This window comes from Synechococcus sp. H70.2 (genome assembly GCF_047462275.1).
Classification (GTDB): Bacteria; Cyanobacteriota; Cyanobacteriia; order Thermostichales; family Thermostichaceae; genus Thermostichus.
Genome location: NZ_JANSIU010000004.1, coordinates 93060 through 149586, shown reverse-complemented (window position 1 = coordinate 149586; position 56527 = coordinate 93060). Strand labels below are relative to the sequence as shown.

General features: G+C 57.9%; 52 protein-coding genes, 1 tRNA gene and 1 other RNA gene (1 of these 54 running past the window's edge). 29 read left to right on the top strand and 25 right to left on the bottom strand.

All coding sequences use genetic code 11. The features are described from left to right. Positions 1-108 carry the 5' portion of a DUF4912 domain-containing protein gene (locus tag NW822_RS05715; protein WP_414362463.1) on the bottom strand. It extends 1164 nt beyond the left edge of the window, so the window shows 108 of its 1272 coding nt (coding positions 1-108); it begins with the start codon at positions 106-108; its stop codon lies beyond the left edge, outside the window. Positions 109-368: 260 nt separating this feature from the next. Then, on the bottom strand, positions 369-587 hold the full coding sequence (locus NW822_RS05710) for a hypothetical protein (RefSeq protein WP_414403805.1): 219 nt from the start codon (positions 585-587) through the stop codon (positions 369-371). Positions 588-617: 30 nt separating this feature from the next. On the opposite strand from NW822_RS05710, the gene NW822_RS05705 reads away from it, so the two are divergent. From NW822_RS05705 to NW822_RS05695, 3 genes are all read left to right on the top strand, one after another. Further along, entirely contained in the window at positions 618-1319 is a 702-nt protein-coding gene (locus NW822_RS05705; RefSeq protein WP_414403804.1) for a hypothetical protein, read from the top strand. An 84-nt stretch (positions 1320-1403) separates the two neighbouring features. Beyond that, complete coding sequence (locus tag NW822_RS05700; RefSeq protein ID WP_414362466.1) at positions 1404-2522, top strand: glycosyltransferase family 9 protein; 1119 nt, start codon at positions 1404-1406, stop codon at positions 2520-2522. A gap of 198 nt (positions 2523-2720) precedes the next feature. After that, entirely contained in the window at positions 2721-3620 is a 900-nt protein-coding gene (locus tag NW822_RS05695) for a DMT family transporter (RefSeq protein WP_414362467.1), read from the top strand. 6 nt (positions 3621-3626) lie between these two features. Here NW822_RS05695 and NW822_RS05690 read toward each other — a convergent pair whose 3' ends face one another. After that, on the bottom strand, positions 3627-4748 hold the full coding sequence (locus NW822_RS05690; protein WP_414403803.1) for an iron-containing alcohol dehydrogenase family protein: 1122 nt from the start codon (positions 4746-4748) through the stop codon (positions 3627-3629). Between the two features lie 197 nt (positions 4749-4945). Between NW822_RS05690 and pilM the strand changes: the two genes are divergently transcribed. From pilM to NW822_RS05670, 4 genes are all read left to right on the top strand, one after another. Further along, positions 4946-6103 (top strand): type IV pilus biogenesis protein PilM, encoded by a 1158-nt coding sequence (gene pilM / locus NW822_RS05685; RefSeq protein ID WP_414403802.1) that lies wholly within the window; start codon positions 4946-4948, stop codon positions 6101-6103. A gap of 48 nt (positions 6104-6151) precedes the next feature. Beyond that, entirely contained in the window at positions 6152-6853 is a 702-nt protein-coding gene (locus NW822_RS05680; protein WP_414362469.1) for a PilN domain-containing protein, read from the top strand. Further along, on the top strand, positions 6853-7575 hold the full coding sequence (locus NW822_RS05675) for a hypothetical protein (RefSeq protein WP_414403801.1): 723 nt from the start codon (positions 6853-6855) through the stop codon (positions 7573-7575). The genes NW822_RS05680 and NW822_RS05675 overlap by 1 nt, the downstream gene beginning before the upstream one ends. A gap of 266 nt (positions 7576-7841) precedes the next feature. Continuing rightward, positions 7842-9935 carry an AMIN domain-containing protein gene (locus NW822_RS05670; protein WP_414403800.1) on the top strand — a complete coding sequence of 698 codons (2094 nt, stop codon included), beginning with the start codon at positions 7842-7844 and terminating at the stop codon, positions 9933-9935. Between the two features lie 110 nt (positions 9936-10045). On the opposite strand, the gene NW822_RS05665 is transcribed toward NW822_RS05670, so the two are convergent. Next, positions 10046-10621 carry a DUF2854 domain-containing protein gene (locus NW822_RS05665; RefSeq protein ID WP_414403799.1) on the bottom strand — a complete coding sequence of 192 codons (576 nt, stop codon included), beginning with the start codon at positions 10619-10621 and terminating at the stop codon, positions 10046-10048. A gap of 126 nt (positions 10622-10747) precedes the next feature. Between NW822_RS05665 and NW822_RS05660 the strand changes: the two genes are divergently transcribed. Next, on the top strand, positions 10748-12283 hold the full coding sequence (locus tag NW822_RS05660; protein ID WP_414403798.1) for an aminotransferase class I/II-fold pyridoxal phosphate-dependent enzyme: 1536 nt from the start codon (positions 10748-10750) through the stop codon (positions 12281-12283). Positions 12284-12287: 4 nt separating this feature from the next. Here the strand turns inward: NW822_RS05660 and NW822_RS05655 are convergent, their stop codons facing one another. Further along, on the bottom strand, positions 12288-13751 hold the full coding sequence (locus NW822_RS05655; RefSeq protein WP_414403797.1) for a hemolysin family protein: 1464 nt from the start codon (positions 13749-13751) through the stop codon (positions 12288-12290). A gap of 137 nt (positions 13752-13888) precedes the next feature. Between NW822_RS05655 and NW822_RS05650 the strand changes: the two genes are divergently transcribed. Both NW822_RS05650 and NW822_RS05645 read left to right on the top strand, forming a co-directional pair. Continuing rightward, complete coding sequence (locus NW822_RS05650; protein WP_414362475.1) at positions 13889-14809, top strand: branched-chain amino acid transaminase; 921 nt, start codon at positions 13889-13891, stop codon at positions 14807-14809. A gap of 77 nt (positions 14810-14886) precedes the next feature. Further along, positions 14887-15405 (top strand): phosphoribosyltransferase, encoded by a 519-nt coding sequence (locus NW822_RS05645; RefSeq protein WP_414362476.1) that lies wholly within the window; start codon positions 14887-14889, stop codon positions 15403-15405. A gap of 8 nt (positions 15406-15413) precedes the next feature. On the opposite strand, the gene NW822_RS05640 is transcribed toward NW822_RS05645, so the two are convergent. Next, positions 15414-16745: a hypothetical protein gene (locus tag NW822_RS05640; protein WP_414403796.1), complete on the bottom strand. Its 1332-nt coding sequence runs from the start codon at positions 16743-16745 to the stop codon at positions 15414-15416. 51 nt (positions 16746-16796) lie between these two features. After that, entirely contained in the window at positions 16797-19742 is a 2946-nt protein-coding gene (locus NW822_RS05635; RefSeq protein WP_414403795.1) for a methyltransferase domain-containing protein, read from the bottom strand. A gap of 678 nt (positions 19743-20420) precedes the next feature. Between NW822_RS05635 and NW822_RS05630 the strand changes: the two genes are divergently transcribed. From NW822_RS05630 to NW822_RS05620, 3 genes are all read left to right on the top strand, one after another. Continuing rightward, the gene (locus NW822_RS05630; RefSeq protein ID WP_414403794.1) at positions 20421-21080 is read left to right on the top strand and encodes a type IV pilin protein; all 660 of its coding nucleotides are present in this window, start codon (positions 20421-20423) and stop codon (positions 21078-21080) included. A gap of 705 nt (positions 21081-21785) precedes the next feature. Continuing rightward, positions 21786-21983 (top strand): hypothetical protein, encoded by a 198-nt coding sequence (locus NW822_RS05625; protein ID WP_414366398.1) that lies wholly within the window; start codon positions 21786-21788, stop codon positions 21981-21983. Positions 21984-21999: 16 nt separating this feature from the next. Continuing rightward, positions 22000-24123, top strand: coding sequence for an FkbM family methyltransferase (locus tag NW822_RS05620; protein ID WP_414403793.1), 2124 nt, complete (start codon positions 22000-22002; stop codon positions 24121-24123). An 84-nt stretch (positions 24124-24207) separates the two neighbouring features. Here NW822_RS05620 and NW822_RS05615 read toward each other — a convergent pair whose 3' ends face one another. The 6 genes from NW822_RS05615 to ssrA form a co-directional block, all read right to left on the bottom strand. After that, complete coding sequence (locus NW822_RS05615; protein ID WP_414403792.1) at positions 24208-24963, bottom strand: Uma2 family endonuclease; 756 nt, start codon at positions 24961-24963, stop codon at positions 24208-24210. Then, a complete protein-coding gene (locus NW822_RS05610) occupies positions 24960-25187 on the bottom strand; it encodes a hypothetical protein (RefSeq protein ID WP_414403791.1) in 228 nt (75 codons plus the stop codon). Before NW822_RS05610 ends, NW822_RS05615 begins: the two co-directional genes overlap by 4 nt. Before the next feature lie 148 nt (positions 25188-25335). Continuing rightward, positions 25336-25743 (bottom strand): hypothetical protein, encoded by a 408-nt coding sequence (locus NW822_RS05605; RefSeq protein WP_414403790.1) that lies wholly within the window; start codon positions 25741-25743, stop codon positions 25336-25338. Then, the gene (gene lpxD / locus NW822_RS05600; protein WP_414362487.1) at positions 25733-26764 is read right to left on the bottom strand and encodes a UDP-3-O-(3-hydroxymyristoyl)glucosamine N-acyltransferase; all 1032 of its coding nucleotides are present in this window, start codon (positions 26762-26764) and stop codon (positions 25733-25735) included. The genes NW822_RS05605 and lpxD overlap by 11 nt, the downstream gene beginning before the upstream one ends. Before the next feature lie 15 nt (positions 26765-26779). Continuing rightward, on the bottom strand, positions 26780-27298 hold the full coding sequence (locus NW822_RS05595; protein WP_414362488.1) for a DUF4330 domain-containing protein: 519 nt from the start codon (positions 27296-27298) through the stop codon (positions 26780-26782). 161 nt (positions 27299-27459) lie between these two features. Beyond that, positions 27460-27857: a transfer-messenger RNA gene (ssrA, locus tag NW822_RS05590) on the bottom strand. A 100-nt stretch (positions 27858-27957) separates the two neighbouring features. Here ssrA and NW822_RS05585 point away from each other — a divergent pair. The 8 genes from NW822_RS05585 to NW822_RS05550 all read left to right on the top strand — a co-directional run bounded on the left by NW822_RS05585 (position 27958) and on the right by NW822_RS05550 (position 35462). Continuing rightward, positions 27958-28029 (top strand) — tRNA-Lys (locus NW822_RS05585). Between the two features lie 79 nt (positions 28030-28108). Further along, positions 28109-29128, top strand: coding sequence for an endonuclease domain-containing protein (locus tag NW822_RS05580; protein ID WP_414403789.1), 1020 nt, complete (start codon positions 28109-28111; stop codon positions 29126-29128). Positions 29129-29149: 21 nt separating this feature from the next. Next, on the top strand, positions 29150-29797 hold the full coding sequence (locus NW822_RS05575) for a hypothetical protein (RefSeq protein WP_414403788.1): 648 nt from the start codon (positions 29150-29152) through the stop codon (positions 29795-29797). A gap of 2 nt (positions 29798-29799) precedes the next feature. Beyond that, on the top strand, positions 29800-32976 hold the full coding sequence (locus NW822_RS05570) for a helicase HerA domain-containing protein (RefSeq protein WP_414403787.1): 3177 nt from the start codon (positions 29800-29802) through the stop codon (positions 32974-32976). A gap of 110 nt (positions 32977-33086) precedes the next feature. Next, entirely contained in the window at positions 33087-33971 is an 885-nt protein-coding gene (locus NW822_RS05565) for a hypothetical protein (RefSeq protein WP_414403786.1), read from the top strand. 59 nt (positions 33972-34030) lie between these two features. Further along, positions 34031-34300, top strand: coding sequence for a hypothetical protein (locus NW822_RS05560; protein WP_414362493.1), 270 nt, complete (start codon positions 34031-34033; stop codon positions 34298-34300). Positions 34301-34325: 25 nt separating this feature from the next. Next, positions 34326-35036, top strand: coding sequence for an energy-coupling factor ABC transporter ATP-binding protein (locus NW822_RS05555; protein WP_414362494.1), 711 nt, complete (start codon positions 34326-34328; stop codon positions 35034-35036). A gap of 213 nt (positions 35037-35249) precedes the next feature. After that, the gene (locus tag NW822_RS05550; RefSeq protein ID WP_414362495.1) at positions 35250-35462 is read left to right on the top strand and encodes a CP12 domain-containing protein; all 213 of its coding nucleotides are present in this window, start codon (positions 35250-35252) and stop codon (positions 35460-35462) included. Positions 35463-35610: 148 nt separating this feature from the next. Here the strand turns inward: NW822_RS05550 and NW822_RS05545 are convergent, their stop codons facing one another. Further along, positions 35611-36414, bottom strand: coding sequence for an FTR1 family iron permease (locus NW822_RS05545; RefSeq protein WP_414403785.1), 804 nt, complete (start codon positions 36412-36414; stop codon positions 35611-35613). Positions 36415-36458: 44 nt separating this feature from the next. Next, complete coding sequence (msrB, locus tag NW822_RS05540; protein ID WP_414362497.1) at positions 36459-36869, bottom strand: peptide-methionine (R)-S-oxide reductase MsrB; 411 nt, start codon at positions 36867-36869, stop codon at positions 36459-36461. A 157-nt stretch (positions 36870-37026) separates the two neighbouring features. On the opposite strand from msrB, the gene ndhN reads away from it, so the two are divergent. The 3 genes from ndhN to NW822_RS05525 are packed head-to-tail and all read left to right on the top strand — an operon-like array spanning position 37027 to position 40437. After that, positions 37027-37482, top strand: a complete 456-nt coding sequence (ndhN, locus tag NW822_RS05535) for an NAD(P)H-quinone oxidoreductase subunit N (protein WP_414362498.1) — start codon at positions 37027-37029, stop codon at positions 37480-37482. A 59-nt stretch (positions 37483-37541) separates the two neighbouring features. After that, on the top strand, positions 37542-38570 hold the full coding sequence (locus tag NW822_RS05530; RefSeq protein ID WP_414403784.1) for an LdpA C-terminal domain-containing domain: 1029 nt from the start codon (positions 37542-37544) through the stop codon (positions 38568-38570). 19 nt (positions 38571-38589) lie between these two features. Continuing rightward, entirely contained in the window at positions 38590-40437 is a 1848-nt protein-coding gene (locus NW822_RS05525; RefSeq protein ID WP_414403783.1) for a R3H domain-containing nucleic acid-binding protein, read from the top strand. Here the strand turns inward: NW822_RS05525 and NW822_RS05520 are convergent. Then, complete coding sequence (locus tag NW822_RS05520; protein WP_414403782.1) at positions 40434-41351, bottom strand: 4-hydroxybenzoate solanesyltransferase; 918 nt, start codon at positions 41349-41351, stop codon at positions 40434-40436. The genes NW822_RS05525 and NW822_RS05520 overlap by 4 nt on opposite strands. Positions 41352-41562: 211 nt before the next feature. On the opposite strand from NW822_RS05520, the gene NW822_RS05515 reads away from it, so the two are divergent. Further along, positions 41563-42306, top strand: a complete 744-nt coding sequence (locus tag NW822_RS05515) for a response regulator (protein ID WP_414403781.1) — start codon at positions 41563-41565, stop codon at positions 42304-42306. Here the strand turns inward: NW822_RS05515 and NW822_RS05510 are convergent. The 3 genes from NW822_RS05510 to NW822_RS05500 form a co-directional block, all read right to left on the bottom strand. Further along, positions 42303-43640, bottom strand: a complete 1338-nt coding sequence (locus NW822_RS05510) for a CCA tRNA nucleotidyltransferase (RefSeq protein WP_414403780.1) — start codon at positions 43638-43640, stop codon at positions 42303-42305. The genes NW822_RS05515 and NW822_RS05510 overlap by 4 nt on opposite strands. Before the next feature lie 98 nt (positions 43641-43738). Then, positions 43739-44761: a ferrochelatase gene (gene hemH / locus NW822_RS05505; protein ID WP_414403779.1), complete on the bottom strand. Its 1023-nt coding sequence runs from the start codon at positions 44759-44761 to the stop codon at positions 43739-43741. A gap of 129 nt (positions 44762-44890) precedes the next feature. Further along, positions 44891-45355: a hypothetical protein gene (locus NW822_RS05500; protein WP_414403778.1), complete on the bottom strand. Its 465-nt coding sequence runs from the start codon at positions 45353-45355 to the stop codon at positions 44891-44893. A gap of 189 nt (positions 45356-45544) precedes the next feature. Here NW822_RS05500 and NW822_RS05495 point away from each other — a divergent pair, with 189 nt between their 5' ends. Both NW822_RS05495 and NW822_RS05490 read left to right on the top strand, forming a co-directional pair. Then, entirely contained in the window at positions 45545-46036 is a 492-nt protein-coding gene (locus tag NW822_RS05495) for a Tic20 family protein (RefSeq protein ID WP_414403777.1), read from the top strand. A 195-nt stretch (positions 46037-46231) separates the two neighbouring features. Continuing rightward, entirely contained in the window at positions 46232-48028 is a 1797-nt protein-coding gene (locus tag NW822_RS05490) for a hypothetical protein (RefSeq protein ID WP_414403776.1), read from the top strand. A 263-nt stretch (positions 48029-48291) separates the two neighbouring features. Here NW822_RS05490 and NW822_RS05485 read toward each other — a convergent pair whose 3' ends face one another. From NW822_RS05485 to NW822_RS05460, 6 genes are all read right to left on the bottom strand, one after another. Further along, entirely contained in the window at positions 48292-50127 is a 1836-nt protein-coding gene (locus NW822_RS05485; protein WP_414403775.1) for a glycosyltransferase family 39 protein, read from the bottom strand. A 65-nt stretch (positions 50128-50192) separates the two neighbouring features. Next, on the bottom strand, positions 50193-50450 hold the full coding sequence (locus NW822_RS05480; protein WP_414403774.1) for a DUF6761 family protein: 258 nt from the start codon (positions 50448-50450) through the stop codon (positions 50193-50195). Between the two features lie 74 nt (positions 50451-50524). Continuing rightward, complete coding sequence (locus NW822_RS05475) at positions 50525-52156, bottom strand: CocE/NonD family hydrolase (RefSeq protein ID WP_414403773.1); 1632 nt, start codon at positions 52154-52156, stop codon at positions 50525-50527. 8 nt (positions 52157-52164) lie between these two features. Then, complete coding sequence (gene fabZ / locus NW822_RS05470) at positions 52165-52665, bottom strand: 3-hydroxyacyl-ACP dehydratase FabZ (RefSeq protein ID WP_414362511.1); 501 nt, start codon at positions 52663-52665, stop codon at positions 52165-52167. A 127-nt stretch (positions 52666-52792) separates the two neighbouring features. Continuing rightward, a complete protein-coding gene (gene lpxC / locus NW822_RS05465; RefSeq protein WP_414403772.1) occupies positions 52793-53704 on the bottom strand; it encodes a UDP-3-O-acyl-N-acetylglucosamine deacetylase in 912 nt (303 codons plus the stop codon). A 14-nt stretch (positions 53705-53718) separates the two neighbouring features. Then, positions 53719-54252 (bottom strand): hypothetical protein, encoded by a 534-nt coding sequence (locus NW822_RS05460; RefSeq protein ID WP_414403771.1) that lies wholly within the window; start codon positions 54250-54252, stop codon positions 53719-53721. Positions 54253-54310: 58 nt separating this feature from the next. Here NW822_RS05460 and NW822_RS05455 point away from each other — a divergent pair, with 58 nt between their 5' ends. Together NW822_RS05455 and NW822_RS05450 are read left to right on the top strand one after the other, a co-directional pair. Next, the gene (locus tag NW822_RS05455) at positions 54311-55114 is read left to right on the top strand and encodes an RNA methyltransferase (protein ID WP_414403770.1); all 804 of its coding nucleotides are present in this window, start codon (positions 54311-54313) and stop codon (positions 55112-55114) included. Between the two features lie 542 nt (positions 55115-55656). Continuing rightward, entirely contained in the window at positions 55657-56406 is a 750-nt protein-coding gene (locus tag NW822_RS05450; RefSeq protein ID WP_414362515.1) for a HEAT repeat domain-containing protein, read from the top strand. The last annotated feature ends 121 nt before the right edge of the window (positions 56407-56527 follow it).

Genomic DNA, 56527 nt, shown 5'->3' with positions numbered 1-56527 from the left:
AAGCTGGTCTTTGGTCATGCGGCTGTACTTGGGGATCTGATAGCGGGCAGCTTCTTCTCGCAACTGCCGAATGGTCATTTCTTCCAACGGGATCCGCTCTGGTGGCATGGTCAGGGTCTCCTGTTCTCAACAGATTGGGCTTGTGCACACGCTCCACTAGCTAACCCAAAGGCCGATCCCCACTTGTGGCTAAGGGCAACCCCTGGCTCACGGGGGTAACAGCCTGCCTTGTGCTTTCCAACCGCTGATGACCCCAGCTTGGGATCAACGGGGATCAAGGGCATGATGAACCCATGTTCACGTATTTCTGCTTATTGGTCAAGAGCCTGGGGATCGCTGGGGATCAACACCTCGTTTTCCCAGCCCCCCTAAGCCAAGGATCCCGCCGCAGGGGAGAGAAAGCCAAAGGAAGGACTGCGCGGGATCCCCTGCCGAACCGGCAGGGTCTGGCTAGCATGGGGAGGGGTGAGGCGCAGGTCATCAGGCCACAAGGTGTAGGCATGAGGTGCTGGAAGGAGAGACCGCACAGGGCCGGGATCGGGGCAATCTTGGTGACGGTGGTGGCGGGAGGGATTCTTCCCCTCCATGGGACAAAAACAGCTTGGGCACAAACCCCCTTGTTCCCTCCCCTTTACCGCGCCCCTGCTTCAGTCGTCGAGGGACAACCGCTCCCAGCAGAAACGCCCTGGCGGCCAGTTACTCCTGACCAGTTGGAAGTAGAGTCGGTAGTTTCTAGCGAGGAGGCAAGGTCGGAAGGGCCAGTTTTCGATTTGGAGTTGCTGCGCCAGTTCGGCAGCGGGGGCGGTGGCTCGGGTTCTGGCCAGGGTGAAGGGAGCGGGCCCGGCAGCGGCCAGAGCGGGGGGCGCGGCTCCAGCCCTGGCTCGGGGGTGGGCACAGGCCAAGGGCCAGGGGGGGGAGCTGGCCTCGAGGCGGGATCCCGGCGGCAAACCCCGCAGATAACAGGGCTGCTCGTGGATGCCCGCGGCCTGGATTTTCTGCCCAGCCAATCGATGCGCCTTCTGGATCCCGACGGCAACCCAGTTTACCCGCCCGCCAATCTTGGCCAGGACCTCAATGTTGCCTTTGTGGGCAGCGAAGGCACCGCCGCCTACGCCACCTCGGAAGAGCAGGCCCGCTTGCTAGTCAACCGCATTGGGGAACGGCCCTACCGCATCCGCGCCATGCGCACGCTAGGCTACGACCTGGTGATCTCCGCCGAAGATGCCTTCAACCTGCGCCAGATGAACGCCGTCGATGGCTTTCTGGATCGCTTTGCTGTGGTAGTCATCTGGGATGGCAGCCAGGCCAGCCGGCCTTGAGTAGCCCTGGGGATGGTAGCTTAACAAAAGGTAAGGTGCTCTGCCCTGCGGACGCAAACAGCTTTTTCTGGGGATCCCAACCCTATGCAGCGCTTTGCCAACCAACCCCTGCGGGAACGGCCCCATCTGGCAGTATTTTCTTCCAGCAAGGTGGGCAACTTTGTGGTCACCGTCCCCCTCCTGCGGGGCCTCAAGGAGAAATACCCCGGCTGTGTGCTGGATTTTTTTGGCAGCGAGATTACCCGCGACTTTGAGCTCCACTGCCCCTACATTGACTTTAGTTTCCCCCTCTACAGCCGCCGCCCCGATTACCTCGAGGCCCTAACAGCAGCAGTACGGGAACGGGTGGCCCAGGCCGGGCCCTACGATCTGGCCATCAATTGCGACGAGTTTAGCGAGCTCAACCTGGTGGCGGTGACGGCCCTGCGCCCCCAGTACATTGCTGGCGCCTGCTTGACCCTGGACTTTCGCCGCAAGTTGGATCCCGGCCCCGACCCGGTGCAGCGCATGCTCCAGGACGACGACTGGAACAGCCTGGAGTTTTTGCAGCGCTACAAAGACATCCTCACCAGCAACTACATTGCCGAGATCTTCTGCCGCCTGGCTTATGTGGAAACAGATTTTTTCCGCCTAGAGCTGCCCAGCCGGGATCCCGACTTTCCAGTGCCGGAAGTTCTGGTGCACATCACCACCACCCGCCGTGCCAAGATGTGGCCGCTCGAGTACTGGCGCCAAGTGATCCAGTGGTGCCAGGGCCAGGGCCTGCAGGTGGGGCTAATTGGCAGTGCCCCCGAGCTGCAGCGATCCCTCTACCACGGTGACGGCGAAGAGCAACTGATGGCTGAAACAGGGATGATTGACCTGCGGGGCAAAACCAGCCTCCTCGAGCTGGCCGGAGCCCTGAAGCGGGCGCGGGTCTGTATCTCTGTGGATGCGGGGCCGATGCATATTGCAGCGGCCGTGGGCTGCCCCACCATTGCTCTGTTTGGCAACGATGCCGATGGCGATGGAGCTAGCCCGGTGCGGCTGTGGGCGCCTCGCCTGCCCCATGTTTACATTACCCAAACTTCCTATAAATGCCGGGTCTGCGTGGAAAACAAGTTCAAAAACGAAGCCTGCCTGGTGGAAGGCCACCCCTGCATGACCCACCTCCGGCCAGAAACAGTCATTGGCTACCTGCAGGAGATTCTAAAGAAGACCTAGGACTTCCAGCCGGTGGCTCCTCTTGAAGTCTTTTTCCCTGCTGACCAGGGGGGCAGGGAGTGCTCAGGAGCGCAGGTTGGATCCCTGACAGTCCGCTTAGGGTGAGAGTTCAAGGCTGAAAAGTCTGTACTTAAACGTTTGGGTGTGAGCTGTAACGTTGAGAACACGCAAGTGGGCCGGTTTGCGGAGGGGGGCCAAATGAGAGCCTGGCAAGGGGTTGCCCTGAAGCTGCTGGCCACCTTTTGTTTTGCCTGTTTGGGGGCGATCATCCGGCTCAACACGCCCGCCCTGCACCCTTTTGAAATTGTGTTCTTGCGTAACCTATTTGGGTTGCTTGCCCTAGTGCCGCTGCTTTTGCAAGCAGGGATCCACTCTCTGCGCACCGCCAAGATGGGCTTCTACCTCCTGCGCTCGGCAATCAGCACCTTGGGGATGCTGCTTTCCTTCTGGGCAGCCAGCCTGTTGCCTTTGGCGGAAGCAACGGCGCTGAGCTTTGTCCAGCTTTTGTTTGCCAGCCTCATGGCGGTCTGGGTGTTGGGCGAACAGATGCGTCCCTCCCGCTGGCTGGGGTTGGGCCTGGGGTTTGCCGGGGCCTTGGTGATGCTAAGGCCGGGCTTTCGGGAGCTCTCCTTAGGGACAGGACTAGCTTTGGCGGCGGCAGCCCTCTTTGCCTGGGTGACCATCGTGCTCAAGATCCTCGCCCGCACCGAGTCCAGCCTCACGATCACTGCCTACATGGGCCTGTTGCAGACCCCTCTTTCTTTTCTGGCTGCCGTCTGGGTTTGGAGGTGGCCTTCGCCGGAGCAGTGGCTGTGGATGGCAGCTATGGGGCTGCTGGGCAGCCTGGGCCAGGTGGCCCTCACGCAGGCCTACAAGCTGGCCGAGGTGACGATGCTCCTGCCTCTTGATTTTTTTCGCCTCCTCTGGGCTAGCCTGCTCGGGTTCTGGGTCTTTGCCGAGATCCCGGATGGGTGGACTTGGATGGGCGGAGCCTTGGTCTTGGCAGGCGCCACCTCTAGCGCCTACCGGGAAGCTCGGCTGCAGAGGGCCCAAACCCCCGCCTGGACTGGCAAAGTGGGAAAGCGGGAAGATCCCTAGGCCAGCCTAGAGCCGCGGCAGGACGGGACTGGAGCTGGTCAAGTCGGTGGTGGTAAGGGCCACCAGCAGGGCTTCGGGGCTAACAGGGAAGGGCAGGTGGTGGATGCCCGAGCCTGGCTGGCAGGCCACTTGAGCTGCGTGCAGCAGCTCGGCGGATCCCAGGTGGCCCAGGTGGAGATCCCGCAAGTTAAGAGGTAGCCCCACCTGGCGGTAGAACTCCAGCAAATGGGTGCGGGCGGCCACCGCCAACTGGCTTCCCTGCAGGATTTCCTCCAGGCGAAGCTGGGCCAAGATGCCAAAAGCCACTTTCTCGCCGTGCAGGGCGGCCCGGTGGCCCACCAGATGAGTAAGACCGTTGTGGACAGCATGGGCGGCCACGGTGCGACACTTGGCTCCTCCCATGCCGCCGACAATCCCCGCTAGGCAAATGCAGGCGTCCACCACCTGCTTCCAAGCAGTCCCACCTGGCTCCCGCAGGGCTGCCACCGATTGTTGGAGGAGCAAATCCCGTAAGACGCGGGCCTGCTGTACAGCGCCGATGACCAGGGCATCTTCCGAGGCGCCGCTGCTTACAGAGGACTCGTACCACTTGGCCAAGGCATCCCCGATCCCGGCCACCAGGGTGCGTGCCGGCGCTTGCAGAATCAACTCATAGTCCAGGATCAAAGCAGCGGGAGCCTGATCCAGGGCCACATCCCGCTGAAAAGCTCCGGCCTCCGAGTAGATGTTGGACAGGGCGCTCCAGGCGGCACAGGTGGCAGCTGAGGTGGGCACGGTCACCACCGGGATCCCCAACCGATGGGCCACCAGCTTGGCGGTATCCAACGCCTTGCCGCCCCCCACCCCCAAAATGCCGGTTACGGATTCTGCTGTGGCCAGAGCCTGGAGACGAGCCAGCTCCGATTCGGTGCAGTCAACTCCATAGGTGCTCCAGTAAACCTGAACGGCGGGATCCCGCTCCAGATTGCGCTTCAGGGGCAGTTCAGCCACAGCTAGCGATCGCTCCCCCCCGATCACCAACACGCGGGATCCCAGGATCGTCAGGGGGACGGCCTCGAGAATGCCGCGGCCGCGGTACACCCGGCCCGGTGCCGGAATGGCCAGGTCGAATTCCCAAGTGCTCAGCATTCCAAAAAGGGGCGATAAAGTCAGCCTAGTGTCCGTAAATACAGACTACGATTCTAGCCGCAAGTTCTGCCTTTCCCACCCCTGAGTCTCGCCTGCTTAGAACGGGTTGGGATCCCTGGTAGGGGAGGGCCAGCTAGCACAAATCTTTGCCGGCAGTCAACTGCAAACGGTGGTAACCCCCAGACAAATTGGGTAGTATGCGTCCTAGCAGTAGCGCAGAGGGCGGGGTTTCCAGCGTGTTTGGCTTTCTTGGTGGCTCCAGAACCCAAACCTTGCTTGGGGTGGACATCAACGCCGAGCGCATTGCCGTTGCCCAACTGAAAAAACAGGGCAATGGCCGCTATCGTCTAGTTCACTACCACAGCGTGGAAATGCCAGAGGGGGCCATGGTCGAGGGGCGCATCCTCGATCCAGACACGGTTGGCCTGACCCTGGCCAACTTGCTCAACGAATACAAGGTGCCCACCAACTTGCCGGTGGCGACCGCGGTGCCGGCACGAGAGGCCGTTGTCCGCCTCCTTCGCCTGCCTGCTGACCTGCCTGCTGATGAGCTACGGCGGGTGGTCCTAGAACAGGAGGCGGAGCTCTACATCCCCTACCCCCGGGATCAGGCGGATGTGGACTACCAACCCTTGGGCCTCGACCTTTCCCAGGATGGCCTTGAGCGCATTGAGGTGCTGCTGGTGGCTATCCCCAAGGAGGTGGTGGACAACTACCTGGCTGTGCTGCAAGCAGCCAACCTGAAGGCGCGCTGTGTGGAGCTGGCTAGCTTCTCCCTCATTCGCACCATCCGCGACCAGCTCCTCCAGTACGGCCCCCAAGAGGCGGTGTTGCTTAGCTCCATCGGCTACGAGAGCAGCGAGATCAGCATCTTGGTCAACGGCATCCCGCAATTTACCCGCACCGTCAACATCGGCACCATCCACATGCGCCAGGTGCTGGCCCAGGCCCTGAATTTGCCGGTTAGCCGCACTGGCGACCTGTTGCGAACTCTAAGGTTACCCTTGATCAACCCCGCCGATGTTTTGGCCACGGGAGAGCAACCGGTTCCCAGCAACCCCGGTGTGGCAGCGGTGGCCCGTGTCGTCTCCGATTTGGCCGATGAACTAAAGCGCTCGATTGACTTTTTCACGAGCACGGAAAGCAGCTTTCCTGTGGTGAAAGTATTGCTGGCCGGGCCAGGAGCCAGCATTGGCCAAATGGATGGCTTCTTATCCCAGTTGTTGAGCGTGGCGGTGGAGTTGGTGGATCCCTTTGGCAGCATCCTCATACCAGATTCAACCGAGGTGCCCCTGGAGGAGCGACCAGCAATGGGGGTGGCTCTGGGGCTAGCCATGCGGGAAGCCGGCAAGTAACGACAGGGATCCCTTGGAGACACTGTCCACCAATGAGTGAGGCGAGTGATGTACACACCGGAAATTAACTTTCTCAAGGAAAGGCCGGAAGTTCCTACCACCGTTCAGCCAGGGGCGGTAGCTGCCCCAACAGCTGCTGCCGGAGCGGAGAGCTGGGCTTTGGCCATTGGCCTGGGGATTGCCGTAGCTGCCGTGGCCATGGGGGGTTTTTTGTACTTCCAGACCCTCTTCTCCCGCCAGAGAGATGTCCTTAGGGCAGAGCGAAGCCGCCTCGAAGGAGAACTCAGCACAGCCAATGCCGAGTTGACCCGGCTCCAGGGCCTCAGCCAAGAATTACAAACCATTCGCACCCAGACAGAAGGGTTTCGCTCTTTTCTGGGATCCGTCCAGCCTTGGTCGGCCATTCTAGAAGAAGTGCGGCGCAGGATCCCTGGGCAAGGGGTATGGATAACCAACATCAGCGCCTCTGGCGATACTGTGAACATCCAAGGCGGGGCGCTGGATTTTCCCTTGGTGAACGACTTTTTGCTTACTCTGCTGGATTCCAACTTCGTAACCAGCGCCGTTATCAACAGTGCCTCTCGAGTGGAGGGCACCCCTGAAACTGAACCCAGCGTCACCTACGGCCTAACGGTTACTATTCGAACCATAGGGGATCCCGACCCAGAGTTTACCCGCGAGCTGGAGCAGCGGGGAGCAATAGGCTTGGTGGAAAAGATCCGCATTTTGCGTCAAGTGGAGGGGAACTGATGACCGGCTCGCTGGACAGTTTTCACGATGACCAACTAATGGCACCTCCGGCGGGGCCGCCGGTACTGCTGGGTGTCGAGCTGACCCCTATTCGCATTGGCCTGTTGATCGGGATCCTGGGCCTGGGTACAGCAGGCGTTTTGGCCTTCACCCAACTCCGTCCTCTAATTAGAGAGGTGCAGGCCTTGGAAAGAGAGGTAGCCCAAAAAACCAGCCAGTTGCAGGAGGTACAGGGCCAGATTGCCAGCCTACAGGATCTGCCCAACCAAATCGAGAGGGCTCGTGTGCAGCAAGAGCAGATCAGCTCCTTGCTCGCCGCCCCCGAGAATGCCGACACGCAACTGATCGATCTCAGCCGCCTGGTGCGAGGACAGCCCAACAGCGAGTTGCGCAGTTTTGCCCCTTCTCCCCTCACCCCTGCTTCTTCGGATAACCCCGAAGTGCCCGCGATCATTGCTCCGGCTATCCAGGTGCAGACCACCCGCGTCACGGTGCGGGGCCCCTACACGGACATCATTAGTCTTATGAGGGATATAGAGCGCCTACGCACCTTGTTTCGGGTGAGCAACATTAGCCTAAATCCCGTTCAAGACACAGGGGAGCTGGACGCCGCTTTTGATTTGATTGCCTATTACTACGACAAAGACATTCCCTTGGGCACTGCTCCTGCCCCTGAAGGACAAACCCCCCCTGCGGAAGGACAGCCAACACCCAGCCAATAGCCCAGCAGGGCAAGAGCAGCCCATGCTGTGGTTGGGCGCTGCTGCTGTGGGGATCCTGCTGAAATTTGAGGGGATAGGTAGGGAGCGCGAACCCTCGCTAGGAAAGCACAGATAGTGGCGCCGTATCGAAGATTCAGGAAAAATTTGCCTTGGGGCCCCTACAGGTAGTGGCAAAGGGCGAGATTTCGGCTTTGATTAGGGAAGCACTGGGTAACCCGTGTGCAGTGAAGCAAGAACGCGCTTGGCTAACGGAGTGAGGTGTGAGGATGATGAAGCGTCGAGTTGCCTGGGGATGGGCACTGAGCCTGTTCCTTTCTCTGCCCCTGTTGGCTGTAGAAAGTCAGCTTGAGGAAGCTGTCGCCCAACGGTTGACCTCCGTAAAACCCCAAAGCCTCAGCCGCATCACCAATATCCGCCTAGTGCCCCACGGCAACCGCATGAAGCTGGAGATCACCACTGCAGGGGGCGCCCGTCCCCAGGTGTTCTTTACCCGACAGGGCCGGTCTTGGATTGGAGATATCACCAATGCCCAACTGGATGGCGGTCAAGGCCGCTATCGTCAGGAGTCTCCCTTGCCGGGAGTGCGCTTCATCGAAGCCAAGCAACTGGGCAGTGACAGCGTGCGGATAGAAATTGCCGGTGTTGCGGCAGCTCCCCAGGGCTTGCTGGCCCAGCGCAGCCCAACACAGCTGGTCTTCGAGTTTGAGGGCTTGCCCTCTGCTCCACCGGCTCCTGTAGCGGCAGCGCCCAGCCAAGTAGCGCCCAATCAACCGGCCTCCCCAACCCGACCTCAGCCTGTGGCCCCACCGCCGGCTCCTGCTTCCCCTCCAGCTGTTCAAAACCCTCCTTCTCCCCAGGGAACAGCCCCTACTCCTCAGCCGCTTGTTCAAACTCCTCCCCCTTCCCCGCCAGCTCAGCCAGCTTCTCCTGGGCCGGTCATTTCTCAGGTGCCCCCCGTAGGGCAGCTTAACCAACCCCAACTGCCGCCGGGAAGTTTGCCTGCTGAGTCTCCTTTCCAAGGAAGAGCTGTGGCTCCTCCGGCTGGAGATATTGCTGTCGGCACGATTCTACCCGATCCCCCTCCGGTTGACCTGGGAACCAACGCCAAGATTAGCCTGACCTTGAAGGATGCTCCCGTGGGCGATGTGCTGAGTTTGTTGGTGCGACGGGCAGGTTTGAATGTGGTGCTCAACGACGTTCCACCCGAGCTGACTATCTCTTTAGACGTGCAGGACTCGCCCCTGCAAGAGACGTTTAACTTTATCCTGCGGCTAAAACAGCTACAGGCACAGCGACGGGGCCAAACTGTCTTTATTGGACAAAACCTGCCAGGGGTGAGCCGGATCCTGGTGCGCAACTACCGCCTGAACCAAGCCGTTGCCGCAAATATAGTTCCTCGTCTCGAAGCTGTTTTAAATGCCGTAGCTCCAGGCGCCCAATTTGATGTGGACGAGCGCACCAACTCCATTACCGTGATCGGCACCGAGCGACAGCAGGACATCGCCGCTGCCCAAATTGCTCAACTGGATGTGCGCCGGCGGCAGGTTTTGATTTCCGTAAGAGCGGTCGATATCCGTCTGAACAACAACGAGAGCTTATCGGTTAACTTGGGTGGAGCCTCTGGTAACTTTGCTGTTGGAACCTTGGGAGGGGCAAGCTTCGGTGGCGAGCCACTGAACCAGCCTCAGGGATCCTCAGTAGAATCCATTGGCCCCACTGGGCCCTCTGGCTCTATTACAGGTATCTTCAATACCCTCAACCGCCTGCAACAATCCTTGGCTTTGCGAGTTCAAGCAGCCATTCAGAACGGAACCGGCAAAATTTTAACCGATCCCAAAGTGGTGGTGGCAGATGGCGGCTCTAGCCGGATTAGCATTGCCACCAGCGTGCCTGTAAACGTCGAAACCATTACCATACCCCAAGGAGAAAACCAGCCACCAGTTGTTACCCAGCGTTTGCAAAGAGAGGAGGCTGGAGTTATCTTGAACGTTTCGGATGTCAGGATAGACGATAATGGATTTGTTACCTTAACTATTCGGCCTGAGATTTCCATCCCCATACCCATCCAAGTGCTGGAAGGTGGAGACTTTGCAGGGATCCAGCTTTTTAACATTGATAGGAGACAGTTAGAAGCCTCTCAACTGAGACTAAGAGACGGACAGACTTTTATTATCGCCGGCCTAATCCAAGACAGAGATACTGTCGATGTTCGTAAGGTTCCTCTGCTAGGGGACTTGCCTCTTCTAGGTGCTTTGTTTCGCTCCCAGACTGTGAATAATGAGCGCAATGAAGTAGTTTTTATGCTGACGCCCTATATCATGGACGACAACGTAGCCTTTGGTCTGCCTTCTAATCTATAAGACAGTAGGGAGTCGATATGCTAAGCCGTTAAGTTTCCGAATTCTCGACCAACCTAATCATTAGTAACCGTCGCATCATAGCATTATAAAAAAGAGGGATCCAAGCCCCCTCACCCTGTCCCGGTGGCCTGGGATTCGGGACAGGCGATGAGCGCCAGCTCCACCTGATGTTCTTGGGGTTGCTGCAGTTGCACCTCCACGTCGCGGCCAAAGAAGCCCTGCATTTTTTTCTGGTAGCTCTCCTGCCATTGCTGGAAGGGAACGGCTGGCGAATCGAAGAGGAGTACCAAGGTGTAGCGGCCATCCCGCAATTCTTCTCTGTAGCCTCTAATTTTGGGTAGGTCTGCTTCCAGAGGGCCGCGCAGGCCGAGGAACTCCAGGGCCTCTTCCAGGTGGGCGTTGGCCCCATAGCTGTATTTAGTGATGTCGGCGCGAATTTGTTTTTGAATTTCCGTGGCCTGCTGAGCACGGGCTTGGAGCACTTCTGGCGAGGGGGGCGTCAGGGCAGGCACTGGCTTGAGCTCCACCACCTTCAGGGTTATCCCCCCCAGCAGCAGAGGGATCCCGGCAAACAGGCCGATGAGGTTCAGGGTGGGATCGCTGTACTGGGCAAAGCCCCAAGCTGTGGCGGCAACGCCCGCCAGCAACACCAGGGTGCTCAGGGGGAGGGGCAGCTTTTCAAACATACAAGCAGGAAGGGCAACCTGAACCCAGGCTAGCAGGAAAGACGCTCCCTGAGGTGACCTTGGGGGTGGACTCGGCTCCGCTGGGGGTGGATAATGGCTGGACGCTGGTGTGTTGGGGAGTGGCCCATGGTTTTGTCGCATCTGTCCAAAGCGTCCCGTCGTCTGCGCCTGCTGGATCGCAAAGCTCAAGAGCGGGCCCCTCTTTTTGAGGCCATCCGCCACTACTGCAGCTTGGACAAGGCTCCCTTTCACACACCAGGCCACAAGCAGGGACGCGGGATCGCCACCGACCTGCGGGAGTTTTTGGGAGAAAACGTCTTCCGGGCGGATCTCACCGAGTTGCCGGAGGTGGACAACCTCCACGATCCCGACGGCGTGATCCGGGAAGCCCAAGAGCTAGCTGCAGCTGCCTACGGAGCGGATCGCAGTTGGTTTCTGGTGAATGGCTCCACCTGTGGCGTAGAAACCCTGGTGATGGCCGTGTGCGACCCAGGGGACAAGATCCTGCTGCCGCGCAACTGCCACAAGTCGGCCATTGCCGGCGTGATCCTCTCCGGGGCGGTGCCTGTCTACGTTGAGCCGGATTTTGACTCAGAGCTGGGCATTGCCCACGGCATCACTCCTGCCGGCCTGGAGCGGGCCCTAGCCGAGCACCCCGACGCCAAGGGCGTGTTGGTGGTCAGCCCCACCTACTACGGGGTTTGCTGCGACCTAGAAGCCTTGGCGGCCATCGCCCACAGCCACGGCCTGCCCCTCTTGGTGGACGAGGCCCACGGGCCCCACTTTGGCTTTCACCCAGAACTGCCCATCTCCGCCTTGGAAGCCGGTGCCGATCTGGTGGTGCAGTCCACCCACAAGGTGATCTCCGGCATGACGCAGGCCTCGATGCTCCACCTCAAGGGATCCCGCATCGATCCCAACCGGGTGCGTAACATCTTGCAACTGCTGCAATCGACTAGCCCCAGCTACGTGCTGATGATGTCGCTGGACGTGGCGCGGCGGCAGATGGCCCTAGAAGGCGAGAAACTGCTGGGCCAAGCCCTGGCTTTAGCCGATCAAGCCCGCGCCCGCCTCAACCGCATCCCAGGGCTGTACTGTTTTGGTCCGGAGCGCATCGGCTCTACACCTGGCTTCTTCGATCTGGATCGCACCCGCTTGACAGTGACGGTGTCGGGGCTGGGCCTTTTTGGCTTCGACGCCCATGACTGGGTTAACGATCACTTCCACGTACAGCCGGAGATGTCCACCCTGCACAACGTGGTCTTTATTGTGAGCCTCGGCAACACCCAGCGAGACATCGACCGGCTGGTGGAGAGCTTTGCCGCCTTGTCAAAGTATGCCCAGGGATCCCAACCCTCCCCAGCCATGGCCGAGAAACTGCGGCGCCTCGCTCAGTTAAAACGCCCTCCCCTGCCGCCCCAACGGCTCTCGCCGCGGCAGGCCTTCTTTGCCCCCATCAAGCGGATCCCTTTCCAGGAGGCCGTAGGCCACATCTGTGCTGAGATCATCTCCCCCTACCCTCCTGGGATCCCAATCCTGGTGCCCGGCGAAGAAGTGACGCAGGAAGCGGTAGACTATCTGCTGCTAGTGCACGAGGCAGGTGGCTTTATCAACGGCCCTGAAGATGTGCGGCTGCAGACCCTCAAGGTCGTCAAAACCTAGCTCCTCAAGAGCCAGGCTTGGTCGTCTGGGCGGGGGGGAGCACTGGCAGCGGGTTGGGAGAGCTGCGGGGGTGGCGGACAACCTTCACCCGGTCCACCCGGGGTCCCTCCATGCGCACTACTTGGAACTCTATGCCTTGGTAGGTAAACTTTTCCCCTACGCGCGGGATCTTCTGTAAGTGATAAATCAAAAAACCTCCCAGCGTTTGGTAGTCCTCATGTAAGGGGAGGTTAAGGTGGCAACGCTCGTTGACCTCTTCGATGTCCAACTGGGCCTGGACAAGGAGAGTGTTTTCGTCCAGCTCCTCGATATCCGGCTCCTTCGTTTTGGGATCCGGGCCATCGGAGAGCTTGCCGACAATCTCCTCCACCAAATCTTGAATGGTAATCAGGCCTGCTGTACCGCCAAACTCGTCCACCACCACCACCATTGGCCAGTGGTGCTGCTGCATCTCCGGCAAGAGCTCGGCAATTAGCTTGTTTTCCGGCTCAAAGTGAACCTCCCGAATAAAGGGAGTGATCGGGCTGTGCAAGTCTAGGGATCCCTTGGCCAGCTCGCCAATGAGCTCCTTGACGTGAATGAGACCGCGGATGTCATCCAAAGACTCGCCGTAGACCGGGTAGCGGGAGTGCCCCGATTCGGCCACCTCGGCCAGCACCTCCTGGACCGTGGCGGTTTCCGGTACCGCGTCGATGCTAGTGCGCGGGATCATCACCTCGCTAGCCACCGTCTCGCCGAACTCGAAGACATTGCTCAACAGCTCCCGCTCCTCCGCCTCGATGTTGCCCGACTCCACTGACGAGGCAATCAGCAGTTGCAGCTCCTCCACCGTCATGGTGCTGTAAAAAGAAGTAGCCTCCGGGATGCGGACACCCAGGAGGCGCAGCAAGCAGCGGGAGGAAAACCGCAGGAGCTCCACAAAAGGATGTAAAAAGCGGCTCACCAGCCGGTTGAGCCAGGCTAGTTTCAGGGCAATTGGCTCCGAATAGAGAATGGCTAGAGTCTTGGGAATCAGCTCCCCCACCACAATCTGCAAGTAGGTGAGGAGCGAAAACACCACCACCCCCGCCCCCCCTTGGACAAGGGCAGGATCCATACCCTGAAACCAGGGCAGCTGCCTCAAAGCCAAAAACAGCGTTGGCGCAACCTGGGTGGCCCCGATCCAGCCCAACAACACACTGGCTAGGGTAATGCCCAACTGGGTGGTGGAGAGGGCGTACTCCAACTGCTCCTGGGCTTTTTGCACAATTGCCGCCTGGCGGTTCCCCTCACTAGCCAACTGCACCATGCGGGAGCGCCGCGCCGACACCAAGGAAAACTCCACTGCCACAAAGAAGGCGTTGACGAGGAGAAGGGCGATAACCCAGAGGAGACTGAGAGACGCCTCTCCCCAGGCAGGCTCAGGGCTGGGGGACGAGTCTAAAGGAGGGTCGTCCATCAGGGGAGCAGGAAGACGGATAGACAGCATTCTAGCTTAGAGCGCCTCCGGCCCTTGACTTTCTGGCTCTCTTTGGCTACCCTCCTCGCCCAACAGCGAGCTTCTGCTGCTGCGTCAATCGGCGATAATATTCCTACCCCTTGTTCCTGCTGCAGTAGGTGCCGGCCATGCCCGATTTTCTGCCCTACGCCTACTTTCAGGGCCAGATTGTCCCCTTTGCTGAGGCGAAGATCTCCATTGCCACCCATGCTCTGCACTACGGGACGGCAGCCTTCGGCGGTCTACGCGGGATCCCCGACCCACAAAATCCGGATCAAGTGCTGGTGTTTCGTCTGGATCGCCACTGCCGACGGCTGAGCCAGAGTGCCCGCCTGCTCTGCTTCGATCTGCCCGCCGAGAAGATCGAGCAGGTGATCATCGAGCTGATCCGCAAAAATCGTCCCTCCACCTCTTTCTACATCCGCCCCCTGGTCTACACCTCCGACCTGGGCATCTCGCCGCGGTTGCACAACATCGAGAAAGACTTTTTCGTGTACGGGTTGGAATTGGGAGACTACCTCTCCCCCGAGGGAGTTACCTGCCGCATCAGCTCTTGGGCCCGCCAAGAAGATCGCAGCTTGCCGTTGCGGGGCAAGATCACCGGCGCCTACATCACCTCTTCTCTAGCCAAAACCGAGGCAGTACAGTCCGGCTATGACGAGGCCATTTTGATGAACTCCCAAGGCAAGGTAAGCGAAGCCTCGGGCATGAACATCTTCATTGTGCGCAACGGCGTGCTGATTACCCCCAGCTTTGACCAAGACATCCTGGAAGGGATCACCCGCGACAGTGTCCTCACCATAGCTCGCGACCTGGGGATCCCCACCCAGGAGCGGCCCGTCGACAAATCGGAGCTGTTCATTGCCGACGAAGCCTTCCTGACTGGCACTGCTGCCAAGATTACCCCCATTCGCCAGATTGAGCAGTATGTCCTGCCCCCTTCTCGCCCCATCACCGAGCAGCTGCGGCAGAAGCTGACGGCCATCACCGAAAATCGGGATCCTGCCTATGCCCATTGGGTGAAGGTGATCCCGCTAAAAGAAAGCTAGACCCTCAGCTTGCCATCGGCAGGCTGCCGAAGGGGAGAATTAGAATTGACCAATCCAGACTGCGGGAGAGGGATCCCTTGCACGAGATTTCTATTACCTGGGCCGACTACCACCGCAAAATCGAAGAGCTGGCCGTCAAAGTTTACGAAAGCGGCTGGGAGTTTAACCAAATTGTCTGCATTGCCAAAGGCGGGCTGCGCATCGGCGATACCCTGGCCCGCCTCTTTGACCTCCCCCTAGCCATTCTCGCCGCCTCCTCCTACTCCGGCCCTGGCAATCGCCAACGGGGGCAGCTGATTTTCTCGCGGGATCTGGCCATGACCACTGCCAACCTAGGCAGCCACGTGTTGCTGGTGGACGACTTAGTCGACTCCGGCATGACCCTGAAGCGCTCCGTCCACTGGCTTAAGCACCACTACGGCTTTTACATCGAGGAAATCCGCACTGGCGTACTGTGGTACAAAGCGGCCTCTGTCTACCAGCCCGACTACTACGTGGACTACCTGCCCGATAACCCCTGGATCCACCAGCCCTTTGAGCCCTACGAGCAGATGACGCCCCAGCAGTTGATGGAGTCGCTGCGTTCTTCGGGTTAGCTTGATCCCTATCTCGACGGCAGCTCAAAGCGAGGTAGTCCATCCAAGACAGGCTGGATCCCTGCTGGGATCTGCTCATGAGCAAGAGGATAGTGATAGTTGACCTGGGACAGCAGCCGTTTCCACTGCTCCGAATTGAGAGCTTTGACCAGAGAAATAGACGGCTCTCCCTTTAACTCGTAACCTGACTCGATTAGTTTGAGGGCAACGTTAGTTGCTGCTGTTGCCAGGACTGAGTCTGCCATTCCATAGTCTAGCTCTGCGGATACAATCAGGGCATAATCCTGAGGGCTTGGGCTAAGCAGAATAAACTCCAGTAAGAGCTCCAGACTCGAAATAGTTGCTTCCTGGAAACTAGGATCCCAGTTTGGGAAGAGAACCAGGTTAAGTTGGCTAAGGTAAATTTCTGAAGTAGCAGTATCCAGATGTTCTTCAAGAGGGCTAGTTTGCCCAGAGTTGCACCTCAAACAAGCTCTACTCTGTTGAAACCTAAGGCTTAGGTCAATTCTCTCGTCTTCCGTGGTGAGTAGTGTATGACTAGCCTGTTTTTTGCTGCTGCTAGTTAGGTGTAAGATGGAAATAGGGGTGTAGGGTAGGTAAGGCTCAACAAATAAACTGCGCTTTGGATCCCACCTCGGTAAGCCATAGTGGCAGGTCCAATTGCAGTAAGCTGGCAGAAGTTCTGTTTCCTCCAATAAACCGTCTAGGTAGACGGCAACGTTTAAGGCAAGCTGGTCAGTTAGAACCGAAGGTCTTTTGGCTAAGGCTTGAGCAAGGCGAAGATCCCAGAAGTTCCAATGCGGAGCACTATAAAGTAGTGCGAAAACACCTGCGTTGAGAAGAGGATAAGTGTGCAGATCATCAACATTTAGGTTAGGAAAGTAATGCCTATAGGCTTTGGATAGTTCGATTAAGTGTTCTTTTGATCCATAAAGTAGTCTGTTTCCTCGATCAATCTCTGGTACGATGGCCAGGCCTCTTTTTTTACTTCCCTGAATGAGTAAGTCAATTCCAAACCATTCTTGAACCCAGGCATCTGCATCAAGCCAGATATAAACTTCATAGCCTGGAAAGTACTTAGGAAGGTGCGGTCGAGCCAGAAGCCCCCGCAAGTATAAGGGTGCATTCTCAATACCAGGAAACGTGTATTCCCAGTCCGGCTCAACAACATAGTTTACGTTTTCCAAAACCCAGTTTATTTCTTCAAGTGAGCAGCCTAGGTTAAAGAAGCCTATATCGATTAATTGACCTTGCGGCTTATATCGAATAGAAAGAATCGTTCCTTTAACCAGGTCAAAAAAATGAGAATCAGCGCCAGTGATAATAATTGCTGAGCTCATAGAGAAACACACCTGCAGAAAGCCTAAGCTCGGTTAACTTGCTAAGCTACTCTACTTGATCGCAATTACATTTAGGCTAATGGGCTCGCCTAAAAAAGACATGTCACTGCAATCATTAAATAAGCCAAATTTATCAACCTTACTAATGATCCTGAAACCTGCTTGAGTTAGTAACATAAACAGGTACTCCCAAGAGAAGCCAACTTTATGGTAGTCATATTCATCAGTTTGTCCGCCGAACATCATTCGCATAATCGCAAATCGCTCCTCAGGCGAGACTCCTTCTCTCAAATAAAGACGACAAAGAGTAGGCAGATCAGGAACGCTGATCATCAACTCGCCGCCAAAACGCAAAACTCGATGCCACTCTTTGAGAACAATTGGAAGTTCTCGAATGTAATCAAAGTGCTCTAGGACATGGGAAGCATAGATGGCCTCTACGGAGCCATCGGCAAATTGACTGAGATCCTTAGCATTTCCCACGTAGTCGACGTGCTCCCTTGCCTGAATATCCAGGATCTTCCAATCGGGGTGAGGTTCTTTACCTCCAATGTGAAGGCGGATACGCTGAGCAGGCCTAGGCTCAGCTTGATTCTCTTGCAAAGGCGGAACCGATTCAATTAGCTGATGCTTGTACGCAAGATCAAGGTATACCTTCTCCATAGCTCTGGCTAGGCGCTTTGGGTCCCAAATTATCGATCTGTCATAGGAATCTCGAATGGTTTGCTTAGCTTTTTTCAGGAGTTCTGGATTATTGGCTAGTTGGATCCCACGCTCGATAAACTCTTCAATTGACCAGGTGATGCACTCTTCGAGGCCGATATTTTTCAGCAGACTGAAGCTCATGCGGCCATAGTAGTGCCTACCGACTAAGGTCAGCACCGGTAAGCCCATATACAAGGCTTCCATTGTATGAGTGGCCCCTGTGTAGGGAAATGTGTCTAGCATCAAATCAAATAGCCCTAGCTGACCACGATGTAAACCTGTGTATTCTGTTCTTGCTAGGAAGCGAATTCGATCCTCGACTCCCAGTTCTTTAGCTCTTTTTCGATACATCTCAATCATTGACGGAGCTTCCCCCTTGCCTTTTACAACCAGTACGGCATTGGGAGAATTGAGTAAGATCATCAAATGAGCTTCTACACACTGGTCATTGCGCTTATATGCATGAGCAGCTGTAAAAAGGAGAGTATTTTTAGGGGTAATGTTCAGCGTTTGAGAAAATACTTGATGATCTTGGGGATCTACGGCAAGTTGGCTAACAGCAGCATAAGCAGGCAAGCGAATTAACTCCTCCCGGTAGTCCTCTTTCGCCTCATCCGGGAGTAGATAAGGATCAACAAAGAAATAGTCTAGAGTTGGTAAGCCGGAAGAGTCTCCTCCCAGCCAGCTACACTGAATAGGAGCACAACGATATGCCATAACATAGTTGCTAATTCGATCTGTCAACGAGTCAAGATGTATAAGAATGTCAAGATTGTCGTCTCTTATTGTTCGTACAATCTCCTTTAGGCTTGTGTTTTTGGGAAACTGACGGAAATAAGCCTTGTGGAGGAGAAAACTTTGATAAAGAGGATCTGAGGAGAGAATTTCTTCCGTCGCTAGGCCCATTAAGTAGTAGTAATAGACTTCTATATTCTCAGTATCGTGGGATGCAAGTATTTGATGAGACATTAGGCCTACAGAGTGACTCATAAAGCATATACCCAGGTAGCCAACTCTCAGCTTTCGAGGGCAGGAGCTGCGATGCTGATTTGCTAGGTTTCGGGATCTGCTACTGAAGCTATCCAGATCTAAGTTTTCTCGGTAAGATAGAAGAATAGAATAAAGTATGTCGGCAGAGATCTGAGTTAGCTTTCGTATAGTCTTTCTATCGTCGCTAACATAGTTGATAAAAAAGCAGACTGAAAACATAAAAGCACGAGCGAGACTCTGAACGTTGTCATTTACAGGCTCTTGGTTAACTAGTTTCTCCTTTATAACCTGTAAACTTTCCAGTGGCCACAAGCTCAGGAATCTGTCAATAATAAGCTTTACCTTGTCTGTGAGAGCTGCTTTGGCAAACAAGGCCATTGCGTTCTCTAGAAGATAGATGAAGTTAGCAGATTTCTCTTCTTCCTCTGAGGCAAGTGAAAGTAGTTTTTCTGCCACTACTGAGTACCCCAGACTTTTCGATTCTTCCATCAGCCTATAAATGAGCTCTATCCCGAAGCCGGACAGCCAATCTTTTGATGTGGAGAGTGCTTTATAGGATTCAGCCCTCTCAGGAAGATAAATCTCCGAGAGCAAGGATAGCGCCGCCATAACCGAGCGACGCTGTGGCTGAGGCATTTTCTGGGCAAAGACTTCTAGGAGATCAAAGAAGACCTCTAAGTATCCTTCGTCCAAGAGATGGCGGGCAACATCCAGGAAGGTAATTTCTTCCGATAGGTCGACAATTTCTGGCCCAGAGCTTATACTCTCAGCTACTGCTGACGCATAGGTGAGGATTGCCAACTCATCTTCTCTCTTGATGGCGTCGTAGAGCAAGAGTAGATTATTAGACTTCTGCAACGGATCTAGCTCAAAGATGAGCTCTCTTATTTTTAATGAATGATCGTAAAGGATTTTCGACTGGTGAATAGGTTGCTTGCTAGCCAAGAAGGCTATTTCTCGAGCTGTCTCGAGCATGAGCGAGATCAGCTTTTCTCGACTAAGCAAAGAAATGCCTTCCACTCTCAGTAAAGCGTTGTAAAGAGGATAAACCTTTCTGGGCTCTATGTAAAGAAGTTTACGGATTGCTATTTCTGTGGCTTCTTGTGGTGTTCCCGGGGCATTCTCCCAGTCGGTGCTGAAGTCAGGGTAGATAACTTTTGTTAGCACCTGTCCCCACTGCAGAGGGGAAAGAACATTGGCATAGGTTCTAGCCCAGTCTTGAAAATCCATTTCGGAGCGGGCAAGGGCAGCTCGCCCTCGAGCAGCAACCTCTTCTAAGGTGAAAGATTCAGGAAGTGGCATTGACTCAGGAAGGCACTAGGACAAGTTGGCCTCATTATGCCATAGCCCTGAGCTGAGGCGGTTCAAGGGAGTCGACCACACACGGGGATAGCTTGGTGGCCCCGCACTTGAGTGCGGGGCGGAAAAGCCCGTAAGCAACTTGAGTTGCTATCCCTTCGCGCCAGCGGGTCGGAGGCCTTAGCAAGCACCTACTACGGTGGAAAACCCGACCAGCGCAGAGCGTGGGGGCGTTGCTCAGCAAAGTAAGCAGAACCTTAGCGCTTTGCTCTAGGGAACTGTGTAGGGGCATCTTGACAGCACCTTTATGAGTCCGCGTGTGGACTGTGTAAGAATCCCCCGACTTTAGTCGGGGGAGTGTCAATTGCCCGTAGCGTGGGCCTGTTTCCAGCTCAACCTTCGCACCGTGGGGGGCAGGCTTCCCGGTGGGCAAGACTGTAGCTGCTTGGAAAGGAAGGTGGCTACCTAGTTCCCCTTGGCAGAATCTGTGAGAGGCCAACGAGAAGAGCTCGGCAGCTCCGCCTGCAGGGCCAATAGCCAAGGGCAGGCTGGGCACTCTCGGCAACGTTTACAAAGACTTGTCTGGGGGATGTTATGAACTCGAGCGGGGGTGGGTAGTCTAGTAGTGTCAACAGAAGGCACAAGCGAGCCTTCCTCTAACTCTCAAGGGAGTAACGAATCATGAGTGCAAAACTGCGCCACTCTTTACTTCGCGCAAAGCTCTCTCAGTTCTTGCTTTCTCGCGCCAAGGGCTTCACGCTGATTGAGCTGCTAGTGGTGATTGTAATTGTAGGCGTCTTGAGCGCTATTGCAATTCCCCAGTTCCTGAACCAGATCCGTCGCTCTCGCGTGGCAGAAGCCCAGGCTGCTCTGACCGATGCTTCTCGTGGTGCTGAGGCCTATCGGATGGACTGGAGTCAGTATCCTACGGCATATGAAGTGATTGGCCGTGGCTGCGATAGTGCCTGGTGTGGTCCCACCAGGGATAAGTACCAGAACGATCCTTGGTCTGCTCCCAACTACGGCGCTCCTGCTATGTCAGTGGATACCCCCGCTCAGCGCGGCTTGATCATGGCGGTTCTTGGTAATACAGAGGTTAACCCTGCCTATGTGAACGCTGGTGGCTACCCCATCCTCTGTGAGATCGGCCTTGGGCGGGGTGAGAAGCTGGTAGCTACCGGTGACTACTATGTCGGAAAGTCTTGTAATGTTTTCTCTAACGAAGATTCAGGGGTGACAATACTAGAAGACGAGCTGAAGCTGAAGCCGTTCGGTGACGAAGAGGAAAATTACGATCTGACAGAGAAAACTGCTACGACTTTCCCGCGGCAACAATCCTAGTAACCCTAAGTCAAGGCTAAGTGACTATTTTGCTCCCTGTGACTGGGGAGCTTTTTTTGGTATCTTGGCAATTCTGGAGATCTGTGAGGTGCAAACACAAGCTCAAACCCTACCGCGCAAAGCCGGCGCAGGAACGGGGGTTCTTCCTGGTGGAAGTAGTGACCACTGCAAAAAGGGTTGTCAGGATGTGTCTAATTTCTCACTTAGTCAGGTTTGGAAAGTTTGAGGTCCAAAATAGCTCATCTCACCACTTTATGGTCGTTTCAAACGAGATTGAGACACCTTTGCTGCCGATCCAAGGGCTCGACGCCGCCAGCCCGTTTGCGACAGCGTTGCGTAGCAATAACGATTTAGGGAGATGTTTTATTGCTATTTGAGAAATGGCAGAGCTACCCATGGCTGATCCTAGGTTGAGGGTCAAGGGATCCTTTCTCACTTGGCCTGGCTTCTGTGGCTAATCTATAGAGACCAGCAGAGCTATCTGAGCAGGGAAGAGGGCGAGGGTTGGAGGTACCGAGACCCTAACTAGCCTGAGAGGGCACAATAAAGATAAGACTTCCTCTTCCTGTCTTTGGTCAGAGGGTGCCTAGACGAGCTAGAAAACAGAGGGGACTTCCTTTCCGCGAAGCCAAGACAGCCCTACAGAAGCTGGATCTGGAGCGTATCGCTGTACTGAGGGTAGCAACAGATGGACAAGAGGTGGAGATGTTGACTAGCTTGGAGCTGTGGCTCAAGGACATCAAGGTCATCTATGTGGAGTTTGGCTCGGAGCAAGACCGCAAGCAGATTGACCGGATGCGGGATCCTTCTCACATAATCTGGCGGGGGATCATGTCTCAGGGTAGCCAGGGCTGTCTGTGCTACCTGAGTAGAAGCTACATTCCAGACGGAGCTAATGACTAAAATAGGAGAGTGAGCTATGGAAAACTCTGAAAATACAGCTCTGCAGCCTCGTGTTCTACTGAGTTGGCCAATTTCACCAGACTATGTACCTCCTCCAGTTTTTTCCAGCCAACAAGTGACCTTGTGCCCGAGAGGAGGAGCTAAAGGTTTTGTAGAATTCTCTAGCGTCTGTCAAGATCTCATTAAATGTCCAGAGGAAGAGTATGACATTTACGACTTTATACAAAAATCATCTCGAATTGAGAATAAAAGATTTGACTTACTAATCGTTCGAGCATCTAGTTGTGAGCCAAGCATCCCTATCAATACTAAAAAGCTTAAGTGCCCGACTGTTTTACTTGCAGGAACCACTCATCAGGAGCGTTTTCCAATTAGCTATCTCTTAGCTTACTGTGCAACTGAAGACTTTGACTACATCGTTACTCCTATCAACCGTCATCACTTGCACTGGTTTGCAGCAGCAGGGTTTAGCAATACAGCGTGGCTGCCACTCATACACATGCACACGGTTACTCATGAATGGGTGGAGACCAGAGAAGACAAAGTTGCTTTTTTAGGACATGCGGGTAGTTTTCATCCAAGGCGAGTTCGGCTGCTCAACACTCTAAAGGAGGCCGGCTTGCCTCTAGTAGCAAAGTCTGGAACTAGGGAGGAAGGTGCTCGCTTGTTTGCTCACTCCTTAGTCTCATTTAACTGTAGCTTAAACGGAGACTTTAACCTAAGAAACCTCGAGATTATATCCGCAGGAGGATTTCTGTTGACAGATCGCTTATCGTTTGCTTCTGGTTTTGATGAGTATCTTACTCCAGGCTTGTACTGTGATGTCTATGACTCCGAGTCTGAGCTAGTAGAAAAAGTCAAGTTTTACTTGGAGAACCCAGAGTTAGCGACAGAAATCGCGAGAAGAGCCTACGAGAAGTTCTTTACAGACTGGCACCCAAGGTATCGGGTAGCTGACCTGATGAACTGGGTGTTTAAGGGAGAACTGCCTGAATTTTACGCGGGCAACTCCGATCCTCGATTCTTCATTAGCACTTCTAATAACGATCTTATGGATACACGGCTAGCTATCTATGAATCTGTTCAGGAGCTACACCGGGTAGAAGAGAGACTTAAGATACTGGTTAGTAAGGAGTGTCCAGTAGCAATTGTCTCGGATCTCCTAGATCTGCCTAGGCTAGAAGTCTACGCTGAGGCTGGCTTCCCAGTGTCTGAGCTTCCGAAGACAGATAGAGTTACATCCAGAGTGCATGTTTTTAAGGAGGGACATAACTATTCAAATGGTAATATTTGGGATGTTTTAATTGTCAATTCCAGCAGCGACCTTATTTCTCAACTTCTACCTCACTCTAAGTTTGCCTTTGTTCTTGGAGACCAGAATCAGATAGTATTTTCCAACGCAACGAGATTGGTAAACATTGAAACAATTTATTATAGTTTGTCTAGAGCAGACGGCTCCTCCTGTCGAGTTGAGATACGCTTTTATAAGGAAGGAGAAGACTCAACAAGATATACTTTTGATGAAATATTTAGAAAGCAATCTTACCCGTTTCTAGACTTTGTTGATGATGTATCACTAATAGTTGACGTAGGAGCAAACATTGGTATTGCCAGCACTTACTTTCGAGCATTGTACCCAAATGCCAAGATTGTTTGTTTTGAGCCTGATCCATTGGCCTTCCACTTGCTAAAGCTAAACAGTGTCACAATAGGGAACTGCAATTTGTACCCATTCGGCTTATACAGCGATGACATTGACAAAGTTTTTTACAGTAGTCTCATAACACCTTCCCATAGCTCTGTATACAAAAACCGAGACACTGCTTTTCCAAGAATTGTCCGTTTTGTAAAGGCGAGCTCATTTTTAAAGAGCATTGGCATTGCAAAAATTGATATCCTCAAGATAGACACGGAAGGCTGTGAGACCCAAATACTGAAGGATCTCTTTGAGATGTTAGCTGACGTTAAGATAATATACTTAGAGTTTCATTCAGAGGAAGATAGGCGAATAATCGATCAAATTCTGAGTACCACCCATGTTCTCTGTAGGGGAAATATATTTGACGCACATCGAGGAACGCTTTGCTACTTAAACAAGAAGAACATCCTTCATAATCCATTGATAGAGCCTCTTCGGTAGAAGCAGTTTATTTTCGGTAGGAGCAGTTTATTTAGCCAACCAACGACCAGCCTGGTAAGGCAGACTCTAAACTGCTCCTCTAACTTACTTGTCCATCACTACATCGAGATCCACCCCCAGTTCTCGCAGCTTTTGGGCCAGACGCTCCGCCCGCTGTTCGGCCTGCTCGGCTCGTTGCCGTTCTTGTTCAGCCCTTTGCCGCTCCAGTTCGGCCTCGGTGGGCACCAGCTCTCCAGCAGGCGTGGCCCAGCGAATCCATGTGGTTTCGATGTCCCGAAACCTGCCTTCCCATTTCACCAGGTACAGTCCCAGAACTGCGCTCGGCAGGCGACCTTCTGCATCGACTTCAATCGGCTCATAGCGGTCGCCCCTCAGCCGAAACCCCGCCCAGTCCTCCGGCTCAAACGGGTCAAACCAAAAGTACTCCGGCACCCGGATAATTTGCTCGTAAAGCTGCTTTTTGCTTGTCTTATCATCCTGGGCAGTGCTGGGAGAAAGAAGCTCAATCACCACGTCTGGCCCTTTGCCCTGCTCCCAGATCACCCAGCTTTTGCGCTCGCCCTTGGGCACTCCCAGCACCACAAAATAATCAGGCCCTCGGAAATTGCGGCTGCGGGTCTGCTCCAAGCTGTAGTAGAGGAACATGTTGCCGCTGACAAAGCCATCAGGGCGCTGTTGCAGCCAGGTTTGGGTGACGGAGATGAGCAAGTCCATCTGGCACTTGTGTCGCCAGCTTTCCATAGGTACGCCGTCGTCGTAGGGGAGCTCGTCTTGGGTAGGGGGCCAGTCGGGTAGATCAACCGGATCCGGCACCTCAATAATCGGTTTGGGGTTGGTCATTGCCAGTTCTCCGAGAGGTATTTTGGGCTGGCCAGTTTTCTTTGACAAAGTATCGGGTCCACTCCTAGTTCTCGCAACTTTTGGGCCAGGCGCTCCGCCCGTTGCCGTTCCTGCTCAGCCCGCTGACGCTCGATCTTTTCAGCCTCCTCTGGTGTGAGCACCAGCTCCCCATTGGGGAAAAAGTACCGCAGTTGCTGGCTAGGAATGCCTAGGCGCAGCCCCAACACTTCCCTCTAGCGCCACCTCTGCTCCGATGGCTCAATCTCCTCATGCCGTTCCCCCCTCAGTTGCAAGCTCGTAAACTCCTGCGTTTCGGGAGAAAAGTAAAAGTACTCCAGCGTCCTAAAAACCCTTTCGCAAAGCTCCCCCTTTTCACCCCGATCCACCTTGGCTGCCGATTCCGAAAGCAGCTCGATGATCTTCCCACACCACCCAAGAGGGGCGAGGGCGGTTTTCTACCCCTTTGACCAAAAACAGATCCGGGCCGCGCAAGTCTTTGTTTTTGAATTGCTCTCGGCTGTAGTAAACGGTGAGGTTCCAGGCGAGGAAGTAGTCGTTGCGGTCTTGCCAGGGACGATTGAGGCAGCTCACCAGAATCAAAAGCTGCAGGGCGTGGAGGGAGTGTTCCATTTCGGGTTCATCGCTGAGCAGCCCCTGGGCCGAGGGCATGAGCTCCGCCAGTTGCCGGCGGGTGAGGGGAGTGTTTTCTTGGGCTAGGCGGTGGGGGCAAGCAAGCGAATTGGCTATCAGCAGGCTAACCCTTGATCCCCTATCTCCCACTGTTTTGCTCCAACTTGGCTACCCGCGCTTCCAGCTTGCGCAGGGCCCGCTGCAGCTCGGGCAGATGCCGTTGGACTGCCATGCTCCTACGCCATTCGGCAATGGGTTGGTGGGGGTAGCCGGCTACTGTTTGGCCAGGAGGAATGTCGCTGGTCACCCCTGTTTGGGCGGCCACACGCACGCCATCGCCAATGTGCAGATGCCCCGCCAAGCCACATTGCCCGCCCAAGATGACGTGGTGGCCCAATTGGGTACTGCCGGCAATGCCCACCTGGGCGACGATTAAGCAGTGGGATCCCGTGCGCACACCGTGGCCAATCTGCACCAGGTTGTCGATCTTGGTGCCGCGGCCAATGCGCGTCTCGCCAACGGCAGCCCGGTCAATGGTGGTGTTGCTGCCCACTTCTACGCCGTCTTCCAGCACCACCCGGCCCGCCTGCGGCATGCGCCGCCAGGATCCATCAGGGAGAGGAATGTGGCCAAAGCCGTCGTCGCCAATCACGGCGCCGCTGTGGATGAGGCAATCGTCGCCAATCTCCGTGCGTTCGTGGATAACGCAGTTAGCCAAAAGCTGACACCGGGATCCAATCCGCACGTGGGGGTAGATGGTTACGTTGGGGTGGATCTGGGTGTAGTTGCCAATTTTCACCCCTTCCATCACCACCACATGCGGCCCAATGGCTACCCCCTCCCCCAACTCCACACTGGGATCGATCACAGCTGTGGGATGGATCCCGACGGGCAGGCGGTAGGGTTGGTAAAACAGCTCGATGGCCTGGGCAAAGAGCAAGCGCGGATCCCTGCCCCGCAGGCAGGGGATGGGGCGGGGCAAAACTACAGATTCACCTACGATGACGGCGCTGGCTTGGGTTTGCTCCAGGAGAGGCAGGTAGCGGACCTCGCTGAGGAAGCTCAGCTCGCCTGGGCGAGCTTCTGCCAGGCTGGCCACGCCGTGGATCTCCAGGGTGGGATCCCCTTCGTAGGTGCATCCCAATCTTTGGGCAATCTCCTGTAGCTGCATTAGGGTGGGGGTTCTCTACGATTGCAGCAGCCGCACCTCCATCACGGTGCCGCGCAAGTTGTAGCTAAAAGTCTCCACCTCCAGGGGAACGCCAACTTTGACGCGGTTGTTGCCCAGGACAATGCCATTTTCCGTCTTCTGGCCCCGTCCCCGCAAGGTAAACACCAGATCAAAACGATAGGGCTCAGGGTCAGGCAAGTTTTCAACCCGTCCATCCGGAAAAACTACTGGCACGGTGCGGCTGACATTTTCTATCCGCACCACCTCCACCTGGCCGTAGGGTTGGTTGCGGATGATCAAGTCGGCCTTCTGACCCACTTGAAAGGGTTCCAGGGATCGGCTGCTGACCCCCCGCACGATCATATCCACTTCCACTGGCAGCGTGGGGCCACCCCCTACCTGGACGACGCTGCCCGCCTGCCGCCCTGGGAAAAACAGGACAGCTACGATCGCCGCCACCACAATTGCCAGCGCCCCCAGATCCAGGAGGCTGACCTTTCCTAGAAGACGCCCCCGTTCATCGATGAGCCGCATGGCCCTCTTTTCTCCAACCCACTGCCCTTGATTGTAGGGCACAGCAATAGGAGCTCCTCCGCCCGCAAAGCCGGTTGAGGTTGGATCCACCTCTAGAGGAACTCAGAAGCCCCGCTTGTAGCCGAGGATTAGCTGGGCCTGGGCAAGTAGGGTTGGCCTGAAGATGGAGCTGACGGGAGTCGAACCCGTGTCCGAGATGGGTACTGGGGGCTCACTCCTTCACAGGCTTAGCCTCTCTGACCCTCGAGGCAGGGATCGCCGTTTAGATCCCGGCGACGGGAGTTCTCCGCCTCAGCTTAGGCTCTCCCTCGACGGAGCGGGAGAAGAGAGCTGCACCCGTTGGGGTTGTGATCCGCCCACTTAACGGGGTCGTGGGAGGATCCTCGAGCTCAGGGTAATTCTCTACTGAGCCTTAGGCAGCCAGAGCAGCTGCTTTACGAGCAAAAGGTACGACGTTGTTCGCACCTACTTTGTTGAGCCTAGTGGTAACGGGATAAGCTCAAGCCCGACCTGCATCATGAACCCTTGTTCGCCACCCCGTCGAAACCGTTACAGCCCCAGGGTTTGGCTAAACCTAGAATAGCAAAATCCTTGGGGATCTGGCTAGAGCTTCTGCTAATATGACAGAAGTTGTGCTATTCTGTCAGAGCTGCAAACTTGGGTCGGTAGCTCAGCGGTAGAGCACTCGGCTTTTAACCGATTGGCCCAGGGTTCGAATCCCTGCCGACCCAGCTTTCGATGCTCTTGCTCCCCCGACCCATCCCAAGCCAGGATTTTTAGTTAGTTAGAAAGGCAGGGGGGAAGGGCGAGGTGGCCGTTCTTTCGTGGCCAGACCTGGGCAAAGAGGGGGAGGTAAAGCTGTTGCTAGCGCCGTCCGTGGAGGAGGCGCTGGCAATTTTGGCGGAAGAGGCTGAAACTCGGGAGACGGTCTTTGTCTCCAAGCTTTGGCACCGAATTCCGGCTCAGGATGTCATCCTTGACGAGTGTCTGCAGGTGCTGGCGGAGGTAGCTCTATCCCTCTGGCCCTATTGGTATGGAGAAAAGTTTGAGCCGGGCAGAACGGCAGAGGCCCAGGTTCTCAATCGCCTCCGCGCCCGAGAGCTGTCCGTAAAACGGGATCCCGCCATTTCCAGTACCTGGCTTAGGGCAGCAATGCACTTGTGCCAGCAGCAACGCCTGCCTGTGGTGCCAGGGATCCAGCGGGCAATCCAGGTGCAACAACTGGCTAAAGCCATTGCCCCTCGCGAGCTAACCTTGGCTTTAGCAACCGATGAGCCAGAGCCGGCGCCCAGCTACCTCCTCGGCTTGGCCAAGGCAGCTACCTGGTTGGCCGACCACAGTCAAGCACGGCTGGTGCTGGTGGTGCCGAGTGCTTTGGCCGCTCACCCTGAATTGGCTTCCGTGAGCTACGGCGCCCTCCAGGTGCCGCTCCCGGAGAGGCGGGAGGAGTTCGACAGCTCGGTGCAGGTGGTGGTGGGTTGCAAGGGATCCCCTCACCCCTTTAGCCTGGCAGAGAAGAAGCTAGCCGAGCGGGTGGCAGCGGACCCGCAGCTCAAGGATCTGCTAGAGTTTAACCAAGTGTTACAAAGTGTAACCGGGCAATCCTTTCTAGCAGATCTCCTTTGGCGGGAGGGCAAGGTGGTGGTGGAAGTGGACGGGCCAGAGCACTGCAGCCGAGACCGCTACTACCAGGATCGCCTGCGGGACTACCAACTGCTGATTTCCGGCTACTTGGTGTTGCGGATCCCCAACGATCTGGTGATGAGCGACTGCGAGCGGGCGGTGGAGATGATCCGCAAGGTAATTCAACAGCAACGGAGCCGGCTTTGAGGCGAGTTGGAGAGTGAGAAGATGACCTCTTTGTTGCCCAAGAGCGAAATTTTGCTCTGGAAGCTTCTGCTAACGGGGGAGGAACCGGCCAAGTCCCAGCTGAAGCCAAAGCACAGCGCCAAGGAGCTCAAGCTGCTGGAGGAAAGGGGCCTCATTGAATACAAGACCACAGTTGAAAAGGGAAGGAAAGTAGCTCGGCTTGCACTAACTGACAAGGCCTGGGACTGGGCCTCCACCACACCTCCAACGGCCATTGCCCGTTCCAAGTCACCGGAGGCAGCAGTCGTTTTGCAAAAGGTCTTGGAAATTTTGGTGGACTACGTGCAGCGGGAGAGCGTTCCCTTGGCCCATGTCCTCAAGCCAGCCGGCTCTGGCCAACCTCCTTCCGATTTTGGCCAAGCAAAAGTCGATCCCGCCTTCCTCGAGAAGGTCTTTCGAACTTGTGAGGAGATGGGAGGACGCCACTCCCGGGTTTACCTATCAGATCTGCGCCAAAGATTTCCCCAAGTTCCACGCCAGCAACTGGATCAGGCTCTTGTGGCTTTAGATCGCCAGACCAAGATTGTATTGATGCCTATTGACGATCCCTTATCTATCACTCCCGCAATCGAGGCGGCAGCTATTACCCTCTCCGGCGCCAAAAGATACTTTCTGCGAATTAGGAGTTAAGCATGCAGAGTGCAGAAGAACAACAAAAGGCCCTTGAGGCTCTCAGGGAAGTTGATTTTGATTGGACGGTTCACCTGAAGAAAATCTGGCAGCCACCAGAGTTTGACGTCCCCGATCTTAATGGAGAAGTTAGAAAGCGGCTATTTGAGCGGCTGGAGAAGTTGATCCAATCCCCCCAAAGCGAGTCTCCGCTGGGGATCCCTGTCCTCGGCAGCAGCGGTACTGGGAAGACCCACCTGCTCAGGGTATTGAGACAGCGCTGCTTTGAAAGGGGCGTGGGATTTGTCCTGGTGGACATGACAGATGTGAAAGATTTCTGGAAAACGGTAGTTCAAGGGTACCTTACATCCCTGATACAGGAAGAGCCAGATGGAAGAAGTCAGTTAAGAAAGGTTCTCGATCAAATCTTCCTGAAGGCCCTGGCCAGTCCTAAGAAGGCAGAAGAGATTGCCGAATTTCCTCCTGACCTCTTGGTCAGAGTTGTCAACCGAGTTCTGCAATGGCTGTTTACTCAAGATAAGAGTAAAACACTTAAGTATCAAGACTGTGTGCGGGCCATGATTTTGGCCAACTCTGCCGACTTTGCAATAGCTGCAGCTGGAATTAGCTGGATAGAGGGCCTAGGTGTAGATGATCCGGAGACGAAGCAAAGGTTTGGCTTTGTCTCGCCAGGCTTAACTCCCAGCGAGATCGTCGCGGGGCTTTCTTGGCTCATGAGCCTGAGGGGGCCCACTGTAGTTGCTTTGGATCAACTGGATCCAATCATTATGCAATTTCATATAGCTTCAGAAGAATCAGGGGCAGAAGCAAAGGCCACGGAAAATATCATTCACAGCATTGGAGGCGGTCTTATTGCGCTACGAGATTATCTCTCTCGATCTCTTGTGGTTGTCTCCTGCCTAGAACACTCTTGGGAAATCCTAACAAAGACGGCTGTTTCTACGCTTTCAGGTCGCTTTGAGTCCCATTCTGTCTTTACGCTTCTTCCCTCTGCAGGTACTGCTGAGGCTGTTGTTGTCCCTCGCTTAGAAAAAGCCTATCGCAAGGTTGGCTTTACCCCTCCCTATTCCTCCTACCCCTTTAAGCCGGAGTTTTTTGAAAGTAATCAATTTCTATCTCCTCGAGCTCTTTTGCAAAAATGCCATGAGCACAGAGAGAGCTGCTTGAAAGAAGGGAAAGTTATCGAGTTAGGATCCTCCGGTTCTCCTCTTACTACTTCAAGTGCTTCTCTGCAGGAACTGGATCGCGAGTTTGAGAAGTTCAAGCAAAATGCTGATATCTCTCCATATTTACAGGAAAACAAAGATGAGCCATGGAAAGAACTTTTGACTTCTGTATGTGACTTTCTCGTTCGGCAAGCAAAGTTGCCGGCCAGCATCGGCACCCAAATTGAAATGGATTTCCCTGGAGCCACAAGCTTTTCCCAGATGCATTCTCGTTTGCGCCTGATCTTCCATGAGGCCAACGAGCGAGAAAAGCACCTTTGTCTGATAGCCATCCAGTCAGGTAATCCCAAGGCCTTCCAGGCCCGCTTGGGAGCCGCCAAGACAGCCGCCGGGATCGATCCGGCCCTGCGATCTCGCAAGCTGGTGGTGGTGCGCACGATACCAGTGCCCAGAGGCCGGGTAAGCCAAAAATTGTGGCAGAGTTTTCTTGCGGAGGGCGGGATCCACTGGCAGCCCAGCGAAAGGGCAATCAGGGTTCTGCTGGCCCTAGAACAGCTCAAATCCAGGCCCGGTTTTACGGACTGGCTGGCCGAGCGGCAACCCCTTGCCCAACTGGCAGCCGCCGAGCCTGATTCGGGTTTGGCCAAGATCCTCGCCTGGCTGAAGGAAGGGATCCCTGGGCAGGAAACTCCAAAAGGGGATTTCTCACTTTCTAGGGTAGAGAACGGCAAGGCCCCTCAAGCCAAGCAGGATCTGCACCTGACAGGTTTGTTTGTCGGGCGGCGTTGGGTGGCCAACCGAGAAGGGGATCCGGTCTTTCTGCCCGTCCCAGAGCTGGTGCGGCACACCGTGATCCTGGCCGGCAGCGGCTCTGGGAAAACGGTGCTTTTGCGACGCATCGTGGAGGAGGCAGCTTTGCAAGGGATCCCTTCCATCGTTATCGATGCTGCCAACGACTTGGCCCGCCTGGGGGATCCCTGGCCTGCTGCCCCCCAAGGCTGGACAGAGGAAGACCAGGCCAAGGCAGAGCGCTACTTTGCCCAAACCGAAGTGGTGATTTGGACCCCTGGGCTGGCAGCAGGTAACCCCCTCACCCTCGCCCCCCTGCCGGACTTTGCTGCGCTGGCTGACGATCCTGAAGAGCTGGATCAGGCCGTCGACATCGCCTGGGGCACCCTTCAGGAAATCGTGGCCCCCGGCAAGACTGTCAGCGACCAACTGAAGCGGGGAGTTCTCAGGGCAGCTTTGAAGTACTTTGCCACCCACCAGCCCGGATCCCTGGCCGAGTTTGCCGAGTTCCTGGCAGATCTGCCCCCAGAAGCAGGAGCCGATATCAGCAAGGCTCCGCAACTGGCCCTGCAGATGGCCAATCTCCTCAAGGCTGCCATGGTCAACAACAAGCTGCTCAGTCAAAGCGGCACGGCGTTGGATCCGGCCAGCCTGTTGGGGCTGGGCGCAGGCTATGGCAAAACCCGCGTGTCGGTCATCAACCTGGTGGGTCTTCCTACCCTGGGCGAACAGCAGCAATTTGTAAACCAACTGGCCATGGCGCTGTTTGCCTGGATCAAGAAAAACCCCGCTCCGCCGGAAGCGCCAGTGCGCGGGCTGTTGGCCATCGACGAGGCCAAAGACTTTGTGCCCTCCCAGGGGACTACCCCCTGCAAGCAGAGCCTGCTGCGCCTAGCCGCCCAAGCGCGCAAATACGGCCTGGGCCTCATTTTCGCCACCCAGGCTCCCAAAAGCATCGACCACAACATTATTGCCAACTGCTCCACCCAGTTCTTTGGCCGGGTCACGTCGCCAGCGGCTATCGAGGTGGTGCGCGAGCAAATTGCCCAGAGGGGGGGAAGCGGCGAGGATGTAGCGATCCTGAAGGTGGGGCAATTCTACCTCTCCTCGCAGGAGCTTCACCCGCCCTGCAAAGTCCAAACTCCCTGGTGCCTGTCTTTCCACGCCCCTACCCCTCTAAGCGAAGCTGAGGTGATCCAGCGCTCTCAAGGCAGCCAATCCTAAGATCCTGCCTGGCGCCCTGCTCTGGAACGGTTGCCCCTTCCCCCAGCTAGCAGTTGGCAAGGATCTGGACGGGAGTTATGCTGCCTTAAGACGTTGGCCGGGAAGGGGCAATGGGATCAGTCAAAAGACAAGCTCGGATTTTGCTCTTGCTGGCAATTGGGGCTTGGCTGAGCTGGGGGACACTGGTCTGGTCTGCCCCCTCCTGTAGGGAGCGGGAGCCGCGCTTGCTGCGGCAAATCCTGGCCGCGCTGGGCCGTCCCCAGGTGGCGGTGGAAGAGGTGGCTCTGTTCGATACGGATCAATGTCTGGTTCAGTTGGTATTGGATCGCCGCGGGCTGAGCGGATCCCTGCCGCCGGAGATTGGCCAATTCCACCGCCTGCGGGCTTTGTCTCTCAGTTACAACCAGCTTTCTGGCCCCATCCCCGCCGAGCTGGGGCAACTGAGCGAGTTGGAAAACCTGTTTCTGGACTATAACCAGTTCTCCGGCCCCATTCCGCCGGAGCTAGGGCAACTGCACAAGCTGCGGGGGTTGTTTTTGGATCACAACCAGCTCTCCGGGCCTATTCCTGCCGAGCTGGGGCAGCTCAGCCGCCTAGAAAACCTCAGCCTACAAAACAACCAGCTCAGCGGCGCCATTCCCAGCCAACTGGGCCAGATGAGCTCCCTGAGGGGCCTGTTTTTGGATCGCAACCAACTCTCTGGGCCCATTCCGCCCCAACTGGGGCAACTGCGCCACCTGGAGAATCTGTACCTGTCGGACAACCGCCTCAGCGGATCCCTGCCGCCAGAGCTAGCCCAACTCAAGCAATTACGGGATCTGCGCCTGGCCCGTAACCAGCTCACAGGCGAGTTGCCCGGCTTTTTGGCAGAACTGCCGCGGCTGGAACGGCTCCACATTGAGGGCAACCCTGGCCTCTGCCTGCCGGCGGCCCTGTCGAGTTGGTTTGCCAGTCTCACTCCAGGGGATCCTCCTTCCGCTCGCCCCTGCCCCTAGGTCTGGGATCTAGGATACTGGGATCAGGTGTCCACAGCCCCCTACGCGAACAGTTAGCCATGTATACCCTGGAATTGCTTCTGAAGGGAAATCCCGCCCCCATCGTCATCCACCAAAAAGAGGAGGAAGCGGCCAACCGCGCCTATCAGAGTGTGGTTGAAGCTCTTCGCAACGGATCCCCGCAGAGCCTGGAGCTAACCTGCGACCGCACTGGCAAAAAGGTGTTCTTGCTTACCGGCGAGCTGTGTGGTGTGCAGATGACCTCCTCCAGGTCCGGCGCTGCACCCCTGGGAGTCCGACCTGGGTTTTTGGCCCAGCTGCAGAGCTAAGGCCACCTCTCTAGGAGTCTCTTGTATGAAGACTCCCCTCCCTAGCCGAGAATCCTCGTTGGCCATCCGGGTGGAGGGCTTGACCTTTGCCTGGCCAGGGCGTCCGCCGGTTCTGCAGGAGTGCAGCTTTGCCATTCCCAAAGGCCAGTTGTGGATGCTGCTGGGGCCCAATGGCAGTGGCAAGTCGACATTGCTACAACTGCTGTCGGGAGTGCTCACCCATCCCCAGCCCCTGGCGGGGTTCTGGGAGGTGCAGGGGCGGCTAGGCTACGTGTTTCAAAACCCGGATCAGCAGCTGTTTATGCCAACAGTGGGGGCGGATGTAGCTTTTGGGTTGGGAGCAGAGCCCCTCACGTTGGAAGAAATCCAGAAGCGGGTAGAGATGGCCCTGGAGCAGGTGGGCTTGCGCCACTTGATCCGCCGCCCCATTCACGGCCTTAGCGGTGGGCAGAAGCAGCGGGTGGCAGTGGCTGGGGCCCTGGCCCGGCACTGCGAAGTTCTGCTGTTGGACGAGCCAACGGCTCTCTTGGATCCCGATAGCCAAAAGGATCTGCTGCGCTGCATCCGCCGCCTGGTGGATCAAGAGGGGATCACTGCCCTTTGGGTAACCCACCGGCTGACAGAGCTGGAATGGGCAGACGGGGCAATCTTTCTGGCGCAAGGACAGGTGCGCCAACAGGGATCCCCAGAACAGGTGCGGCAACAGATTAGCCAATTGTTTGGCAGTTGGAGGTGATCCCGAAGAGATTGCAAAAGCGTGGCGGCGACCCCCTGCCGCTGTCCCTTAAAATTAAAAGTGAAAGCAACGAGATAGATCGGTTGGCAGTTAAGGCACTCTTTGAGACTCAGCGGTAGGGCCAGTAGACAGATTTTGCCCTAGCGGAGGTCGTTGCCAACCGCCTATATCCGGGGGCTACAGGCCCCGTCCTGTCTAAAGGAGCTTGAGCATATGGGACTGTCTGAAGTCATTGCCAAAGAGCTGGAAAATGCCCGCAAGATCTGCTCTGAGTACGGCGAAGGGGATCCCCATTGCCGTGCAGCCTGGGATGCTGTGGAGGAAGTGTTGGCAGCCCGCAGCCACCAGCAAAAGGCTCCTAGCAGCCTAGAGCAGCACTGCGCCGAAAACCCTGATGCTGTCGAGTGCCGGGTTTACGACACCTGAAGGGGTCCCTGGCCCTTAGTAAAAGAGCTCGTGCTTATACTGCTGCAGCCGCTCGAGCCGTACTGGTAAGCTAGGAAGATGCTCTCCTCCGCTCTTCTCTGTGGGTGGGGAGCTAAGCAGCAAGCAGGGGGTGGGGTAGCTTCTCCCTTTAGGAAGAAGGCTTTTGGGGGAAACTAGTCCACTGCCACGGCTGTAGCCACCAGACAATAGCTATTGCCAACACTGCCAGTTGGGGTAGCAGCGTTTGCCAGGTGGGATAAATCCCCAGCCAGCGTAGCCTGGGGATCCCAGCTAGAGCAGTGGTGGGCAACCAACTTGCTGCTTGCAAAGCATGGAGGCCGCTGCCCAGGAACTTAAAGCCCAAGTAGAAAATCAGCAGGCTTAAACCCCGGAAAAAAGCCTTCAAGGGCAGCTTTAGCCCCACCTGCAGCAGCAAAACCGCCATCCCCCCTAGGATCAGGGCTCCCAAGCCGATCCCCAGCCAGAGATCCTTGGGTGCTAGGGAAGGGGCCAATCCCACATAAAACAACACCGTTTCCGCCCCTTCGCGAAACACCGCCGTAAAGGCCAGGAAAGCTAGGGAGAAAATCTGGCCCCTGGCAAGCGCTGCCTGGGCTTGTTCTTGCACAAAGGTTTGCCAAGCGGCAATGGCGGCCCGCCGGTGCAGCCAAAAGCTGACGGAAAACAACAGACCTGCTGCCACCAGCCCAGTGATCCCCTCCAGCACCTCTTGGCGGGTGTGGGTAAGGAGCTGCTGGAAAAACAGCTTGACTAAGAGGCCAAGCAGCACGGCGGCCAGTAGACCCACTGCTCCTCCCAGCCACACCCATTGGCGCTGGGCCGACTGCCCGCTCTTACTGAGAAGCGCCACCAGGGCCAACAGCACCAAGAGAGCCTCCAGGCCCTCCCGCAGCAGAACCAAGGCAGCATCCCAAAAGGTGTAGTCCGACATGCTCACCCCAGCAGGTGGCTCAAAAAAGCTGCCCTTGGCAAAGCCTAGGCGTTGGCTGGAATAAACTTCAGGGCTGCCGAGTTAATGCAGTAGCGCAAGCCCGTTGGCGGGGGGCCGTCTGGAAACACATGCCCCAAATGGCCGCCACAGCGGGAGCAGTGCACCTCAGTGCGCGGCACGAGCAGTTTCCAATCTGTCTTGGTGCCAATCACATGAGGGGCAATGGGTTCCCAAAAACTGGGCCAGCCAGTGCCACTGTCGTACTTGGCTGCCGAGGAAAAGAGCTCCTGCCCACAGCCAGCACAGACATAGATCCCTGGCGCCTTGTGGTTGTAGTAGGCATTGCGGAAGGGGGGCTCAGTTCCTTCTTGACGCAGCACGTAGTACTGTTCTTCAGTAAGCAGCTGGCGCCACTCGGCGTCGCTCTTGGTTACAGGATAACTTGGTTGAGCCATTGGCTGTTGCTCTCTTTTCGATCCCCATTCTAACCACTCCTCCAGCAAGCCAGGAAAGGCCGGGGGTTTCTATGAGTTCTATCGGAGACTTCTATCCCCAGCCGGGGGTACACTCCCGCTACAATGGGCAGGGGCAAGGCGGGTTTTGAGGTTTCTTATGTTGCTGGTTGGCTCAGGGGCCAAGTTTGTGCAACAGCTCGAGCAATCTGGGGCTTTGGCCATGTTTGTTACCCCGGAAGGGGGATCCGAAGGGCACTACCTGCGGCGGCTGCGCGGGGCCGGCTATGAGGTGGTTACCCTCTCCAGCAAGGGAATTGGGGATCTGGCCAGCTATTTAACGCGCAGCCATGGGGTGCGGCCTGCCACCCTAGGGAAATCGCAGCGGCGCACCTATTTCTACCCCTCGTTGATTGAGCAGTACCGCGCCAGCCTGCCCCCCAAAGCCAAAGGACTGGTGTTTTGGTTTTACGAGGGGCATGTCCTCAGCCGGCAAGAGCTCTCCTACTTGGTGAAGCTGAGCCAAGAAGACAAGGGCGTGAAATTTGTGGTGGAGCTGGCTCGAGAGCGATCAATTCGGTGGCAACCCCTGAAGGACGCCCTGCAGAGCGCCTGAGGATTGGCTCAGACTCTCAGAGAATTCTTTGCTACTATCTCAAGTAGGCGGCCTTGCTGGTGGCTGTATCTGTGACCTCGCCGAAAGCTTCGCTGCAACAGGGTACTTGGTTTAAGCTCATCTGCGGCGCAAGTTTCCACCACTTGCCCTCAATTCGGGAGTTAGCCTTTCTCTACACGCTGGCCGGTGCCGACTGCATTGACGTTGCCGCTGAGCCGGCCATTGTACGGGCTGCGCAGCAAGGGATCCAGCGAGCCCAAGCCGAAGACCCGCAGGCGGGATCCCCATGGCTGATGGTTAGCCTCAACGACGGTGAGGATGTCCATTTCCGCAAGGCCGTCCTGACGGAGGCTGCCTGCCCGGCCGAATGCTCACAGCCTTGTGTGGCGGTCTGCCCCCCCCATGCCGTGGTGCCGCTGGGTGCGCCGGCGTCTGCCTCTGTTCAGGTTCACATCCAGGCAGATCTGTGCTATGGCTGTGGCCGCTGCGAGCCTGTTTGCCCCTACCAGCGCATCACCACCCTCGGCTACCAGGTGGCGGTGGCGGAAGTCTTGCCCTGTTTGCTGGAGCTGGGCGTTCAGGCGGTGGAAATCCACACCCGTGTTGGCCGGCAGAAGCAGTTTGAGCAAGTGTGGGGATCCCTGCGGCCATGGCTGGGGCAGCTGCAGGCCGTTTCGATTAGCTTTAACGAGGGTCCCGGCCTGGAGGCCTATTTGCGGGATGTGTTGGCCTTGATGGATCCCTTGCCGGAGGTGTTGATCTGGCAGGTGGATGGCCGGCCCATGAGTGGAGACATTGGAGCTGGCACCAGCAAGGCCACCCTAAGGTTGGCCCGCAAGGTGTTGGATATGGGCCTGCCTGGCTATGTGCAACTAGCAGGAGGAACCAATGCGCAAACGGTGTCGCTGTTGGATCCCTCTTGGCCAGTGGCGGGGATTGCCTTTGGCAGCTATGCCCGACAGTTGGTGGCTGCCTATCTCGAGGAAGGGTCTGGCCTGGCAACAGGGATCCTGTTGGCCAAGCAGTTGGTGCAGCAGGTAAAGCAGCGGCCAGTTGCCCTCCGACAGAGCTGTCTTTCCAGTGTTTAACAGCGTCGCTCGACCGACCATGAGTTTCTCAGCCCAGCCCTTTAACCCGGCGGTGGACTTGCAGAGGAACCCCCACCTCCTAGGTGAACACACCCCCTTCCCTGGACAAGTCCTTTACAACGACGACCTCAACAAGCTCCTGGACGTTCTGCCTGCAGCCATCCGGGAGCGGCTGCAGCAGCATCCCTACTTGGATCGGCTGGTGGAGGTGGTTCTGGATTTGGGCCGCCGCCCAGAAGCTCGTTTCCCCGGCTTTGCTGAGTACCTCTCCGAAGAAGTGGTTAGCCGCGCCGACCTGGATTTGGTCATCAGCCAAGTGGGAGAGTTTAGCAGCGACAACCGGGCTGGCATTGCCTCAACTCTGCACCGGATTAGCGCCATCCGCAACCGCCAGGGCACAATCATCGGCCTGACCTGTCGGGTGGGCCGCTGCGTGGTCGGCGTCATCAACATGATCCGCGATCTGGTGGAGCAGGGCCGCTCAATGCTGTTGCTGGGCCGACCAGGGGTGGGTAAAACCACTGCCCTGCGAGAAATTGCCCGCGTTTTGGCGGACGAGCTGCACAAACGAGTCATTATCATTGACACCTCCAACGAGATTGCTGGCGATGGCGATGTGCCCCACCCAGGGATTGGTCGAGCCAGACGCATGCAGGTGGCCAGTCCCGAGCTGCAGCACAAGGTGATGATTGAGGCGGTGGAAAACCACATGCCGGAGGTGGTAATCATCGACGAGATTGGCACTGAGCAGGAGGCTTTGGCCTCCCGCACCATTGCCGAGCGGGGGGTTCAACTGGTGGCTACTGCCCATGGCAACCGCATCGAAAACTTGATCAAAAACCCCACCCTCTCGGACCTCATAGGCGGGATCCAATCCGTCACCCTGGGGGATGAGGAGGCACGGCGGCGGGGCTGCCAGAAGAGTGTCTTGGAGCGCAAGGCTCCCCCGACTTTTGAGATTGCAGTGGAAATGCTGGAGCGGCACCGCTGGGTTATCCACGAAGATGTGGCAGCCACTGTGGATCGCCTCTTGCGCAACCGCGAGGCGTCAATCCAAATACGCAGCCTGGACGAACGCGGCCAAGTGGTGATTGTGCGCAGTACCACCGCCATGAACGAACGCCCCGCCCTCTCTCGACCGCAGTGGCCGCCTGCTGACAGCACCCTGTCCTCCCTGGGAAGCAGCTGGGGCCGCTCTAGCTGCATGGAGCCTTTACCTTTGGAGCCGGTTGCGACCCGTCTGCAGCAGCCTGGCTTGTCCTCAGTAAAGGGGGAGGAAGCCGTCTCCTCCTCAGCGGTGCCTCTACCTAGCCCTCAGTCAGAGCCCAAAGCCGAGGAGGAAGAGGAAGTAGAGCTCCAGCAGGATCCGGAGGGACCTCTAAGGATCTATCCCTACGGAGTTAGCCGTTTCCATCTGGAGCAGGTCATCCGAACCCTGCAGCTGCCGGCGCAGGTTACTAAAGACTTGGATGAGGCCGACATTGTCTTGGCTTTGCGATCCCAGGTGCGCAGCCGCTCCAAGATTCAGCAACTGGCCCACTCCCGCCAGATCCCCATTCACACCGTCAAGGCCAATACCTTGATTGCTCTGGCTAGCGCCCTGCGCCGCATCCTTAATATTGAGGAGGGGGCTGATTCTGACCTGGAGCTGTTTATTCAAGCTAGCTCTGGGGAAGAAGCGGAAGCTCTGGAGGAAGCTCGCCTGGCGGTGGAGCAAATTGTTATCCCCAAGTCGCAGCCGGTGGAACTCCTCCCCCGCTCTGCCCACATTCGCAAGCTGCAGCATCAGTTAGTGGAGTACTATCACCTGCGAGCTCAGAGTTTTGGCGAGGAGCCCAACCGCCGCCTGCGCATCTATCCCAACTAGGGGGTCCAGGGCTCCCCTAGCAGAGAGCCGGCAATCATCCCCGCCAGCAGGATAAAGCCCTGCACTACGTTTTCGCCAAAGATAGCTGGGTAAAGGCGGGGGGAAGGGTTAAGCCGGTGAAGCTGCCAGGTTTGCCGAGCCCAGAGACCAGCGGCAACAGCCAGGGTGAGGAAGTAAACCCCGTGCAAACGTAGGCTGAGCCCTGCCCCCAAGAGGGCAAGGGTGGTCCCCAGGAAAAAGAGCCCCACCGCCGTCGGTGTTTGTCGGCCAAAGAAACGGGCACTGGAGTGGATCCCGGCCCGCTCATCGTCTTCTCGATCCGAGAGGGCATAGACCGTGTCAAACCCCAGGGTCCATAGCACTGTGGCCAGCCACAGCCAGCCTAGTCCTTCCTCCCACAGGGGTAGTCGGGGATCCTGACCCCTCACCGCCGTCCAACTGATGAGCACGGCAAACCCCCAAGCCAGGGCCAGAACCAGTTGGGGCACTGGAAACACCCGCTTGGCCCCTGGGTAGAGCAAAATCACCGGCACTGCCGCCACGCAGAGGGCAAAGCTGACCGGGTTGAGAAACAGCGCCAGTCCCCCCGCACAGGCCAAGCACAGCACTGCCATTGCCATGCCGACGCCAACACTCAATTCGCGACTAGCTAGAGGGCGGCTGCGGGTGCGCTCCACCAACGGATCCAAGTCCCGATCCCAAAGATCGTTGATGACACAGCCTGCCCCGCTAGCCGCCAAACTGCCCAGAATGATGATCCCGACCAGGGGCCAGGGCGGCGTTCCCCTTCCGGCTAAAAAGGCTCCCCACAGGGCGGGGATCATCAAAATCAGGCGTCCCGCCGGCTTGTGCCAGCGCAGCAGCCGTAAAATTGCTCCGCCAGTCGCCCAGAGGGCAGAACGAGAACCCGACATAGGCAGGCTGCGCCAGTGGCCTAAAGGCAGCTCCGCCGTGATCTTAAATCATCCTAAACCAACCGCTGGTGGAACCCTTGCGGTTCCAGCGGACTTTCGAAGTGGGATTTGGCACCTTTTCTTCCCTCTATTGGCCGGCCTGGCAAGTTTGATATCCTAGCCAGCGGCTGCTGATGACTTTTCCCTGTGAGCAAGCGAGGCGGAGTTTGCCATGCAAGCAACCCTTTCCATGACCAGTCACCTTTCCCACCCTATGGAAGCTTCCCCCCTCTCGGAGACCCTGCTGGTGGTGGAGGATGAGGATGCCATCCGAGAAACGGTTGCCCTTGCCCTTGAAGAACAGGGGTACCGAGTTTTGCAAGCAGCGGATGGTCGAGAAGCGCTAGAGCTGGTGCATACAGCTGAGCGGCTGGACTTGATGATCCTCGATCTAATGCTGCCCAGTTTGAATGGCTTGGATCTATGCCGTCTGTTGCGTAGGGAGGGTAACACCCTCCCCATTTTGATGCTGACAGCCAAAAGCAGCGAGGCCGACCGGGTGATGGGCCTGGAGCTGGGGGCCGACGACTACCTAACTAAGCCTTTTGGAATGCGGGAGCTCATTGCCCGCTGTCGCTCCGTGTTGCGCCGTCGGCAGCAGGCCTACGCCAGCGAGGCCACGGTGCTCCGCTACGGGGATATTTGCATGTTTACCCAGGAGTGCCGGGTGTTGGTGCGGGGGGTGGAGGTGAGTCTCTCGCCCAAGGAGTTTCGCCTGTTGGAGCTGTTCATGTCCAATCCCCGCCGCGTTTGGACGCGGGAACAGCTTCTAGAGCGGGTTTGGGGATCCGACTTCATGGGTGACAGCAAAACTGTGGATGTCCACATCCGCTGGCTGCGGGAAAAGCTGGAGGTGGATCCCAGTAACCCCGAGTATTTGGTAACGGTGCGCGGCTTTGGCTATCGCTTTGGCTAGGGTTGGGAGCTTCTCTCGCGCCAGCGGCGGGCAAAGGAAAGGGCCTCGGCACGGGTTTGGATCTGACCCGAAGCTTGGGCTTCCTGGAGATCTTGCAACAACTGACCTACCCAGGGACCGGGCCGACCGCCTAAGGTGTGCAGCAGGTCGCGGCCATCCAGGAGGGGCACCAGATGGGCCAGGGGATCCTGGGGATCTTCGTAGCGCTGGAGCCAGGGCTCTATCTTTTGGGGGCTGCTACTGGTGGCGGCTGCCAGGAGGGCCAGGCCGCCAAAGAGGGATCCCGCCTGGTGATAGAGCCGCCACTGTTGGCTGGGTGGGGGGGAGTGGGTTAGGAGGGGCTGGAACTGGGGCAGAAGCTGGTGCAGTTTTTGAATGGCCCGCATCTCTGCCCGGCTGAAACGCAGCCGTTCCAGCTCCGCTTCCACTGTCTCGGCGGGGGTGCCCGCCGGATCCCACAGTAGGGCTGCCACCACCGTTGCCAAGAGGGCGCTGCGCCGATCCGCCAAAGGCTGGGCCAGCTCCGCCAGCGTGCGGGGGTACTGGAGCTGCCAGATCTCAGCCCATTGCCACACTGCCTGAGCCTGGGCAAAGCCGCAGCTCTGGGGCGTTAGGCGGGGCAGCCAAGCCACCAGCAACCCTGCCGCCACCGCTGCCTGCAGCTGGGCCAGGCCCGGGATGCGGGTCTCCAAGAGGGCCACCACCTCGGTCCGTACCCGCTCTGCTGCCACCCTGGCCAAGAGGGAAGCCCGCTGGCCAATCGCCTCTGCCGTGGCTGGATCCAGCACAAACCCCAGCTGAGCTGCCTGGCGATAGGCCCGCAACAGCCGCACTGGATCGGCGCTGAGGTTGTCGGGGTGAACCATACGCAGGCACCCTTGCTCAATGTCTGCCCGACCGCCCGTAGGATCCAACAGTTGCCCCTCTTGCAGCGCCAGGGCGAGGGCGTTGCAGGTGAAGTCCCGCTGGCGCAGATCCGCCTCTGGCGTGGGGCCCACCTGCAGGGCTACGTCCACCGTCGCCGCCGTGGGAGGAGAAGCCCTTCCTTGGCCCAGCACAATGCGGGCAATCTGTCGCTCCGCATCCAGCACCACAAAGCCAGCCTTCAGCCGCCGTGCCACCCCCGCCGCCCACCCCACGGGATCGGCTGGACACATTAAGTCCAGATCCAACGGCCCCTTGGGGTCGCTAGGCTGGCCCCGCAGCCAAGCTAGGTAGGCATCCCGCAGGGATCCCCCCACCCAGTAGCTCCCCTGGGGCAGCCACTCTTTGGGAAAGGGCAGCCGTTGGTAGAAATAGTCCAGCAGCCACTCGGTCAGCAGGGCTTTGCTCATCGATTGGGTAGAGCGGGGAAACTTCCCGAAGGATTATCCCTAGGCTGCACAAAAACAAGCAATTACTTTGGGGGATCTAGCCCTTGCTGGCCCAGAGATCACTCCAGTAGCGAGCTGCCCACTGCCGCCGGCACAAGCGCAGGTGTTGGAGGGAGCAAATGGGGCCGCACCAGCGCCACCAGGCCAGCAATAAACAGGGGGTCGGCATTCAGCGCTGGCACGCGGCGAAACTCGCGGATCCCAGCCTGGTGGGCCAGCTCCCGATACTCAATGTCGATTTCCTGGAGGGTTTCGATGTGCTCCGACACGAAGCTAATTGGCACCACTAGGAGTTGCCTTACCCCCTGCGCGGCCAGTTCCGGGATCACCGTCTCGGTGTAGGGCTGCAGCCAGCGCACGGAGCCCACTCGGCTTTGATAGGAGAGGGTGTAGCGATTGGGGCGCCCAACTTCGCGCCAGATGAGCTGGACACAGGCTTCCATCTCCTGCTGGTAGGGATCCCCGGCCTGGGTAACATAGCTTTCGGGAATGCCGTGGGCGCTAAAGAGCACGTGAACGCTTGCTGGATCTGCAAACGCATCCAACTGCTGCCGGATGGCCCTAGCCATGGCCTGGACATACTGGGGCTGATCATACCAAGAGCAGATCTGGCGGCGCTCGATGCGGGCCAGCTCCGGATCCTCAGCCCAGAGGCGATCCAGCAGCTTGAAGCTGGAGCCAGTCGTGCTGATGGAATACTGCGGGTACAGGGGCAGCACCACCAGGCGGGTGATCCCATCTAACTTGATCTGCTGCACCACCGACTCAATAAGCGGGTGCCAGTAGCGCATGGCTACATACACCGGCACATCGTAGCCCTCCGCCACCAGCTGTGCCTGTAGCTCTTGCGCCTGCGCAGCGGTGATGCGCCGTAAAGGGGATCCCCCCCCAATAGCCGCGTAGTTGCGCCGGGATTTGGGCGCCCGCAGCGTGGAGATGGCCCAGGCAAACACTCTCTGGAGAAAGGGAAAGGGCAGACGGATTAGTTCCGGATCGGCAAAGAGGTTGTAAAGAAAGGGCTGCACATCCGCCTGGGTCTCTGGCCCCCCCAAGTTCAGCAGGAGCACGCCGCTTTTGGACATAACAAGCTCGATGACCTTCCTTATCCACTCTAGGAGGTCTTGTCCCCCAGCGGGAACTTTCTCAACTTTCCCTTGGCTCCTGCCCCCCACCTGGGGATCCCGTCCCCCTCCACCGCTGCTTAGGCCGGCCTAGAACGCTTGGCCGCGGTAAACTCTCTGCAAGGCCGGCGCGACCCCATAGCAATCGACATCGGCCAGGCTCAACTTCAAGCGAAGTGTATTGAGCAGCCTCTGGTAGGAGGGCACAAAAGCCGTTTTGGCAATGGCTGGGGCAGCAACGGAGGGATCCCGAGCTGGGGCAGCCGTCTCTAGCGGGCAGCCCCGGTAGCGGAGCAGACCAGACCTATAAGCCGAGTACCCACCTTGGCCGGGATCCACCGTCAGGCCGCGAAACTGGATCGCCCCTGGACGCGAGGCTTGTCGGTAGCGCAGATAACGCCCCCAAAGCTGGGCCAGCCCCTCTGGCAAAGCCTCAGGCCGAACGTGGAAGCGCTCCGGTAACAGGCGGTCATTGAGAAAGCCGATGAGCCCAGACCAAACTAGCCAGAGGAAAGCTCCCACAAGGCGGGCAACAGGAAAGGAGGAGATCTTCATAGTCAAAGCCGAAAAGGTGAGGGGGGAGGGAATTGCCAGCAATTATACCAGCCCCGATGAAGGAGGATGCTCATCCTGAACACTTGCCCACTGACCGTTCTGCTACAATGGGCCCAAGGCTTGGGTGTTGCTGTTGGATCCCGGGAGCGCACCGACCCGCAAACTTCACCTCAATGAGCAGCTAAGACTATGACCTGGCGCGGCAACATCACCCCCCTGGATCGGCTGTGGGGATCCCTTCCCTATCTTTTGCCGTTGGTAGCGGCTCTCCCCTTCGGCTTTGTGCCCTCTGGCTTGTTTCAATCTCTGCCAAGTTTGATCCCCATTTTTAGTCCGCTGCTGCGTTTGCTGCCTCTAGCCACCGGCTGGCTGGGGGTGGGGTTGTTTTTTGCCCTCCTCTTTTTCGTAATCCGCAACAGCCGCATCGCCCACTTTGTTCGCTTCAACACCATGCAGGCACTGTTGCTCAACATAGCCCTGTTTCTGGTGCAGGTGCTGATGCAGGTGTTTGCTATGCTCTTTGGCAGCCTGGGTCTAGTGGAAGTGAGCAGCATTCTGGCCAACACTGCCCTTCTGGGAGTGATTGCTGTCACTCTCTACGCTTGGGTACAGAACCTGCGCGGCCACTATGCGGAGGTGCCAGTGCTCTCTGAGGCGGCCTACGCTTGGCTTCGCTATTAATTCCTGGCAAAAAAGCCGTCCGTTGGGCCAACGCCTGGCAGCAAGGGCAGAAACTGCCCTGCCGCCTGGGGCTATCGAAAACATTCGCCTGGTACGCAAGCAAGTATGGGAGAGGGGGCGGGCCTTTGGAGCGGGAGAGCTTGGCCCGGTGAGAGGGTAAAAGCGTTGCGCCAAGCGCGACTGCTGGTTGGGCTTGTGCTGCTGACTGGCGTGCTGGCCCTGCTCTGGCCGATGCTGCAGCGGGGCTATCCCATCACTCATTCCACTCACTTTAACCTCAGCTGGGCCTTTCAGTATCAGCGCCAATTTTTCGGCGGGCAGCTTTACCCCCGCTGGCTGGAGTATTCCAACTTCGGCTACGGCAACCCCACCTTTGCCTTCTATCCGCCCCTGTGTATGGTGGCCACTTTGCCCTTTCGAGCCCTGGGGCTGGATATGCTCGGCTCTTTGGTGGCCAGCATGGGCCTAGCGATGGCGGTCTTGGGGCTGGGGCTATACCTTCTGCTGCGGCAGGTACTTCCTTGGGCTTTGGCGTTGGTCTTGGCCCTCCTGAGCATGGCCGGCCCCTACTGGCTGGTGGATATCTACCAAAGGGGAGCCATAGGGGAAGTGTGGGCCATTGCCCTCTCCCCCTGGGTTTTCTGGGCCTCGCTGCAGACAATCTGCCAGTTGCAGGCCCTTTGGCCGGTTGCGGCTTTGGCCCTGAGCTATGGCCTGCTGGCGCTGTCCCACCTGCCCACCTTGCTGGTGTTTACCCTGATTTGGCTACCTCTGCCTTGGGTGGTGGGGGGAAGGGATCCCTTCTGGCCCAGGGTGGGGCGCTGCTACCTGGGGTTTGGGCTGGGGCTAGGGTGGACGGCGTTTTATCTGCTGCCAGCCTTTTGGGATCAGCGGCATGTCCAGGTGGATTTTGTCAACTTTGCCGACGAGTATACACCCCACCATCGCCTGATGGTGAGCGGGCTCATGCAGCTGCAGCCGCGCTGGACAGAGCACTGGTTTGAGAGCAACCTGGTGGGGTACTGGGTTTGGATGGCGGCGGTTCTAGGGGGGGTTGGGATCCTGGTCTTTCTGGAGTGGCTAGCCCGCCGGTCGGGGAGGAGTTTCCCATCCCAGGAAAGTGGCGCTGCCGAATCTCTTGCCAGAGCCACCCTGCTCTACAGCTTGGGGGCTAGCCTGGTGGCGCTGCTGATGATGACGGATCTGCTGGCTTGGCTCTACGAGTGGGTTTTGCCCCTGCGGCGGATTCAGTTCTCCTGGCGCTGGATGGCGGTAACGGCGGTAACCTTGCCTTGGCTAGTGGGATCTTTAGCTAGCTGGGGGTGGGGGCACAAGCGCCTGCGGCTCCCTTTGCTGGTGGGGCTCGGCCTGGCCATGGCAGTCCAAACCTGGCAGGGCTTGCAACTGGTGTCCAAAGCCGGCTTTGATCCGCCGCTTGTCCAAACTTTTCAAGAACTCGCTGCAGCCAAGCAGTTCCCCAACGAGCCCCAGGAGCGACCGGGCATTGCTTTCTTGCACCTGCACTGGCGCTTTCCCGATGGGCTGGCACTGGTGGATGCACTGGAATACCGGCCCCGCCAGGCGACGTTGCCTATGCCGCCGCCGCAGGTGGATCCGCTGGTGCAGTGGCAAGGCAGGGTGGAAGATCCGGCGGCGCGGCTCCAGGTGGAAGAGTGGCGCTATGGCTACCGTCGCTTTCGGGCGCTTAACCCCACCTCCCAAGAGCAATCCGTAGTCTTGCGCACGTTTTACTACCCCGCCTGGAGGGTACAAATCGATGGACGGTTCAGAGCGGCTGAACACAACGAGACGGGCCTGTTGCAGGTGCGCATCCCGCCGGGGGAGCATCGCGTGGAGGTGCGCTACCTGGGCACGGCGGCGGACTGGCTGGGCTGGATCTTGACCGGCGTGGCAGGAGTGCTGCTGGTGGAGCTGCGGCGGCTGCTCCGTCGGTTGGGGTTGAGGACAAGAGAGGAGGCAACACCATCTTGAGTCGCGTGGCTAATTCCCTCTCCTGGCTCAACGTGGAGCGGGCCGAGAACAGCAGCCGTTCTAGGGGATCGGGGCAGGCAGCAGGGTCACCCGCTCGCTACCGCCGTTGGGATCCCGATCAAGAGGTGAAGCAGTTGCGCCGCCACGCCGAGCACTATTTTCGAGGGCCCTGCGGGTCAGCCTGCCGGGATGGATGTAGAGCAACCCCTCTCCCCAATCCCCGAGGGTGGCACAAGAAGGCAACGACAATGGCTATAGCTGGCTCAAAGCCCAGGCAAAGGATCGGCCACCTCAAATGCCCACAGCCCCCGCTCAGCCGGGATCCGATGCAACTGTCCCCGGGGAAAGCGCCGCTGCAGCGCTGCCCCTTGCTGATTCCATACCTCCTCGTTTAGGAACAGGGTAAATGGCGGCTGTAGATCTTGGGTGGGCAACGTCTCGGGGGAAAAGACCTGCACCTCCTGTCCCGAGCCGGCAAAAAACTGGATCCAACTCTGCCAATAGATGGGCTCTCCCCAACTGAAATAGGGGTAGGCGGCGCTGGCAGCCAAGTAGAAGCGGTAGTCGGGATCCCCTTGTCGAGCTGCCACGTAGCGCCCGGTGGCTCCCACATCATTGCCCTGGGTCCAGCCTTTGCGGACAAAGTCGCCAAAGATCGCCAAGTTCCATCCGCCAATCAACAGCATCGCCCCCGCCATCGCCACTGCCGGCAGCCACTTCCTCCTTGGGGATCCCCAACGCTCCAGGAGACCGGCCACTGCCTGGATCCCTTCCAGAGTTAGGTAGGCTACAAAGGGCAGGATTACCAGCAGGCGGGTGTAGTTGGGGGCTTTGGTGATGGCCAAGCTAAAGAGCAGGTAAAGAAACAGGAAACTGCCCATACAAAGCCAGTCGTGGGGCTGGCTGCGCCCTCTAAGGAGGCGGTAGAGCCCGGATCCCAGCCCCAGCCAGATCAAAACCCCCGTCAGCGGATCCACAAAGGCATGGCCGTAGTTAGGGTAGATGTAGCCTCGGTCGTGCTGGCTAGGATCGTTGAACATGCTTAGGCCGTTGCGGAGGTTGCGCCACACCGCCTCTGCCGGCGTAGCCGCATTGACCCACATCTGCTGCAGCGCCCGCCCTTCCGGGAAAAAGAGAAATTGCTGGCGGGCATACTCGGCGCTTTCTGGGGGAGCAGTGGCAGTGGCCACCAGAATGGGCGCAGCCACCAGGAAAAACCCCAGCGCCGCCGGCACGGTTAGCTTGGCCAAAGTCCAGAAGGGGTTAACCTGCTTATCCCCTCCTTGCAGCTCCTCCCGGCCCAGGAGCAGGTAGAGGCCGCCAAACAGCAACCCCAGCAGGATCACCACCCGCCCCGGCAGATAGCCGTAAAGGGAGAAACCCGCCGCCCCTCCCCCCAAATACAAAAGCAGGGGGTTTTTTTCCCGCACGCCCTTTAAGAGCAAGGCTAGCGCTGCACACTCCACCAGCACAATCAGATTCTCCCGCATCGCCATGCGGCTGATGCCTAACAAGGCGTGGTTGGATCCCAGGAGGGCCGCTCCTGCCAAGGCCAGCCGGGGGTTCCAGAACGACCGAAAAAACCCATAGGCCACCAGAATGGTGACAACCCCGAAGGCGGCATGCATAGTGCGCACATTGACCAGGGTGACTCCCCCCATCAGCCGCGTCAGGCCGCCAAAGAGGCTGAACAGGAAGCGGGGGAAATAGAAATACTCCGGCATCAGCCCAAAGATATCGGGGTAGCGCACCCCTGAGGCCCGCCGTGCCATGGAGGTGATGACAATCTCGTCGGTGTTGATTTGAAAAGGGATGTTGGCCAGGTCGTAGAGGTAGATGGGGGCAAAAACCAGCGCCAATAGCCCCAGGTGCAGCAACTCCTGACGCCAGCGCAGCCGCGTCGGATCCCAGGGGGGCCGAGCCGGGGGAAACTGGGCTACATACAGCCCCACCAGTAGGATGCTCAGCAGCCAGATACCCATCTGCAGGACGTGGTAGCCAAACACCCCGTACCAGAGGGTCAGGGCTATTCCCAAGCCTAGGCCAGATCCCAGCAGAGCCGGGCGCCGGGAGGTTGCCAGGGTATCCCAAACTGCCATAGGACTGGAATAGCCTACTAGCCGCCTACCGCTGCTTGATCCCTCCTCCTTCTCAAAGCCAGTCCCTAGCCGTGCATCGGCTCCTTCTCCAGCTCCCGTTCCGGCTCCCTGAAGTTGGACGGATCGTAGAGGAAGCGGTTGACCTCATCCTCAAGGCGGTAGATCTCAAAGGGCTCCAATTGTTTTCCAGCTCGCAAGGCCAGCAGGTAACCGTCCACCAACAGCCGTAGCTCATCAGCGCGCTGATAGCCGCGATGCCAACTGTCCACCAGCGCGTCGGTTAGAGCTTGATAGTGCCGGATTAGCTTTGGGTCTTGCAACATGGTGCTTCCGTGCCCCACCTGTTCCCATCCTAGCGTTTGTTTGTAAGCAGAGATTGCAGTAGTATTAGAAGGCTTTAGCTTTCCTCAAGAATAGGCAGGCTCAACCGCGAAGGTGTGTTGCCGCCGCTGTGAAGAGTAAGGGTGAGAATGCGGGCTTCACTCTGCCGCTCCTCCCGTAGGCCTGTGCCTGGGTTAACAGGGTAGGCGGGGAAACAGGCTGCGCTGAGGCTAAGGCGCAGGGCGTGGCCGCGGGGAATGCGGATGCAGGTGGGCTGACAGGGGATTGAAATGGGAGCCTCGGGCTGGGGATCCCGCAGACGGCGGTAGCCCTGGGAAAAGTTGTACACCTGGCCGTCCGGCCTGACCACGGAGAGCACGGCACAGAGATCAAAGCTGGGGCTGTCGGCTTCGACGTAGAGCTCTGCCGTGATGTCCCCCGCCAGCAGGAGGTCGGTTTCCAGAGAGGGAGTGGTGTAGGTGAGAACATCAGTGCGGCAGTCGAGGGCAGAGCGCTCTTGCGGCCCGGCAGGATAAACCAGGTGACCCCCCAGCGCTGGCACCGGTCGCCAGGGATCGTGAACAAAAGTATCCGACTGCTGCCTCGGCGGGGGTTCTGGGCGGAGGGATCCCTCGAACTCAGAAAGGGCAGCCAGGCCAGTGCTGTGCAGGTAAAAAGCTTTTGGCTCTGGGTTGGGCCAGGCCTCTAAGCTGCGCCAGCGGTTGGCTCCCATCTCGAATAGGCGCACCGGCAGCTCCTGGAGGATCCCGGTGTCCTTGCCTTTGAGGAACTGGTCAAACCAGCGCACCTGCAGCCGATCGATGGGGCTGACGGCCTCGGGGCCAAAGTCCAGCGCTCCTACCTTGCGCCCCCACGGCAGGTGGGCCCAGGGCCCCACAACCAGGTACTGAGGGTTGCGGCTGCGGGCACTCATCTCCTTGTAGAGGCGCAGGCTGCCACTCAGGTAGCTGTCAAACCAGCCGCCAATGTGCAACATCGGCAGATCCACCGCCTCTAGTCGGGGGGAGAGCTGGCGCCAGTAGTCGTCGGGCTCGCTGTGCTCCAGCCAGTCGAAGTAGTAGGACTGGGGCGCGTATTGCTGCAGCACGCCCGGCTTGAGGGGGATGGGATCGTAGAGGGGCAAGTTGCGGGAGGCTTTGAAGAGGGCCTGGTAAGCGTTGGCCTCTCCCCGCCGGCGGGCTCCCTCAGCTTCCAGTTGCAGCGCCCAGCTGAGGTTGTTGGAGAAGGCAAAGGCTCCCCCCGGGTAGGCGGCATCGGCGTAGAGATCGTAGGGCAACATCGCCGGGCAGATGGTTTTCAAAGCGCTGGGACGGCTGGAGGCGGCATAGAGTTGGGTCATGCCCTGGTAAGAAAAGCCGTACATGCCCACCACACCGTTGCTCCCTGGCAACGTAGCCGCCCAGTTGACCGCGTCGAACCCATCTTCGGCTTCCTGGCGAAAAGGGTAGAAGGAGCCCTTGGAGGTGCCCCGTCCCCGCACATCCTGGATGACCACGATGTAGCCGTGGGCCGCATACCAGCGCGGATGGGCGTACACCACCGTCGAGGCAATGGCCCGCCCGTAGGGCTGCCGCATGAGCAAAACCGGGTAGCTCCCCCCGCCTTCTGGGCGATAGACATCCGCATCCAGTTGGATCCCGTCGCGGGTCAACATGGAAACGGTTTCCCGGGGACGCACAGGCAGCATGGTTTCACTCAATCCACTAGGGAAAACATCAGCTCGCCTTCAGTAACCAATTGCCCCCCCACCTGGGCCCGGCAGAACATCTTGCCAATGCGTTTTTGCCGGATGGTGAGTAGATCAGCCGACAGCAGCAGCTGATCCCCGGGTAAGACAGGGCGGCGAAAGCGAACCCCATCGATGCCGGCAAAAAGAGCCAGACGCCCCGCTGCATCCGGCAGCTTGGTTAGGACGATCCCTCCCACCTGAGCCATGGCCTCAACGATGAGAACACCGGGCATGATGGGGCGATTGGGGAAATGTCCCTGGAAAAAAGGCTCATTGAAGGTGACGTTTTTAAGGCCCACTGCCCGCTGCCCCGGGAGATACTCCACAACGCGATCCACCAGCAAGAAGGGATAGCGGTGGGGCAGAATCTCCAGGATCTGCTCCGTGGTGAAAACGGGGGGAGCGGCTGCCAACTGAGCCGCTACTTCAGCCGAGAGAGGGGGAGGAGGAGAGACATCGGAGGACATGGCAGACCCACAGAGCCGGAAGACAAACCTCAAAGCCTGGAGGGGAGAGAGGATCCAAGCTGCACCGAGCTAGCCTAGTCGCACGATAGCGGGCAGTGCAACTTTCTGCAAGCAGCTGGGTTTCCCCTCAAGCTGGCGGGGGAGAGGTCACCCTGGCGTGGCAAACCAGATCCCTTTCTAGCTCTTGTCCTGAGTCTGACTGAATCCGCAGGGATCCACTTCTTAGCAACTGCTCGGCCAGACGGTGGTGCAGGGAATGGCCCGCCTTGTAGGCCACGATGTGCCCCCGCAGGCGGCAGCCCAACAGGCTGAGATCTCCTAGTAAATCTATCAGCTTGTGGCGCACTGGCTCATCGGGGTAGCGCAGGGGGCCCAGCCACTCGGTTGCATTACAGACAATGGCGTTTTCCAGGCTGCCACCTTGGATCAGCCCCTGGTGGCGGGCTAGCTCCGCATCCTGTTGGCGGGAAAAAGTGCGCGCCGGGGCGATGGAGTGGACAAAATCCGCTCTGTCTTCCCGCCAGCTTAGCCACTGTTGGCCGATGGGGGAGTTGGCAAACTCGATGCCATAGGTGAAGCGGGCTTCGGGGTGGGGCAGAGCGCTAACAAAAGCCTCCCCTGCCCAGACGGTAACTGGCTCTTGAACCACGCCCACTAGGGCCGGCTGCTCCTGGGCCAGGATCCCGGCTTGAACAATCGCCTCCACAAAGGGGAGCGCGGAGCCATCCAGGATCGGCAGCTCCGGTCCTTCTACCTCAATGCGGCAGTTGTCGATGCCCAGAACGTAAAGAGCAGCCAGGAGGTGTTCCACCGTCTGCACCTGAGCAGATCCCTGCTGTAGGCGGGTGCAGAGGGCAGCAGGAGCCAGGGATCCCAACTGGGCAGGGATGGGAGGGGAACCTGGCTGGTCCACCCGCACAAAGACTCGACCGCTGCTGGCAGGGGCTGGGCGGAGGTTACAGCGAACCGGCAGGCCACTGTGCAGGCCAATGCCTTCTAGGGAAATAGAGCTGGCCAAGGTGCGCTGGTGACTTCTCATGGCGCTCCTCACAACTACCGCAGACGCTCCTGGCCCTGGTCGAAAACACGGTAGTACAGCTCCCGGTAGCCCACGCGCAGGTTACTGCTGGCATCTGCCAATCTGGCCTTGCGACTGCGAGTGCCGTAGGCGCTGAACACCTCGTAGGTATCTCCCTCGAAGAAGAAGGAGGAGACATCGGACACCTCTTCGCCCCCCAGCAACTGCCACCGTCCGCCCTGAAATCGCAGCCGGTAGCGGGCCTTGTCCAAGCTGCCAGAGGGACGGTCAAGGGTGGCCTCGATCTTGCCTTCGTACTGCGGTGGCTCGACTCCTGCTATGGGCCGCACCTCGACGGAGATATCGCGGTAGCGGCAATTGGAACGGTTGCAGAGGCGAATTGAGTGCATGGCTTCAGCAATGGCTTCCAAGCGCTGTCGCGCCTCCGCTAGGGAAACCCACTGGGCTGGCTCTGGGCTCTCCTGGGCAGCCAGCCCCGCCGATCCCCAGCAAAACCCTAGCAGCACAAGACACAGCAGGCATAGCCAGCAGCGGTAAACAGATCCCATAGGCCCAGTTGTGGCAGGATCTAGTTCCTCTACTTTAGAGGATTCGTAGCTCCAAGCAATGCAGACACCCTCCCACCGGCTTCAGGAGCGATTGGCCCAGGTGCGGATTGTGCTGGTGCGGCCAGCAGGACCGCGCAACCTCGGCGCCATTGCCCGCGTAATGAAGAACATGGGCCTGCAGCAGTGGGTCTTGGTAGATCCCCGCTGCGACCCCCTTGATCCCGAAGCAGTTACCATGGCCGTGCACGGCGCCGACTTACTCTGCCAAGCCCGGCAGGTGCCAACCCTAGCCGAGGCCCTCCAGGGGTGTGTGCAGGTATTCGGGACAGTAGGCCGTCGCGAGCCCTACCCCCCTGAGTGGCAAATTCAATCTCCTCGCCAAGCCTTTCCCGATCTCCTCGCCGCTGGTCCCGCGGCCTTGGTGTTCGGCCCCGAAGATCGCGGCTTGAGCAACGAAGAGCTGGCCCTCTGCCATCGCCAGATCCAGATCCCTACCGATCCGGCCTACCCTTCCCTCAACTTGGCCCAGGCGGTAGGCATTTGTTGCTACGAGCTGCGTACCCTCCTTTGTCCAGAGCCAGTGCTTCCAGCTGGACCTGGGCTCTCAAAGCCAGCTCCTTTCGAGCTGCTAGAGGGCTTTTTCGGCCAGCTCGAGGCGCTGCTGCTGCAAATTGGCTATCTGTACCCCCACACTGCCCGCCGCAAGATGCTCAAGCTGCGCGCCCTCTTTCACCGCACCGGCCTGACTGTGTCCGAGGTGGCCCTACTGCGCGGGATCCTGCGACAGCTCGAGTGGAGCCAAAAATCCTCTCCTCGAGACCCCCCGAAGGAGGATCCCCACCTTGCTAAGGGCAGATCTTAGCTGCTGGGGGTGGGTGCCCCTCAGGGCCGGGATCCAGACACCCCCCTAAGAGAGGGTAGGTTGGTCTCGGCTGTCTAGTCCAGTTCCTGTCTCTGCGCGTAGAGGGACTGCCAGATCCCGTTGCAGCAAGAAGGCCGCACTCTTGGCCTGAGGGCGGGAGGATGTTACATGTACTCCTGGACTTGGCTCCCTTGGTGAACTGGTGAGGCTGCCAGGGATCTGATGGCTGCATTTCCTGGCCAAACGATAACCCAAAGGCCAGGGGGGCAAGCAGGACCCTCCAGCTGCTCTTTTGGCAGGGAAATAAGGAATTGCCACTCCTTGCGGGCTACGTAGGATTCTGCCACCTCTGAACCAATAAGGTTGCAACTTGCGAAGATGGGTGGCGAGGGGCAAAAGCTTTTGTTATCCTGGCGCTTAAGTTCTCCTGTGGCCAGGGGGAAAGCGGCAAACTTTCCCTGACCCTGGATGCGACCAGGGATCCCTGGATCGCGGTCTCAGGCAGGCTTTTGCTGGCAGGATCGGAGAGAGGAAGGGATCCAATGTTGACGTGGCTCTGGACACAACACTTTTCTCGCCTGAGCCAGAGGCTGCAAAGCTTGGAGGCGACTCGCGAAGAAAACCTTCTGTCTCCTGATCTCAGCGCCCAAACCCTGCAGGTAGCCCCTGACTTTTGGGAGCGGCAGCACCAGGCTTTTGCCTACGTGGATAAGCAGATGCGCAAGCTCAGCCGTCGCAGCAAAATCTGGGGCAGCCTGGCGCTGCTAGCGGTTTTGGCCGATGCGGCTTTAGTGGTTGCCGGCCTAACCCTGTTCCAGTCTTGGCAACAGCTGCGGGCTGACCAAAGTCTTGCCCGCATTGCTGAACAGGCAGTGGCTGCCGATCCAGTGCAGCAGGCTTTTGACAACCTGTTGGCTCAACTGCCCCACTTGAACGGGATAGAGCGGTATCGTGCTCTGGAGGCGCTGCAGGCTCTCTCGGCCATTGCTTCGACAGGTCAGGGTTCTTCTTCTGGATACTACGCTGGGCCCCCTAGCCTAGCGGCAACTCCCCTGGAAGCTCAAGTGCAAACCATTCACCGCCTGGGGCAGATGCGGGCACTTGAGGCGGTGCCGGCTCTGCTCACTAAGCTTTCGGATAGGGAGCCGGCAGTGCGGGAGGCGGCAGCTCGTGCCCTTGGTCAGATTGGGGATCCGCGCGCCCTTCAACCTTTGCATGATCTCCTAGCCCATGAGACTGACGAGCTGGTTCAGGAGGCAGCCATTGCCTCCATTGCCCAACTGCTGCGGTAAAACGGGCGGATGGGGGAGCGGGGATGAAAAGCTTTAGGTTTGGCAAAGTGGCCAAGCTGGTGGGAATCCTGTGCTGGGTGGGGGGGGCGGGTGGGGGGGGGGGGGGGGGGGGGGGGGGGGG

Bases quoted from the DNA above. Each gene is read 5' to 3' on its own strand.
- NW822_RS05710 (WP_414403805.1), bottom strand. From the start codon at position 587: ATGGAGGGGAAGAATCCCTCCCGCCACCACCGTCACCAAGATTGCCCC.
- NW822_RS05700 (WP_414362466.1), top strand. From the start codon at position 1,404: ATGCAGCGCTTTGCCAACCAACCCCTGCGGGAACGGCCCCATCTGGCA.
- NW822_RS05695 (WP_414362467.1), top strand. From the start codon at position 2,721: ATGAGAGCCTGGCAAGGGGTTGCCCTGAAGCTGCTGGCCACCTTTTGT.
- NW822_RS05690 (WP_414403803.1), bottom strand. From the start codon at position 4,748: ATGCTGAGCACTTGGGAATTCGACCTGGCCATTCCGGCACCGGGCCGG.
- pilM (WP_414403802.1), top strand. From the start codon at position 4,946: ATGCGTCCTAGCAGTAGCGCAGAGGGCGGGGTTTCCAGCGTGTTTGGC.
- NW822_RS05680 (WP_414362469.1), top strand. From the start codon at position 6,152: ATGTACACACCGGAAATTAACTTTCTCAAGGAAAGGCCGGAAGTTCCT.
- NW822_RS05675 (WP_414403801.1), top strand. From the start codon at position 6,853: ATGACCGGCTCGCTGGACAGTTTTCACGATGACCAACTAATGGCACCT.
- NW822_RS05670 (WP_414403800.1), top strand. From the start codon at position 7,842: ATGATGAAGCGTCGAGTTGCCTGGGGATGGGCACTGAGCCTGTTCCTT.
- NW822_RS05665 (WP_414403799.1), bottom strand. From the start codon at position 10,621: ATGTTTGAAAAGCTGCCCCTCCCCCTGAGCACCCTGGTGTTGCTGGCG.
- NW822_RS05660 (WP_414403798.1), top strand. From the start codon at position 10,748: ATGGTTTTGTCGCATCTGTCCAAAGCGTCCCGTCGTCTGCGCCTGCTG.
- NW822_RS05655 (WP_414403797.1), bottom strand. From the start codon at position 13,751: ATGCTGTCTATCCGTCTTCCTGCTCCCCTGATGGACGACCCTCCTTTA.
- NW822_RS05650 (WP_414362475.1), top strand. From the start codon at position 13,889: ATGCCCGATTTTCTGCCCTACGCCTACTTTCAGGGCCAGATTGTCCCC.
- NW822_RS05640 (WP_414403796.1), bottom strand. From the start codon at position 16,745: ATGAGCTCAGCAATTATTATCACTGGCGCTGATTCTCATTTTTTTGAC.
- NW822_RS05635 (WP_414403795.1), bottom strand. From the start codon at position 19,742: ATGCCACTTCCTGAATCTTTCACCTTAGAAGAGGTTGCTGCTCGAGGG.
- NW822_RS05630 (WP_414403794.1), top strand. From the start codon at position 20,421: ATGAGTGCAAAACTGCGCCACTCTTTACTTCGCGCAAAGCTCTCTCAG.
- NW822_RS05625 (WP_414366398.1), top strand. From the start codon at position 21,786: ATGTTGACTAGCTTGGAGCTGTGGCTCAAGGACATCAAGGTCATCTAT.
- NW822_RS05620 (WP_414403793.1), top strand. From the start codon at position 22,000: ATGGAAAACTCTGAAAATACAGCTCTGCAGCCTCGTGTTCTACTGAGT.
- NW822_RS05615 (WP_414403792.1), bottom strand. From the start codon at position 24,963: ATGACCAACCCCAAACCGATTATTGAGGTGCCGGATCCGGTTGATCTA.
- lpxD (WP_414362487.1), bottom strand. From the start codon at position 26,764: ATGCAGCTACAGGAGATTGCCCAAAGATTGGGATGCACCTACGAAGGG.
- NW822_RS05595 (WP_414362488.1), bottom strand. From the start codon at position 27,298: ATGCGGCTCATCGATGAACGGGGGCGTCTTCTAGGAAAGGTCAGCCTC.
- NW822_RS05575 (WP_414403788.1), top strand. From the start codon at position 29,150: ATGACCTCTTTGTTGCCCAAGAGCGAAATTTTGCTCTGGAAGCTTCTG.
- NW822_RS05570 (WP_414403787.1), top strand. From the start codon at position 29,800: ATGCAGAGTGCAGAAGAACAACAAAAGGCCCTTGAGGCTCTCAGGGAA.
- NW822_RS05565 (WP_414403786.1), top strand. From the start codon at position 33,087: ATGGGATCAGTCAAAAGACAAGCTCGGATTTTGCTCTTGCTGGCAATT.
- NW822_RS05560 (WP_414362493.1), top strand. From the start codon at position 34,031: ATGTATACCCTGGAATTGCTTCTGAAGGGAAATCCCGCCCCCATCGTC.
- NW822_RS05555 (WP_414362494.1), top strand. From the start codon at position 34,326: ATGAAGACTCCCCTCCCTAGCCGAGAATCCTCGTTGGCCATCCGGGTG.
- NW822_RS05550 (WP_414362495.1), top strand. From the start codon at position 35,250: ATGGGACTGTCTGAAGTCATTGCCAAAGAGCTGGAAAATGCCCGCAAG.
- NW822_RS05545 (WP_414403785.1), bottom strand. From the start codon at position 36,414: ATGTCGGACTACACCTTTTGGGATGCTGCCTTGGTTCTGCTGCGGGAG.
- msrB (WP_414362497.1), bottom strand. From the start codon at position 36,869: ATGGCTCAACCAAGTTATCCTGTAACCAAGAGCGACGCCGAGTGGCGC.
- ndhN (WP_414362498.1), top strand. From the start codon at position 37,027: ATGTTGCTGGTTGGCTCAGGGGCCAAGTTTGTGCAACAGCTCGAGCAA.
- NW822_RS05525 (WP_414403783.1), top strand. From the start codon at position 38,590: ATGAGTTTCTCAGCCCAGCCCTTTAACCCGGCGGTGGACTTGCAGAGG.
- NW822_RS05520 (WP_414403782.1), bottom strand. From the start codon at position 41,351: ATGTCGGGTTCTCGTTCTGCCCTCTGGGCGACTGGCGGAGCAATTTTA.
- NW822_RS05515 (WP_414403781.1), top strand. From the start codon at position 41,563: ATGCAAGCAACCCTTTCCATGACCAGTCACCTTTCCCACCCTATGGAA.
- NW822_RS05510 (WP_414403780.1), bottom strand. From the start codon at position 43,640: ATGAGCAAAGCCCTGCTGACCGAGTGGCTGCTGGACTATTTCTACCAA.
- hemH (WP_414403779.1), bottom strand. From the start codon at position 44,761: ATGTCCAAAAGCGGCGTGCTCCTGCTGAACTTGGGGGGGCCAGAGACC.
- NW822_RS05500 (WP_414403778.1), bottom strand. From the start codon at position 45,355: ATGAAGATCTCCTCCTTTCCTGTTGCCCGCCTTGTGGGAGCTTTCCTC.
- NW822_RS05495 (WP_414403777.1), top strand. From the start codon at position 45,545: ATGACCTGGCGCGGCAACATCACCCCCCTGGATCGGCTGTGGGGATCC.
- NW822_RS05485 (WP_414403775.1), bottom strand. From the start codon at position 50,127: ATGGCAGTTTGGGATACCCTGGCAACCTCCCGGCGCCCGGCTCTGCTG.
- NW822_RS05480 (WP_414403774.1), bottom strand. From the start codon at position 50,450: ATGTTGCAAGACCCAAAGCTAATCCGGCACTATCAAGCTCTAACCGAC.
- NW822_RS05475 (WP_414403773.1), bottom strand. From the start codon at position 52,156: ATGCTGCCTGTGCGTCCCCGGGAAACCGTTTCCATGTTGACCCGCGAC.
- fabZ (WP_414362511.1), bottom strand. From the start codon at position 52,665: ATGTCCTCCGATGTCTCTCCTCCTCCCCCTCTCTCGGCTGAAGTAGCG.
- lpxC (WP_414403772.1), bottom strand. From the start codon at position 53,704: ATGAGAAGTCACCAGCGCACCTTGGCCAGCTCTATTTCCCTAGAAGGC.
- NW822_RS05460 (WP_414403771.1), bottom strand. From the start codon at position 54,252: ATGGGATCTGTTTACCGCTGCTGGCTATGCCTGCTGTGTCTTGTGCTG.
- NW822_RS05455 (WP_414403770.1), top strand. From the start codon at position 54,311: ATGCAGACACCCTCCCACCGGCTTCAGGAGCGATTGGCCCAGGTGCGG.
- NW822_RS05450 (WP_414362515.1), top strand. From the start codon at position 55,657: ATGTTGACGTGGCTCTGGACACAACACTTTTCTCGCCTGAGCCAGAGG.